This is a genomic window from Vibrio sp. Vb1574 (assembly GCF_033338675.1).
In genome coordinates this window covers 1-57,671 of sequence record NZ_JAWOTC010000004.1, presented here as the reverse complement: position 1 = coordinate 57,671, position 57,671 = coordinate 1, and the positions used below count along the sequence as shown (strand labels likewise).

The 57,671-nt window shown below is 45.6% G+C and carries 51 protein-coding genes (1 of these 51 running past the window's edge); 31 read left to right on the top strand and 20 right to left on the bottom strand.

The annotated features are described in order from the left end of the window. Positions 1-1,325: the 3' portion of an IucA/IucC family protein gene (locus R7O12_RS04395; protein WP_318125651.1), read on the top strand. The gene continues 505 nt to the left of window position 1, outside the view; 1,325 of the gene's 1,830 nt are visible here — the last part of the coding sequence; its start codon lies beyond the left edge, outside the window; the stop codon is at positions 1,323-1,325. Beyond that, positions 1,318-2,520 (top strand): type III PLP-dependent enzyme, encoded by a 1,203-nt coding sequence (locus R7O12_RS04390; RefSeq protein WP_318125650.1) that lies wholly within the window; start codon positions 1,318-1,320, stop codon positions 2,518-2,520. The genes R7O12_RS04395 and R7O12_RS04390 overlap by 8 nt, the downstream gene beginning before the upstream one ends. An 82-nt stretch (positions 2,521-2,602) precedes the next feature. Here R7O12_RS04390 and R7O12_RS04385 read toward each other — a convergent pair whose 3' ends face one another. Beyond that, entirely contained in the window at positions 2,603-3,049 is a 447-nt protein-coding gene (locus tag R7O12_RS04385; protein ID WP_017634511.1) for a DUF302 domain-containing protein, read from the bottom strand. 227 nt (positions 3,050-3,276) lie between these two features. Between R7O12_RS04385 and R7O12_RS04380 the strand changes: the two genes are divergently transcribed. The 6 genes from R7O12_RS04380 to R7O12_RS04355 all read left to right on the top strand — a co-directional run bounded on the left by R7O12_RS04380 (position 3,277) and on the right by R7O12_RS04355 (position 10,544). After that, positions 3,277-5,268 (top strand): U32 family peptidase, encoded by a 1,992-nt coding sequence (locus R7O12_RS04380; protein ID WP_285334796.1) that lies wholly within the window; start codon positions 3,277-3,279, stop codon positions 5,266-5,268. 105 nt (positions 5,269-5,373) lie between these two features. Further along, positions 5,374-5,619: a DUF3297 family protein gene (locus R7O12_RS04375; RefSeq protein ID WP_005374689.1), complete on the top strand. Its 246-nt coding sequence runs from the start codon at positions 5,374-5,376 to the stop codon at positions 5,617-5,619. 226 nt (positions 5,620-5,845) lie between these two features. Next, positions 5,846-6,556 (top strand): ABC transporter ATP-binding protein, encoded by a 711-nt coding sequence (locus R7O12_RS04370; protein WP_047102441.1) that lies wholly within the window; start codon positions 5,846-5,848, stop codon positions 6,554-6,556. Beyond that, positions 6,543-9,074: an ABC transporter permease gene (locus R7O12_RS04365; protein ID WP_318125673.1), complete on the top strand. Its 2,532-nt coding sequence runs from the start codon at positions 6,543-6,545 to the stop codon at positions 9,072-9,074. The genes R7O12_RS04370 and R7O12_RS04365 overlap by 14 nt, the downstream gene beginning before the upstream one ends. Then, complete coding sequence (locus R7O12_RS04360) at positions 9,074-10,198, top strand: lipocalin-like domain-containing protein (RefSeq protein ID WP_318125649.1); 1,125 nt, start codon at positions 9,074-9,076, stop codon at positions 10,196-10,198. Before R7O12_RS04365 ends, R7O12_RS04360 begins: the two co-directional genes overlap by 1 nt. Before the next feature lie 79 nt (positions 10,199-10,277). After that, positions 10,278-10,544, top strand: a complete 267-nt coding sequence (locus R7O12_RS04355; RefSeq protein ID WP_004746427.1) for a DUF2999 family protein — start codon at positions 10,278-10,280, stop codon at positions 10,542-10,544. Between the two features lie 111 nt (positions 10,545-10,655). Here the strand turns inward: R7O12_RS04355 and R7O12_RS04350 are convergent, their stop codons facing one another. Together R7O12_RS04350 and R7O12_RS04345 are read right to left on the bottom strand one after the other, a co-directional pair. Next, entirely contained in the window at positions 10,656-11,243 is a 588-nt protein-coding gene (locus R7O12_RS04350) for a GNAT family N-acetyltransferase (RefSeq protein WP_213914713.1), read from the bottom strand. A 91-nt stretch (positions 11,244-11,334) separates the two neighbouring features. Continuing rightward, on the bottom strand, positions 11,335-12,198 hold the full coding sequence (locus R7O12_RS04345; RefSeq protein WP_017820079.1) for a helix-turn-helix domain-containing protein: 864 nt from the start codon (positions 12,196-12,198) through the stop codon (positions 11,335-11,337). A 184-nt stretch (positions 12,199-12,382) separates the two neighbouring features. Between R7O12_RS04345 and R7O12_RS04340 the strand changes: the two genes are divergently transcribed. Both R7O12_RS04340 and R7O12_RS04335 read left to right on the top strand, forming a co-directional pair. Further along, on the top strand, positions 12,383-13,282 hold the full coding sequence (locus R7O12_RS04340; protein WP_009706616.1) for a GyrI-like domain-containing protein: 900 nt from the start codon (positions 12,383-12,385) through the stop codon (positions 13,280-13,282). 298 nt (positions 13,283-13,580) lie between these two features. Beyond that, positions 13,581-14,708, top strand: a complete 1,128-nt coding sequence (locus R7O12_RS04335; protein ID WP_318125648.1) for an ElyC/SanA/YdcF family protein — start codon at positions 13,581-13,583, stop codon at positions 14,706-14,708. Positions 14,709-14,761: 53 nt separating this feature from the next. Here R7O12_RS04335 and R7O12_RS04330 read toward each other — a convergent pair whose 3' ends face one another. The 3 genes from R7O12_RS04330 to R7O12_RS04320 all read right to left on the bottom strand — a co-directional run bounded on the left by R7O12_RS04330 (position 14,762) and on the right by R7O12_RS04320 (position 16,040). Next, entirely contained in the window at positions 14,762-15,097 is a 336-nt protein-coding gene (locus R7O12_RS04330; RefSeq protein ID WP_020195558.1) for a type II toxin-antitoxin system RelE/ParE family toxin, read from the bottom strand. A 13-nt stretch (positions 15,098-15,110) separates the two neighbouring features. Continuing rightward, positions 15,111-15,353 carry a type II toxin-antitoxin system Phd/YefM family antitoxin gene (locus tag R7O12_RS04325; protein WP_005383516.1) on the bottom strand — a complete coding sequence of 81 codons (243 nt, stop codon included), beginning with the start codon at positions 15,351-15,353 and terminating at the stop codon, positions 15,111-15,113. Positions 15,354-15,617: 264 nt separating this feature from the next. Further along, positions 15,618-16,040, bottom strand: coding sequence for an organic hydroperoxide resistance protein (locus R7O12_RS04320; RefSeq protein ID WP_005374640.1), 423 nt, complete (start codon positions 16,038-16,040; stop codon positions 15,618-15,620). A 137-nt stretch (positions 16,041-16,177) separates the two neighbouring features. Here R7O12_RS04320 and R7O12_RS04315 point away from each other — a divergent pair, with 137 nt between their 5' ends. The 4 genes from R7O12_RS04315 to R7O12_RS04300 all read left to right on the top strand — a co-directional run bounded on the left by R7O12_RS04315 (position 16,178) and on the right by R7O12_RS04300 (position 21,060). Further along, positions 16,178-16,636, top strand: a complete 459-nt coding sequence (locus R7O12_RS04315) for a MarR family winged helix-turn-helix transcriptional regulator (protein ID WP_020195556.1) — start codon at positions 16,178-16,180, stop codon at positions 16,634-16,636. A 305-nt stretch (positions 16,637-16,941) separates the two neighbouring features. Then, complete coding sequence (gene ahpC / locus R7O12_RS04310; protein WP_005395542.1) at positions 16,942-17,499, top strand: alkyl hydroperoxide reductase subunit C; 558 nt, start codon at positions 16,942-16,944, stop codon at positions 17,497-17,499. 322 nt (positions 17,500-17,821) lie between these two features. Next, complete coding sequence (ahpF, locus tag R7O12_RS04305) at positions 17,822-19,390, top strand: alkyl hydroperoxide reductase subunit F (protein WP_318125647.1); 1,569 nt, start codon at positions 17,822-17,824, stop codon at positions 19,388-19,390. 1,250 nt (positions 19,391-20,640) lie between these two features. Beyond that, complete coding sequence (locus R7O12_RS04300) at positions 20,641-21,060, top strand: VOC family protein (protein ID WP_005374615.1); 420 nt, start codon at positions 20,641-20,643, stop codon at positions 21,058-21,060. A gap of 77 nt (positions 21,061-21,137) precedes the next feature. On the opposite strand, the gene R7O12_RS04295 is transcribed toward R7O12_RS04300, so the two are convergent. Both R7O12_RS04295 and R7O12_RS04290 read right to left on the bottom strand, forming a co-directional pair. Beyond that, a complete protein-coding gene (locus R7O12_RS04295) occupies positions 21,138-21,677 on the bottom strand; it encodes a CAP domain-containing protein (RefSeq protein WP_186585575.1) in 540 nt (179 codons plus the stop codon). Between the two features lie 127 nt (positions 21,678-21,804). Then, complete coding sequence (locus tag R7O12_RS04290; protein ID WP_318103818.1) at positions 21,805-22,761, bottom strand: LysR family transcriptional regulator; 957 nt, start codon at positions 22,759-22,761, stop codon at positions 21,805-21,807. A gap of 126 nt (positions 22,762-22,887) precedes the next feature. Between R7O12_RS04290 and R7O12_RS04285 the strand changes: the two genes are divergently transcribed. The 3 genes from R7O12_RS04285 (at position 22,888) to R7O12_RS04275 (ending at position 25,087) form a co-directional block, all read left to right on the top strand. Beyond that, on the top strand, positions 22,888-23,574 hold the full coding sequence (locus R7O12_RS04285) for a DJ-1/PfpI family protein (RefSeq protein ID WP_213973042.1): 687 nt from the start codon (positions 22,888-22,890) through the stop codon (positions 23,572-23,574). A 120-nt stretch (positions 23,575-23,694) separates the two neighbouring features. After that, the gene (locus R7O12_RS04280; RefSeq protein ID WP_318103841.1) at positions 23,695-24,225 is read left to right on the top strand and encodes a sigma-70 family RNA polymerase sigma factor; all 531 of its coding nucleotides are present in this window, start codon (positions 23,695-23,697) and stop codon (positions 24,223-24,225) included. Positions 24,226-24,391: 166 nt separating this feature from the next. Next, positions 24,392-25,087 carry a VC0807 family protein gene (locus R7O12_RS04275; RefSeq protein ID WP_053303949.1) on the top strand — a complete coding sequence of 232 codons (696 nt, stop codon included), beginning with the start codon at positions 24,392-24,394 and terminating at the stop codon, positions 25,085-25,087. A gap of 73 nt (positions 25,088-25,160) precedes the next feature. Here the strand turns inward: R7O12_RS04275 and R7O12_RS04270 are convergent, their stop codons facing one another. Both R7O12_RS04270 and R7O12_RS04265 read right to left on the bottom strand, forming a co-directional pair. Continuing rightward, positions 25,161-26,153, bottom strand: coding sequence for a zinc-dependent alcohol dehydrogenase family protein (locus R7O12_RS04270; protein WP_053350142.1), 993 nt, complete (start codon positions 26,151-26,153; stop codon positions 25,161-25,163). A gap of 88 nt (positions 26,154-26,241) precedes the next feature. Continuing rightward, entirely contained in the window at positions 26,242-27,057 is an 816-nt protein-coding gene (locus tag R7O12_RS04265) for an AraC family transcriptional regulator (protein WP_053350192.1), read from the bottom strand. A gap of 111 nt (positions 27,058-27,168) precedes the next feature. Between R7O12_RS04265 and R7O12_RS04260 the strand changes: the two genes are divergently transcribed. Then, complete coding sequence (locus R7O12_RS04260; protein WP_053350141.1) at positions 27,169-27,861, top strand: MOSC domain-containing protein; 693 nt, start codon at positions 27,169-27,171, stop codon at positions 27,859-27,861. A 65-nt stretch (positions 27,862-27,926) separates the two neighbouring features. Here the strand turns inward: R7O12_RS04260 and R7O12_RS04255 are convergent, their stop codons facing one another. Together R7O12_RS04255 and R7O12_RS04250 are read right to left on the bottom strand one after the other, a co-directional pair. Next, on the bottom strand, positions 27,927-29,165 hold the full coding sequence (locus R7O12_RS04255; RefSeq protein ID WP_238970654.1) for a DEAD/DEAH box helicase: 1,239 nt from the start codon (positions 29,163-29,165) through the stop codon (positions 27,927-27,929). Positions 29,166-29,429: 264 nt separating this feature from the next. Beyond that, on the bottom strand, positions 29,430-30,431 hold the full coding sequence (locus tag R7O12_RS04250; protein WP_033906610.1) for an arginine deiminase-related protein: 1,002 nt from the start codon (positions 30,429-30,431) through the stop codon (positions 29,430-29,432). Between the two features lie 404 nt (positions 30,432-30,835). Here R7O12_RS04250 and R7O12_RS04245 point away from each other — a divergent pair, with 404 nt between their 5' ends. Continuing rightward, positions 30,836-32,686: an ABC transporter ATP-binding protein gene (locus R7O12_RS04245; protein ID WP_005374597.1), complete on the top strand. Its 1,851-nt coding sequence runs from the start codon at positions 30,836-30,838 to the stop codon at positions 32,684-32,686. Between the two features lie 592 nt (positions 32,687-33,278). Continuing rightward, on the top strand, positions 33,279-33,986 hold the full coding sequence (locus R7O12_RS04240; RefSeq protein WP_005383549.1) for a DUF445 domain-containing protein: 708 nt from the start codon (positions 33,279-33,281) through the stop codon (positions 33,984-33,986). A 123-nt stretch (positions 33,987-34,109) separates the two neighbouring features. Here the strand turns inward: R7O12_RS04240 and R7O12_RS04235 are convergent, their stop codons facing one another. Then, a complete protein-coding gene (locus R7O12_RS04235) occupies positions 34,110-34,586 on the bottom strand; it encodes an Lrp/AsnC family transcriptional regulator (RefSeq protein WP_005374595.1) in 477 nt (158 codons plus the stop codon). Between the two features lie 292 nt (positions 34,587-34,878). Continuing rightward, complete coding sequence (locus tag R7O12_RS04230) at positions 34,879-35,127, bottom strand: hypothetical protein (protein WP_005374593.1); 249 nt, start codon at positions 35,125-35,127, stop codon at positions 34,879-34,881. Between the two features lie 358 nt (positions 35,128-35,485). On the opposite strand from R7O12_RS04230, the gene R7O12_RS04225 reads away from it, so the two are divergent. Next, the gene (locus R7O12_RS04225) at positions 35,486-36,019 is read left to right on the top strand and encodes a GNAT family N-acetyltransferase (RefSeq protein ID WP_054575373.1); all 534 of its coding nucleotides are present in this window, start codon (positions 35,486-35,488) and stop codon (positions 36,017-36,019) included. An 18-nt stretch (positions 36,020-36,037) separates the two neighbouring features. Further along, a complete protein-coding gene (locus R7O12_RS04220) occupies positions 36,038-36,472 on the top strand; it encodes a hypothetical protein (protein ID WP_017820067.1) in 435 nt (144 codons plus the stop codon). Positions 36,473-36,563: 91 nt separating this feature from the next. Here R7O12_RS04220 and R7O12_RS04215 read toward each other — a convergent pair whose 3' ends face one another. Continuing rightward, positions 36,564-36,803, bottom strand: coding sequence for an RNA recognition motif domain-containing protein (locus R7O12_RS04215; RefSeq protein ID WP_005374587.1), 240 nt, complete (start codon positions 36,801-36,803; stop codon positions 36,564-36,566). Between the two features lie 148 nt (positions 36,804-36,951). On the opposite strand from R7O12_RS04215, the gene R7O12_RS04210 reads away from it, so the two are divergent. Beyond that, positions 36,952-37,485, top strand: a complete 534-nt coding sequence (locus R7O12_RS04210; RefSeq protein ID WP_017820066.1) for a GNAT family N-acetyltransferase — start codon at positions 36,952-36,954, stop codon at positions 37,483-37,485. Between the two features lie 124 nt (positions 37,486-37,609). On the opposite strand, the gene putP is transcribed toward R7O12_RS04210, so the two are convergent. From putP to R7O12_RS04190, 4 genes are all read right to left on the bottom strand, one after another. Further along, on the bottom strand, positions 37,610-39,103 hold the full coding sequence (gene putP / locus R7O12_RS04205; RefSeq protein ID WP_005374582.1) for a sodium/proline symporter PutP: 1,494 nt from the start codon (positions 39,101-39,103) through the stop codon (positions 37,610-37,612). A 136-nt stretch (positions 39,104-39,239) separates the two neighbouring features. After that, positions 39,240-39,947, bottom strand: coding sequence for a 1-pyrroline-5-carboxylate dehydrogenase (locus R7O12_RS04200; protein WP_104976368.1), 708 nt, complete (start codon positions 39,945-39,947; stop codon positions 39,240-39,242). An 11-nt stretch (positions 39,948-39,958) separates the two neighbouring features. After that, positions 39,959-43,090 (bottom strand): bifunctional proline dehydrogenase/L-glutamate gamma-semialdehyde dehydrogenase PutA, encoded by a 3,132-nt coding sequence (gene putA / locus R7O12_RS04195; protein ID WP_042522267.1) that lies wholly within the window; start codon positions 43,088-43,090, stop codon positions 39,959-39,961. A gap of 406 nt (positions 43,091-43,496) precedes the next feature. Continuing rightward, the gene (locus R7O12_RS04190; RefSeq protein WP_025768702.1) at positions 43,497-44,309 is read right to left on the bottom strand and encodes an AraC family transcriptional regulator; all 813 of its coding nucleotides are present in this window, start codon (positions 44,307-44,309) and stop codon (positions 43,497-43,499) included. Positions 44,310-45,281: 972 nt separating this feature from the next. Here R7O12_RS04190 and R7O12_RS04185 point away from each other — a divergent pair. Next, positions 45,282-46,001, top strand: coding sequence for a PAS domain-containing protein (locus tag R7O12_RS04185; RefSeq protein ID WP_017820063.1), 720 nt, complete (start codon positions 45,282-45,284; stop codon positions 45,999-46,001). A 73-nt stretch (positions 46,002-46,074) separates the two neighbouring features. On the opposite strand, the gene pdxH is transcribed toward R7O12_RS04185, so the two are convergent. Continuing rightward, positions 46,075-46,710 (bottom strand): pyridoxamine 5'-phosphate oxidase, encoded by a 636-nt coding sequence (pdxH, locus tag R7O12_RS04180; RefSeq protein WP_005374570.1) that lies wholly within the window; start codon positions 46,708-46,710, stop codon positions 46,075-46,077. A gap of 115 nt (positions 46,711-46,825) precedes the next feature. Between pdxH and R7O12_RS04175 the strand changes: the two genes are divergently transcribed. The 7 genes from R7O12_RS04175 (at position 46,826) to R7O12_RS04145 (ending at position 57,414) form a co-directional block, all read left to right on the top strand. Beyond that, positions 46,826-48,700: an ATP-binding protein gene (locus tag R7O12_RS04175; RefSeq protein WP_053308002.1), complete on the top strand. Its 1,875-nt coding sequence runs from the start codon at positions 46,826-46,828 to the stop codon at positions 48,698-48,700. After that, the gene (locus R7O12_RS04170) at positions 48,693-49,916 is read left to right on the top strand and encodes a sigma-54-dependent transcriptional regulator (protein ID WP_318125646.1); all 1,224 of its coding nucleotides are present in this window, start codon (positions 48,693-48,695) and stop codon (positions 49,914-49,916) included. Before R7O12_RS04175 ends, R7O12_RS04170 begins: the two co-directional genes overlap by 8 nt. A 173-nt stretch (positions 49,917-50,089) precedes the next feature. Beyond that, the gene (locus R7O12_RS04165; RefSeq protein WP_005374562.1) at positions 50,090-51,481 is read left to right on the top strand and encodes an HlyD family type I secretion periplasmic adaptor subunit; all 1,392 of its coding nucleotides are present in this window, start codon (positions 50,090-50,092) and stop codon (positions 51,479-51,481) included. Between the two features lie 114 nt (positions 51,482-51,595). Beyond that, entirely contained in the window at positions 51,596-52,279 is a 684-nt protein-coding gene (locus tag R7O12_RS04160) for a transglutaminase-like cysteine peptidase (RefSeq protein ID WP_005374561.1), read from the top strand. 5 nt (positions 52,280-52,284) lie between these two features. Further along, on the top strand, positions 52,285-54,198 hold the full coding sequence (locus R7O12_RS04155; protein WP_005383568.1) for an EAL domain-containing protein: 1,914 nt from the start codon (positions 52,285-52,287) through the stop codon (positions 54,196-54,198). A 15-nt stretch (positions 54,199-54,213) separates the two neighbouring features. Continuing rightward, positions 54,214-56,328, top strand: coding sequence for a type I secretion system permease/ATPase (locus R7O12_RS04150; protein WP_005374556.1), 2,115 nt, complete (start codon positions 54,214-54,216; stop codon positions 56,326-56,328). 492 nt (positions 56,329-56,820) lie between these two features. After that, positions 56,821-57,414 carry a mechanosensitive ion channel family protein gene (locus R7O12_RS04145; RefSeq protein ID WP_170889917.1) on the top strand — a complete coding sequence of 198 codons (594 nt, stop codon included), beginning with the start codon at positions 56,821-56,823 and terminating at the stop codon, positions 57,412-57,414. Positions 57,415-57,671: the final 257 nt, after the last annotated feature.

Sequence of the window (57,671 nt, the reverse complement as noted above, 5' to 3'; positions counted from 1 at the left end):
CTCTGATTTGGGGGCATACTTTCCATCCGACCCCGAAAAGTCGTTCGGGCGTCACCATGGATGATCTCTTGGCGTTTTCTCCAGAAGTCGGCGCGCAAGTCCCGTTGTACTGGTTTGAAGTGGATACGTCCTTACTTGATGTGCTGAGTTCCGACGGAGAAGCTAACCCTGCGCAGCGCATGCTACAACGGCTCGCGCCACAACACGCCACCAGCAATGGGAAGACCCTCTACCCTTGTCATCCTTGGGAAAGCTACACCATTTTGAGTAACCCAAGCGTGAAGCGCGCCATTGAACAAGGCAAGATCACGCCACTGGGTTTAGGTGGTGAAAAGATGCAGCCGACCTCTTCAGTTCGTACCCTCTACCACCCTGACATGGACTGGTTTGCGAAATTCTCCATCAACGTACGATTAACCAATTGCGTGCGCAAAAACGCGTGGTACGAACTCGACAGCGCCGTGCAACTCACGTCGATTCTCAAACCAATTAGAGAAAACGAACAGCTGCACAACCCCGTATTTAAAGTGATGACAGAGCCTTACGCCACCACGTTGAATCTAGAAAGTGTCGCTGAGCACAACTGGGACGACAACACCAAAGCACGCGAATCGTTTGGGATTTTGTATCGCGAAAATTTCTCGCTGAGCGAAGTCGACATCTTGAAACCAACCCTCGCTGGCGCTCTGTTTGCTTACGATAATAACGGCAACAGTCGCATTGCTCAACGCCTTAAAAACAAAGCGCGTACTACGCAAAATCGCTATTCCGACATCGCGACACTTTGGTTTGAACGCTATTTGCATTGCCTGATCCCGGGCGTATTTAATTACTACTTCAAACACGGGGTGGCGTTTGAGCCGCATTTGCAAAACACCCTGATTGGCTTTGAGCAAGAGATGCCGTGTTGTGTTTGGATTCGTGATTTGGAAGGCACTAAATTACTGCCGGAGTTCTGGCCAGCAGAAACATTAACTGACTTGTCTGAACGCGCACGACAATCGGTTTACTACAGTCGCGAACAAGGCTGGAATCGCATCGGATACTGCACCTTTATCAACAACATCAGCGAAGCGATTTTCTTCATCGCAGAAGGTGATGAGCCACTAGAGCAAACGCTGTGGAATGCGGTGCAAAGTGCCATTGTGCATTGGCAATCAGTGAATGGAAAACAACCGGAACTAGAAACGTTGCTAAATGGCGGTCACTTCCCAAGCAAAAATAATTTCACCACACGTTTGATGCAAAAAGCCGATAAGGAGTCGGGCTATACCCAAGTCGCCGCACCTTGGCAACAAAACGAAAAAGGAGCGCAACATGCCTAACTCACTCTCTCTACCGACACGCGTTAGCCAACAAGTTCACACGCTCGCACAGCAGCAAAATCAGCCCTTGTGCGCGTACGTGTATGACCTAAACGCCTTAGAAAAACACATCAAACAACTGCGTCACGTTTTGCCGAAAAATGTCGAGCTATTTTACGCAGCCAAAGCCAATCCATCGGGCCCGATTCTCAAAACGCTCGCGCCGTATGTCGATGGTTTTGAAGCGGCATCTGGCGGGGAGTTGGCACACCTCCACCAGCAGCAACTCGATAAGCCATTGATCTTCGGTGGCCCAGGAAAAATGCCAAGTGAATTGCAACAAGCGATTGATCTTGATGTTGATGCAATTCATGTCGAAAGCCTCACCGAGCTGCAACGCATTGGTGCGCTAACCGAGCGCCTCAACCGCCCTGCTTCGATCTTTTTGCGTATGAACATTGATATTGGCGACATCACGCTCAGCAAGTTGGCAATGGGCGGCAAGCCGACTCCGTTTGGCTTGGACGAGTCCGAACTGAGCAATGCTTTGATGTTGCTGCGCGATTTCCCGCAAGTGTCACTCAAAGGCTTCCATTTTCACTTGATGTCGCATCAGCTTGATGTTGAACGCCACTTAGCGTTAATGCAGCGCTATTTCCAAGTCGTGAAGGCGTGGCAGCAGGAGTTCGAACTCGGTGAGCTGATGATCAACTTGGGCGGCGGCATGGGCATCAACTACCAAAACCCTGAGCAACACTTTCCGTGGATGGAGTTTTGCGACAAGTTGGAATTCCTCATCGCTAAAGAGCAAGTGCAAGATTGGACACTGCGTTTTGAATGCGGACGTTTCATCACGGCGGCATGCGGTTATTACGTGATGGAAGTACTGGATATTAAGCAAAATCTTGGCGAAAACTTTGTCATCGCGCGCGGAGGAACTCACCACTTCCGCACGCCAGCGGCGCAGAGTCATGACCATCCATTCGTCATCCTGAAAAGCGAGCAACACCATGAGATTTCTCACCCAATTCAGCATGCACAAGCGACCTTTGTCGGCCAGCTTTGTACGCCCAAAGATGTGCTGGCACGCAATCAACACGTCGCCCACGTCGATATTGGTGATTACGTTGTGTTTACCTTAGCGGGCGCCTATGCGTGGAACATTTCCCATCAAAACTTCTTGATGCATGAACCGCCGATCTTCCACTATTTTTAAACGGCATACTTCGCTTCATTCAAGCCCCAATCATTGGGGCTTTTTTATTCTTCAACATAACAAGCAGCCCTAATACAGCACTCTACTTCGCCGCCGCGTGGGTTAAATTGCCCAGCACGCCGCTGATTTTGTTCAATACCTCGTCACAGCCTTCAATATGATGGCGCTGCTTTAAATACATAGGATCGTTATAAGCTAACCACGTTTTGCCTTCAGCATCTTCATACACCAACACTTTTTGGGGTAAATCGAGCGCCACTTCCTGCGCACAGATCATCAGTGGCGTGCCCACTTTAGGGTTTCCAAACACGATAACTTCGGTTGGTCGCAACGTCATATCGACTTTCGTGGCATTCTCTTGATGGTTAATGCGCGCAAAGACGTTCAACCCTTTTTCTTGCGCGATAGCGACAAATTTATCCGCCGTATCTTTTGCTGAATGCGTGCTCGCAACGGTTACCACACCCTCACCAGCCAACGCACTCAATGACGTCAACGCCACGACCAACCCGATGATTACTTTTTTCATTTGTCGTCCCTTCCTCTCTCTGAGTCGAAAACTAGATATAGAAAAACCAAGTGTAGGAAAACTATAGAAGTCAGATTCCGCTATCGCGAATTGCACTCTACCCACTCAAGAGTCGACCGTGTAACACGGATAAATTGATTCAGATTAATAAAGCATTAACTAGCCGAGCATCAAAAGCGTGAAATACGTAACATTTGCAGCCTATTTTAGTAAGAAAGAGAAAAGTAGTGACACGCGATCAATTTGAGTTATTAGCACCCGGTGGTGATTTAGATTCCATCAAAGCCGCCATTGCCGCTGGCGCCGATGCAATTTACTGTGGGCTCGACCGCTTCAATGCTCGTAACCGAGCGACCAACCTCACCTTAGATAACTTAAATGGCGTGTTAACGTTGGCCCATCAGCACAGCTGTAAGATTTTCCTAACGTTGAATGTGCTGATTTTAGAAAGTGAAATTCCAGCGATTGTTCGCTTGCTCAGCCAACTGAACACCACCAAAATCGATGGCGTGATCGTACAAGATCTCGGTCTGGCCTACATTCTCAAACATCACTTTCCCGATTTGGATGTGCACGCTTCAACGCAACTGAACACGCATAACGAAGGCCAAATCCTCTTTCTCAACCAGCTCACCGCAAGCCGAGTAAACTTATCTCGCGAACTTAACATCAGTGAGATAAAACATCTGGCGCAATTTGGTCGCGAGCACAACGTAATGATGGAAGTGTTTGTCCACGGCTCATACTGCATCGGATTCTCCGGAATTTGCTACATCAGTTCCGCTCGCAATGGCGCATCAGGTAACCGTGGACGCTGTAGCCAACCTTGTCGCGAACAGTACGAAACGACCAAAACAGGCAACAACTACCCACTCAATATGAAAGACAACTCCGCCTTTGGGGACTTGGAAGCGCTTGCCGATGCTGGCGTGTATTCATTAAAAGTGGAAGGGCGAATCAAGAAATCGCACTACGTCTATACCGTGGTCGACAATTGGCGCCAGCAAATCGATCGCTTGTGCGAGGGTTTGGAACTCTCTGAAGACACCACAGAGTTATACACGGTGTTCAACCGTGATTTCTCCAACGCATTTTTGCAAGGTGATTTCGGCAAGGCGATGTACATCGACAACCCGCGCGACCATGCTGTAAAGCATTTTTCGAAGGTTTACCAATGCCAGTCTGCTGATGATGTACAAGCGGTGAAAAAGAAACTCTACGATGACAAAACCGCGATCATTGAGAAAGTGGCAGAGCAAACTAAGTCGTTCGATGTCACTTCAACACAAGTATCCGGCAGCAGCTTGAAAGGGTCGATTGATGTGCCAACTCTGCCAACGTTACCTCAACCAGAACCTCGCCAAGGTGCGCCAAAATTATCGGTTCTGATCTCGTCAGCACAAGAAGCCATGCTGTGCGAATACCACGACGTTGATGTTTACTATCAATTGCCAATGGGATTGTCTGGTGAACTGAGCGCGATGATTGAATTGTTCCAAGCCAACCCAATGCTCAAACCTTGGTTCCCAGCCATTTTGATTGGCGAAGACTACCACGCCGCGCGCGTATTTTTGGAAACCATCCAACCTGAGTTGTTGATCACCAACAACTCAGGTGTCGGCATGATCGCAAAAGAGCTCGGCTTAGGCTGGGTGGCAGGCCCACAACTGAACACGGTGAACTCATACGCGTTTAAATGCCTTCAAGATGAGTTCGCGGCAAGTGGCGCGTTTGTTTCTAACGAGCTGAATATGAAGCAGGTGCGTCACATAAAGCGTCCGAAAAACATGCGCAGCTTCTACAGCATTTATCACCCGAACACTCTACTCACGAGCCGCCAATGTTTGTTTCAACAAACCGAAGGATGCCGTAAGGTGAAGGTCAACAAAAGTTGTTTGAAACGCTGTGATAAACGCACGTCTATCATCAACTTAAAAGACAATCCTTACTTGGTGCAAAAACAAAAAGGCAGCCACAATTCAATCTACAGCGAGCACAACATCTTAAACCTGCAAGTGCTGCACGATCTGCCGCAATTGTTTACCGATGTGTTGATCGATCTGCGTGATATCCAGACCGAAACGAAAGTCTCAGCAAGCAAACCTGAGTTGATTGACGCGTTCTTAGCTCTACTTGAAGATCACAGTGAACAAGCCGTCCAAACGCTGAATGACATGATTCAACCAACAGCCAACGCGCAGTATTTGAAGGGGTTGTAGGCGGTACTTGAAAGTTAAACAACGCATCCACTCTCAACATATCTTGAACACACACAGTGCACTGACTACAATAGCGCACTTTTTACGGAATTTAGGTCACACAAAATGACAGATACAGCTAAACCAGCTCTACCAGATCGCCTAGCGGGTAACCCACGTAGCCCATTCTTCATCAAAGAATGCTTCGAGCACCAAATCGGTATTCGTATCAACGGCCAAGAGCGTACTGACGTAGAAGAATACTGCATCAGCGAAGGTTGGGTAAAAATTGCTTCTCCTAAAGCAAAAGACCGTTTCGGTAACCCAATGCTAATCAAGCTTAAAGGCGAAGTTGAAGCGTACTACGTGTAAGCTGACCACGCTTAATATCTTTGAAAGCTCGAGTCTGACTCGGGCTTTTTTAATGCCTGTCATATCCCTTCCTCATTTAATCTATTCCCTCTTCTTTTCAGTACAAGTTATTAAGAAATCGATGTAAATCGCTGTTTTTATCTGATTGTTGTCTAAAGTTTCTAGAGAACTAACTGCAATAGCCATTGCCAAAAGAAACGACACCTTTTGAATACAGGGAGAGGAAATGGAAAGCCCACTGGTCACACTCAAACACGCCAGCAAAAGCTTTGTCGATGGCAAAGAGACACATCGCGTGTTGGAAGGCGTCGACTTTACGTTGAACACAGGAGCGAGTGTTGCGCTGACAGGCGCAAGTGGCAGCGGCAAAAGTACCTTACTCAATGTCATCGCTGGCTTTGAGCCACTTTCCGAAGGTGAGTTGTGGTTAGATGGTGATAACACGGCGGCTTGGAAAGACCCGCAATGGAGCCGATTTCGACACCAAAAACTCGGTGTTATTTTTCAGCAATTCAACCTATTAACGCCGCTCAACGTGCAGCAAAACATCGCCTTCCCTCTACATTTGAATCAACAAAAATGGAATGACTGGTGCGATTATTTGGTCGAGACTCTAGGCATCAGCCAACTGCTTGATAGACATGTTTCTGCCCTTTCCGGTGGTCAACAACAACGAGTCGCGATTGCGCGCGCTTTAGCACACAAACCTAAACTGCTACTTGCTGATGAACCCACAGGTAACCTCGACCAAAAAGCAGGCTTGGAAGTGATGAAACTGCTCAGTGAAATCACCACCCAGGGCAATACGGCGGTGCTATTGGTAACACACAGCCATGAATGCGCTGAATTTATGAAAGCACGGCTGCGATTGGATAACAGTCAGCTACAGAACAGTCATCAAGTAAACAAACATGAGCTTCGCCATGAAGCAAGCTAAGCTATCAACCACCAGATTCACACATACTCGACTCGCCCTGGATCTGTTTGCGGCACATTATCGACAAGCACCACTGCAAGCCGCCGCGATTCTGATCGGTATCGTGTTGGCTGTTACCTTATTTGTTGCGGTGCAAGCCATCAACCTCAATGCCAAACGAAGTTATGCGGAATCTACCGAGCAGCTTAGCGCACAAGCTCAGAACTTAATTATTCCACCAGCAGGGCAAAACTATCTGCCCGAGTCTCTTTATTTCACCCTTAGACAAAACGGGCTCAGTGCAGCACTACCTGTAATCGAAGGGCGAGTGAGAGACGAACAAGGTCGTCGTTGGTCAGTACAAGGTAGCGAGTTAATTGCTGCCATCTCTTCACGTTCGCGCTACTCAACGGATAACAAGCAAAAGTCATCAGATAACCAACAGAACGTGTCTTTGTTCGACAGTGCTTTGCCTCTACCTGAGCTTTTAGCTGGCAAGCCAATCGTGATGATGAGCCAATCTCAACATCAAAACTTAGGAGAGGTAGAAACCCTAACTCTGGACGACATTCCAACCCAAGTGGTGGTGTTGCCTGACGAATGGCAGTTAGGTAGCCGAATGTTGATGGACATTGGCTTTGCCCAGCAACTGCTCAATAAAAAAGGGCAGCTCAGTTACATTGCGGTTTTCCATTCGGGTGATAAAGGGAATAAAGACACGCAAGCAAATTGGCAAAGCATCATTGGCGAGCAAGGACAATGGATTTCCAATAATCAAAGCACAGACCTTGGCTCACTGACCGACAGCTTTCACCTCAATCTCACCGCAATGAGCTTACTCGCGTTTTTAGTCGGGCTGTTTATTGCTTACAACGGCGTTAAGTACAGCTTGCTTAAACGCAATCGGCTGTTAGTGCAGATTCAACAGGCGGGCGTTGCGCCGAGCATTGTGCTCTCTGCGCTGTTAGTTGAACTCACTGTTCTCGTTACCATCGGCGCTTCCCTCGGTTTTGTATTGGGCATGCAGCTTAGCCATTGGCTACATCCGACCGTGGCACTGACTCTAGAACAACTTTATGGCGCGACACTTCTGCCCGGAACTTGGCAGTGGCAATGGTGGGCGCAAGCGCTGCTGCTCACGTTAACCGCAACCCTGTTGGCGTGTTGGCAGCACTTTAAACAGCGAGTGCGCCAACCGCTTTCCTCTCATGGCGGGTTTTATCAAGCGCCTGAAGCCTCTAACGAAAACCAATTGTTCGTGATAGGTGCTGCGTTGACAGCTCTCGCACTTGCAGGGTTATGGCAGAGTGAGCACCACCGCTTCACCATGGCGTGGCTCGGCGTGCTTGTGGTGTCGATTCCTTTATATCTACCTAAAACACTCAGCGTATTAGCCAATTGGTGCGAGAAGCGCACCAATTCCGGTTTGATGCAGTATCTTTTTGCTGAGTTGCGCGAGCTGATTTCTCCGCTTTCTCTCGCCATGATGGCACTGCTACTCGCCGTTACAGCCAATATGGGGATGAATACGCTAGTGGGCAGTTTTGAATCCACCTTAAAACAGTGGTTAGAACAAAGGCTACACGCCGATATTTACGTCAGCCCTGCCCAAGGAGAAATCGCTGATGTAGAGCGCGCGTTAGGGCAGTTCAATAATGTTGAGACCGTCTACAAGCAATACTACGTCGACGATAACCTGCAAGGCTTACCGATTTTGCTTGGTACCAAAGACAAAGACACCTTAGAACAAACCATGGTGTTCAAATCGCATTTGGAGAACTTCTGGTCACGCTTTTACCAAGGTGAGTTGGTCGCTATCAGTGAACCAACCGCGGTCAAACTGGGTTTATCACTGGGTAGCGCGCTCACGCTTGATGCCGTTCCAAATAAGAACCTGCTTGTGGGTGCGGTATTCCACGATTACGGCTCACCCAACGGTGAAGTGTTATTGGCACCCAAATTATGGCAAGAGAGTGGCTTTACCGACCTGCCAACAAGCCTTGGCATTAAAGTATCAGGAGACCCACAAATCGTATACGAGCAACTGCGCGAGCAATTGAATCTGCATCCAAGTCAGCTCTACGATCAGGCGCAAATCAAATCCATCGCGTTGGATATTTTCTCGCAGACCTTCGCCATTACGCGTGCGCTCAACGGCGTGACGTTGATGGTCGCGGTGATTGGCTTGTTCAGTGCTTGTTTCATGTTGCTCGACGCGCGTAAAGCCGCCATTGCAAGGCTGTATGCACTTGGCGTTAGTCGTCGCAAATTAATGACCATGGTGGTCGGACAGATCGTCGCTTTGGTCAGTTTTACTCTGGTTATCACCCTACCTTTAGGAGCCATGGTGGGATATGTGCTGACAGATATTGTCACCTTGCGCGCTTTTGGTTGGAGCTTAAATTATCTATGGAATTGGAGCGATGCCCTCAGTATTGCGGCGATCACCATCTTGGTGGCGGTGATTGCAACTTTGATTCCGCTGTGGCGATTGGTCAGTAAGCCTGTCATGTCCAGTTTGCAAAGCGAGGTGTTGTGATGGTTCGATTAGCAAGCAAACTTACTCTGCTCATAAGCAGCTTGATCCTATTTGGATGTGAAGATGCCCAACAAAAAAATATGAGCACACAAAATATGGGCACGTTGCTGGGCAGTGGAGAAACACAAAGCGAAAGCAACCTATTCACACCCGTAGAAAAAGGGGTTGAACTCACCTTCCCAGCAGACCATCAAGCACACCCGAATTTTCGTCATGAATGGTGGTATTTAACCGCCAACTTAATCGATGCAGACGGCACTCCACTTGGCGTTCAATGGACACAATTTCGCTTTGCTGCTGCGCCACTAAAAGGCGAAGATGACGTGAAGAAAACCGAATGGCAAGCTCAACAAATCTACATGGCGCACAGCGCAGTGACGACCGCAGACAAACACTATGCAGATGAAAAATGGTCACGCGCTCAAGCGTCCTTAGCCGGCGTCGATAGCTCTCCATTTCGTGTTTACCTCGATGATTGGCAGTGGACCTCTTCAACCAACGACCTCTTCCCTGCCACGCTAAATGCCAATTCAGAGCAGTTTGGCTACTCACTAAAACTGACCAGCAGCGCACCTTATCAAAAGCAAGGCGAGCAAGGTTACAGCACCAAAAGTGCCGATGGTCAGGTGGCTTCGTATTACTACAGCCAACCGTTTATTGATGTCTCCGGTGAAGTCACCATCGACGGCGAAACTCATCAAGTGTCGGGTGAAGGCTGGATAGATCGAGAGTGGAGCTCGCAATTCTTACTCGACTCACAACAAGGCTGGGACTGGTTTGCTCTGAGGTTGAGTGACAAAACCAGCTTGGTGGTGTTCCAGTTGCGGGATTCCAAAACCGGACAAGCTAGTTACGCCAGCGCAAAGCTGATGCAGCAAGATGGCTCTGGCATCGCCATTTCTCAAAAAGACATTCGCTTAATAGCAACCAAGCAAACAGAAATCCAAGGGCGAAAGTATCCAACCCAGTGGCAAGTGTCGATTCCAAATCAGCAAATTGAGCTTACCGTTTCTGCTCTCAACCCGAACGCGAAAATGCCGCTTTCGGTACCTTATTGGGAAGGCCCAGTACGTATTGAGGGCTCTCATTCTGGGACTGGTTACATGGAGCTAACGGGGTATTGAAATGTTGAGCGGGAGCCCCAATTATTCTACTAGAACAAATACTGGCAACCAAGTCATACACTGATTGAAAGGAAATATGATGAACCCAATTATCGCCTTGCTGAAAGAGAACAACATCAGCGATGAGCAAATCAACGAGATTTTTCAGACTCTGACGCAAAACCCTCTAGCGGCAATGGCAACAATCAGCCAACTAGGTTTGCCACAAGACAAGCTACAAATGCTGATGGCGCAAGTGATGCAAAACCCTGCGCTAATCAAAGAAGCCGTAGACGAGTTGGGATTGGATTTCTCAAAGGTTGAAGAAGCAAAAGAGAAGCTTCAAAGCCAAAACCAAGGCAACTAAGTCTTAGCCATTTAGCGCTGAATATAGAAAAGGCCGTTAACCCGAGCATGTGGGTTAACGGCCTTTTTTGTTCGCTACGTTGTTGTTAGCTACTTTTTTGTCGGCTAATTATTAGCGATTTAAAGACGCGAATTGCTCTGCGGTCATACCGTAGTAGAGCTTGTCGTCAAAGCCTTGCTCTAGTTTATAGTAGTCTTTCTGACGGCCTTCTTGAGTAAAACCATTTTTCTCTAACGTCTTGTAAGAACCAGCATTAGAAGCGTAGCAATCGGCACTGACTTTATGGGCGTTTAACTCAGTAAATCCAATCTCGGTCATCATTTGGCAAGCGCGAGTCGCGACGCCTTTGCCCCATGCGCAAGTAGGTAACTGATAACCCACTTCGTAGTTGCCAGTTAAGAACATCACTGCGGTCACCGCACACATTCCCATGTACTGACCTTGCTGGTCACGAATCACGAACGTTGGGCTATCTGACCAAACACCGTCTTTAATCGCTTGTGCCGTATTTTCAATAATAGGGCCAAAGAAGCCTTCATACAGGTTGTTATCAGCAGGTGCGAAGAACAGATACTGATTGACCTTATCGCCGTTCAGCATCTCGATAATATCTTGTAGATCAGAGCCTTGAATCAGTTGGATAGTCAACGATTCATTAAATGGAATGGCTTCGCCTTGTTTTAGTTTTTGATATGACATGTGTTACCTCGTTATCTGCTGAAAATAGTAGCCCAGCGGATAAGAGAAAAATTGGATTTTTGCGACAACTTTCGGGCTGATTAGCAATGTATTACGACTCAAAATCGCCATAGATATCGATGGTTAAGTCACGTTTTTTCAGGTATTTGCTCGGCGTTTTTCTTAGCTGATGTTTGAGGGTACGAATCAAATGCGATTGGTCACTGAAACCAAATTGTTGTGAGAAACTCGCCCAATCAATCGCTTCTTGTTGCTTGTAGAGAGTCAAAATCATCTGCTCCAGACGCGCCATTTGTTGATACTGCTTAACGCTCAACCCCACCACTTGTTTGAAACTGCGCTCAAGCGTTCTTCGAGAACAGGCGCACTGTTTGGCTATCTCATCAATATCCATCGCTAACTCAGGTGAACGTAGCGCTTGAGCGTCCATCACGGATACCGCTTTTTGTGACGCCAAAAACGGTTTGGTACGGCAAGGTTCGATATCTAACGCATCTAAATGTTGTTTGATGTAGTTCAGCAAACATTGCGATGAACCTTGCAACTCTAACTGCCATAAGCCTTGTTGAAAGCGCTCATCAAACGCCGCGTTAAGCCAATCAAACCATTCGCATTGGTTAATTGCACTAACTTGGGATGCATCACTAAACCGTGATTCAATGGCATAAAAACCCTCTGGGCGAAAGGTGATACCAATACGCTTGATGGGAGCCGTATCTTCCAACAACAGTAAATGTTCGTTAGCCATTAACAAGTGGCAGCCTTTGCCAGCAAGCTTTGTGTGTCCCGTGTCGTAGCTGTAGCCTTGCTCTGGTGGCGTAAAGAGTAAATGAGCACGCGGGTTTGGGATAAGGTGCGGCTTGGGGTCAATGACTTCACCCTCTGGCACTTCCAAGTACCAAACTTGATGAATGAGCCATTCGTACTCTGGCAGAGACTGTTTCCAAGCTATCATGATTGTCCTAGCGGTTAGTAAAGATAATGGGCGCAACGTTTTTGCTTAAACATCTGCTCGTTGAGTGTGACTGATTGACGCGCATCTCGCCACGCATTTCTCACGCTGCTCCCTTGCAAGCTTGTTGGATTGCGGTAGGCTTTGAGCAGAGAAAACAAGCTGAACAGAACAAGGAAATCCCCCGATGCGCGTCGACTACCACCAACGACTGGTTCCTGTGATTCGTTATTTAGAACAACACTTTAATGAACCACTCAATCTGCCAGAAGTGGCCGCGCTGGCGAACCTTTCTCCTTATCACTTTCATCGCACCTTCAAAGCCGTGCAAGGCGAGACATTGGCTGATTTCATTCGACGTTTGCGTCTAGAAGCCGCCGCCGATGACTTATTCAAATCCAAGCAACCGGTATTAAACATTGCCTTAGAGTACGGATTTTCTAGCTCACAGAGCTTAGCCAAAGCCTTCAAGCAACATTATGGCGTTACACCTACGGCCTTTCGCGACTGCGAAAACTACCAGCAGTTTTCTGAATTAGCACGAAACAGCAAGATTGGACACACGTTGCGCAAGAATGGAAACGAAGTAACACCAAGCGATTCATATACTGGCTCTGAACTCACCAAATGGAGCATGACAATGGAAACGCAAAACTTTGAAAAAGCAAAACTGGCTTACATTCGCGTAAACGGCCCTTACGGCCAAGGCTATGAGGAGCCATCAGGTCGCTTGTATCAATGGGCAGGAATGAAAGGTTTGGCAGGCAATACCTGCATCTTCATCTACCATGACAATCCAGAAATCACGCCAGACGAGAAGTGTCGCACTGATATCTGCTTGATGGTGCCAGAAGATACGGAAGTTCCAAAAGGCATTGAGCTGCAAGACTTCCCCGGTGGTCAATATGCGGTGATGCGCCAGCACATTACTGACCCGAGCCAATACTCAAAAGCGTGGGATGATGTCATGAGCAAGGTAATTGAATCCGGTATTGAGAACGACGATCGTCCTTGCTTTGAGCTTTACCACAGCTTCGACCCACAAACGCATCATGCAGACGTTAGCTTCTGCACCGCCATCAAATAAACCAAAAGCCTGCATCGTTGCAGGCTTTTTCATTTCTTACTCTGGTTGCTTAAATTCGCTGTTCCAAATGCTGTTTATCTTTTAATCCAATTACTTAGAACACGAACGAATACCTCAATATTTTCGTGATCCTACTTCGCGTTTTGACCACGCGCGCTCATTCGCTCGGCTGAGTTGGGATTCATTTCACAGATTATTCATGAAGCGAACCTAGACTGAAAAAATTCCATCGACCCCGTTCGACCTACAACACTAAGCACAATAAAAACTAGGTACTACAGCACCTCTAGGACATTCCATGAAGAAGAACTTACTTGCTATTGCTCTTGGTAGCGTAATTGCGCTGACTGCTGCCCCATACTCTATCGCGGCTAACGATGCTGCCCCATACTCTATCGCGGCTAACGATGCTGCTGTCCAATCTTCCACCGACTACTCACAGATCGTCACTAAACGTCAGGTTGTCGACCAACTGCTGAATGACGCGGTACAAGCATTCAAATCCCCTGCGCGTATCTCGCATGCGGGTTTTACCGCCAAAATGCCGAGCAACATGGAGATTGTTACCAACCGCTTATTAGAAGCGTACAAACTTGAGCCGTACCGTACTGACCTACTGATTTCTGCAGCAAACGCGCAGATCTACAACAAGAATGCAGACCGCGCGATTGAACTGTTTGAACAAGCCCTTTCTGTCGCACCAGACGATGTGGATTTGCACGCTTACTTAGCGGTATGGCAACGCTTTGAGGGCAACCAAGCGGAATCAGCGAAACACATGGCGACGCTCACGAAGCTCAATGCAGGTAAAGCGGCAGACATCCAACGCATCTTCGACACCGTAGACCGCGTACTTGCCACGCCGCTAAAAGAGCAAGCCGACAAAGGAAAATTGGATGACAGAGGCGCAATCGTCACGTTGGGATACGCGCTGAACCCAGATGGTTCAATGCATCAAATCTTGGTTGAGCGTTTGGAAACTACGTTAGCAATGGCGAAAGCAAATCCAGACGCATTGATCGTATTGACGGGTGGTGTACCGAAGAACCACAAAACCGAAGGCAAGTTAATGGCGGATTGGCTGATTGAAAAAGGCATCAGCAAAGATCGCATCATTGAAGAAAACTACGCCACCAGCACGGTAGGTAACGCCCTATTCAGCAGCTACGCATTGGCGCGTCATAACATCAAGCACGCAACCATCATAAGCTCAGCGAGCCATGTGCGCCGTGGTCAAACCTTGTTTGAAATCGCAAGCTGGCAAACTGGCCCGCAAGACATCACTTTTGACACAGTGAGCTACCCAGACAAACCACTTAAAGACTTAGCCAAAGCCAGCGATGGCGAACTGCTTGGTATCTACCGCGATGCTCTGCGTACTTACGGCATGTGGAGCTACCGCTCTTACCCGCTAGAGTCGCGTTAATACACTAGAGCCAGAAAGCAAAAGAGACCGCGTTAATGCGGTCTCTCATAGAATCATTTGAACATGATGCAATGGTCAATCAATGCGTTTTGTAGGTTTTGTTTATCACTCAGAATCACTAGAGCATAGATAGTATTTTTGTCACCAATTCGGTAAAGCAGCTTGAATCCATCAAAGCTAAATTGCCGGATGTCGTAAACACCGATTGTTGTCAGTTCATAACAAGGGGGATAGATAGACGGGTTATTCAAAACGTTGTGTTCAAACCTCTGCTGAACCGCAATTAATCTATCAATCACATCGTTGCGAGCGCTCCAGTTCGATAAATAGTTAATACTCTGAATAGCCGTATTTTCAAAGGTTTGTGTATAGAGAACTTTTGCTTCCATGCTCGTATCAAACTCAATCTTTGAGTGCTGCTAACGTGCTCTTCATATCTTCTGATGACTTTACACGTTCATTCGCAACATCATTTTGAGCAAAGCTAACAAACTTCATTAAAGCAATGGCTTCATCACGCTTCTGACGTTCTTCATAAGACTCAACGACATAAATAGGCTTACCATTTTGCGTAATCGTCATTGGTTCATCCAGTTCAAGCTTCGCAGCATTCTTTTTTAAATAACTTACCGTTTCAGTGCTCATCACATGACTCCTATCGGCAACCTCGCTGGTGTAACAACAAGCGAACCCAGCCGAGCTATACTGCAGGTTTGACCGAAATATTTGAATCAATAGAAAGTGCTAATCACATTCTATTTTTCGTTTAGATTTTGACCTAATCTTGCCAACTATACCTGTGCATTTCGAACAAACCAAATTAAGTTTAAATTTAGACTTCTACTTCAAATATAGAAAAAGCCTGCGTATTTGCAGGCTTTCTTGTCTTTGTGCAGTGATAAGAACCGCTTAAATTGCTTCGCCGTTTACCGTTACTGCCACATCAATGTTGCCACGAACTGCGTTTGAATATGGGCAAACTTGGTGTGCAATGCGCGTTAGCTCTAGCGCTTGTTCTTGTGGCATGTCTAGCTCTACCGCTAGGCTCACTGTTAGTGCAAAGCCACCGTTATCGTTAGGACCGATGCCTACTTCCGCTGTTACGGGTGCGCTTTTCAGGTTTACTTTACCTTCACGCGCTACGTGAAGAATCGCGTTAGAAAAACACGCTGAATAGCCCGCTGCAAAAAGCTGTTCTGGGTTAGTTGCTGCGCCTGTGCCACCCATTTCCTTCGGGTATGACAGCTCTAGATCGAGAAGACCGTCATCTGTTTTTACTTGACCATTACGACCAGCCAAAGCAGTAGCTTGAGTTTTGTATAGAGTAGTCATGCGAGTGTCCTTCTTAATTTAAGTTGTGCACAATTTAATTGCTTGCAATCTTATATCGAAGTAAAGATCGTTTGCAACTATATTGTGCACAATTTATTTTATGACTCTCTTTCTCTATGAGCAGGTAGGCAACGCCAATGAGCCAGTGTTACACCGACAACACCATGACCAACGACGATAAACTCTTACTCGAAAACCAAGTTTGCTTCCCGCTCTACAGCGCAGCAAATGCAGTGATCCGAGCGTACCGCCCGTTGTTGGATGAGCTTGGTCTGACTTATTCGCAGTACTTAGTGATGATGGTGCTGTGGGAGAAAGACGGTGCCAGCGTGAAAGAATTGGGGTCACAACTGCATTTGGACTCAGGCACACTCACACCTCTGCTTAAACGCTTAGAAGCAAAAGGCTATGTGGAACGCGGCCGAAGTGAAACCGATGAACGCGTTCGCGTACTAAACCTAACAGAACAAGGTCGTGTCCTCAAAGAACAAGCCAAGTCAGTGCCAAACGCCATGATGTGTAAAATCACCTTAGAGCTAGATGAAATGATCATGCTGAAGAAGTTGTGTGGCAAAGTGCTCGACAATCTGAGCTAACAAAATAGAAGCATCCGCTTCCCCACTTCCTATTAGAAAGAGCCTGCCGAGATGCAGGCTCTTTCGATCTTAGCCAGACGATCCACTTAAGGTCATCATCGGTATTCTCTATTGCTAATCTGCCTTCATCTTCAATAAAACCTATCAAAGCAAACTCACTTACATCGGATTTCCCTATCAAGTGAAATAGGAAATGGCTATCAATAGGATAGTTACAAGCAATTTTCCTTAAACACAATCCGATGCGAATATACTTTCCGAAAGCAAGAACTGCTCACCCTAAAACATTCTGAGGAAAGTAAAAAATGATTAATACAAAGATCAAACCATTTGCAGCTACAGCATACAAAAACGGCGAATTCGTTGAAGTAACAGAACAAGATGTTCTAGGCAAATGGGCTGTATTCTTCTTCTACCCAGCAGACTTCACATTCGTATGTCCGACAGAACTAGGTGACCTAGCAGACCACTACGAAGAGCTACAAAAACGCGGCGTTGAAGTGTACTCAGTATCAACAGACACACACTTCACTCACAAAGCTTGGCACGATAGCTCAGAAACAATCGGCAAGATCCAGTACTACATGCTTGGCGACCAAACAGGCAACATCACAAACAACTTCGGTGTGATGCGTGAAGGTCAAGGCCTTGCAGACCGTGCAACGTTCCTAATCGACCCAGAAGGTACTATCCAAGCAATGGAAATCACTGCTGAAGGTATCGGTCGTGACGCAGAAGACCTACTACGCAAAGTGAAAGCAGCTCAGTACGTAGCAGCACACCCAGGCGAAGTTTGCCCAGCAAAATGGAAAGAAGGCGAAGAGACGCTAGCTCCTTCTCTAGACCTAGTAGGCAAAATCTAAGCCACTGAATTTAAGCTCAATTTGACATGCTAATTGACGCTTAACTTAGAGAGCATTCCAGGTTAGATACCTTGACGACCTTCTGCCTGGTTTGCTCTCTCCCCCTCAGGTTTTATCTACAGTAACCACTTTTTATTACCTATCTGAATAAGTAGGTGTGCAGTAATTGCGTAGAAAAAATCGTTTAGAACCAGGCATAGATTTTCGATAGCTAGTTACTCTAACTACAAAATCTATAACGCAGTTATCAACGATTTTAGCTAGCAAGAATGAACAAATACTTGTTTTGATTGGTAACTATTTAATTAAGGTAGTAACAACTATGTTAGACCAAGCGATCCAACAACAACTCAAACAATATCTGGCTAATGTAAAAGAAGACGTTCGTCTAGTGGTTAGTCTAGATGAAAGCAAAGCATCGAATGACATTCTGTCTCTGGCGAACCAAATCGCAGAGATGAGCGACTTTATCACCGTTGAACGTGACGACAACGCAAGCGCACGTAAACCAGTGATGACGGTGACCAATCCAGTAAAAGGCACAGCACTTCGCTTTGCTGGCTTACCAATGGGTCACGAATTTACCTCTCTGGTATTGGCATTGCTGCACTCTGGTGGTCACCCAATCAAACTAGAGCCGGAAGTGATTGAACAAATCGCAGCGCTAGATAAAGAGTTGGAAGTTGAAGTGTTCATTTCACTGTCGTGCCAAAACTGTCCAGACGTGGTTCAAGCATTCAACATGATGGCGGCGATCAACCCGAAAGTGAAAGCAACCATGATCGACGGTGCACTCTTCCAAGATGAAGTGAAACAACGTGACATCATGGCAGTACCAAGCGTATTCGTAAACGGAGAGCTATTCGGTCAAGGCCGTATGTCTCTGACTGAAATCCTAAACAAAGTGGATGACGGTGCGAGCGAGAAAGCCGCCAAAGCACTGAACGAAAAAGACCCATACGACGTGCTAGTTGTCGGCGGTGGCCCTGGTGGTAGTGCAGCAGCACTATACGCAGCGCGTAAAGGTATTCGCACTGGTGTTGTTGCTAAACGCTTCGGTGGTCAGGTGATGGACACCATGGCAATCGAGAACTTTATCTCGGTAAAACGTACTGAAGGTCCAAAACTGGCGACTGACCTAGCAGAGCACCTAAAAGAATACGACGTAGACGTCGTGACTGAGCAACAAGCGCAAAAACTGATGGGCGCAGCACACACAGATGATGGCTTGATTCATATCCAACTTGAAAGCGGCGCAACGCTGAAAAGTAAGAGTGTCATCCTAAGCACTGGAGCTCGCTGGCGTGAAATGAACGTTCCGGGTGAGCAAGAGTACCGCAACAAAGGCGTCGCGTACTGCCCACACTGTGACGGCCCGCTATTCAAAGGCAAGAAAACTGCGGTTATCGGTGGTGGTAACTCAGGCATCGAAGCGGCTATCGACCTAGCAGGTATTGTTGAGCACGTAACCGTTCTTGAATTTGCAGACGTACTTCGCGCAGACCAAGTGCTTATCGACAAAGCGAACTCTCTACCAAACATCGACATCATCACGATGGCGCAAACCACAGAAGTAGTGGGTGACGGTACTCGCGTAACAAGCTTGAAGTACAAAGACCGTAACACAGATGAAATCAAAGAGATTGAACTGTCAGGTATCTTTGTCCAAATCGGTCTAGTACCAAACACAGAATGGTTAAAAGATTCAGAAGTAGCGCTTTCTGAGCGCGGCGAAATTGAAGTTGGTAGCCGTGGTGAAACCAGCCTGGAAGGTGTCTTCGCAGCGGGTGACGCAACGACGGCTCCTTACAAACAGATCATCATTGCGATGGGTGAAGGTGCAAAAGCAAGCTTAGGCGCGTTTGACTACCTAATCCGTAAGCAAGGTTAATCTCCAAATTTCTTGAACACAAAGCGCACGGTGCAGTGTTTTCTTCCCCTAAAAACCAATCGGGGCACCGTGACAGCGATGAGTAACAAGAAATAAAATCAAAAAACCTAGAAGCCCAAAGACTTTGCCAGCAGGTACTAAATGCTGGCTTTTTTGGTTTGGGGAGAGGTGTAAGCAAATCCCTCAGCGCTCCGAGTTCAAACTGGAGGGAATGGCTCTACAATCACGGATAATTCAGTTCACTCCACCAGCATCACAACGCGCTGCGAATAGATTCTGAATACTCGCTTAGGCTCCTTCAGAATGACGCTGTCCGTTTAGCGTTCTCTTCCCGTCATTCCCGCGAACCTAGGTGAGACTCGGAATCTACTCACCAAAAACTCGATCGAAAATGATTAGCAAGAACACGAAAAAACAAAAGGTGAAAGAAGGTTGCAAACACCTAACCCAACATTCAGCCTCAAACCAACGACCCCACCTAACCTCCCCCTTATATCAAACTCTTAAGATCTCATCATTCCGAGCGCAAGGTGGCAAGTTTTACAGTCACAGATAATTCAATTCACTCCACCGGCATCAAAACGCGCTGCAAATAGATTCTGAATACTCGCTTAGGCTCCTTCAGAATGACGCTGCTCGTTTAGCTCTCTTTCCGTCATTCCCGCGAACCTAGGTGAGACTGGGAATCTACCTACCTAAAGCTCGAACGAAAGACATTCACACACATACACGTGACGCATCAACGGTTGGAGGGTTCATGAACATGATCCTCCTCTAAACCTCAAACCACCAATCCCATCTAACCTTCGCTTATATCAAACTCTTAAGATCTCAGCATTCCGAGTGCAGGTGGCAAGTTTTACAGTCACAGATAATTCAATTCACTCCACCGGCATCAAAACGCGCTGCAAATAGATTCTAAATACTCGCTTAGGCTCTTTCAGAATGACGCTCTGCGTTTAGCACTCTCTTTCTGTCATTCCCGCGAACCTAGGTGAGACTGGGAATCTACTCACCACAAACTCGATCGAAAATGCTTAGCAAGAACACGAACAAACAAAAGGTGAAACAAGGTTGCAAGCCCCTAACCCAGCTCTCAGATTCAAAGCACCAAACCCACCGAATCTCTCAATGTATCCAGATCCAAAGATATCAACCCTAAAAAATTTTAAAAAAGCCCTTTACCTAAACTTAACTTGAGGTTTTAGCATATTCATCGTTGGCTAGAAAATGACAAAAAGGAGCACATCATGATCCAACTAGAACATATTAACTTAGTCGTGAAAGATATCCCTGAAATGCTGAAGTTTTACCAAACTGCATTTCCACATTGGTACGTGCGTGATGAAGGTAAAGGCGAATGGAGTGGCAAACCAAGAAACTGGCTACATTTTGGCGACGAGTATCAATACATAGCCATGAGTGACCATGGCGAAGGAGAAAACCGCGAGTTGAGCGGGCACCAAGTTGGGCTAGCGCATTTTGCTTATGTGACCAACAACGTCGATGCAATCATCAAAAGACTAACCGATGCAGGTTATCCGATTGCCCAACCTGGTGCTGATGAACCATACCGCAAAAATGTGTATTTTGTTGACCCTGCCGGTTTTGAGATTGAATTTGTTGAATACCTGGCGGATGACCCAAAACTTCGTAACCTGACAAGCTAAAAGAGATGTAAATAATAAAACGCCAGCAGATAGTGACTGCTGGCGTTTTATTTTATCTATCAGGCTTCTTTATCGCATTAGCGCTGTTTGGCGAAAACCTGAGTCCAGTAATACCCGTAACGTGCAGAGTGATTTTCGACAAGCGACGCGCCCATCTGTTCAAAATCCGCACTCATGATATTAAGGCAGTGACCTTCACTCGATAACCACGCGTTAACGACGGCGTTAATGGTGCTTTGCCCTACGGCGACATTCTCACCAATGGCGCTCCAAGCATAACCCGTTGCGTTAACTCGATCTGACATTTTGCTGCCATCAGAGCCTGTGTGGCTCATGAAATCGCTGTTCGCCATATCGCTTGAATGTCGATAAGCGGCGCTTTCCAAATCGTAGCTCCAAGTCAGGGCCCCTACAGGTGGCATGGTGGTTGCGCCACACTGTTGTGTAGTAGAGCGGGCGCTGTTGACCGCTGCAAGCATCTGCTCGGCAAATGTGCCTTGTGACGATGTGGAACCTGTGTTTTGTGAGCCGCTTTCTGCTGGGGCTGACGACTCCCCATCGCCGCCACATGCGCTGAGAAGTAGGGCCAAAGCAGGCACTAAGATCTTAGTTGGCATTGTATTTCCTTTATGAGTGACGAAGAGCAAACTGCGCTTTTCGATAATAACGCCCAATAAACTAACAAAAACCAATAAAAGCACCATATATCTTAGGGGTTTTTAACCAAAGACTCACATGAAGTTTTCAATCGCCTTGGTTCGGTCGATAAATCGGCAACGTTTCAGCCCAAGTATGGAATGGCGTTTCATCCATATCCTGTATTGCTTGAGTGATAAAATCGATGAACACCCTAACTCGGGCAGGCACATATTCCCGGTTGGCATAGAGAAGATACACGCCATTTCCTGCTTGGCGCATGCTCGGAAATATCGGCACTAAACGCCCCGCTTTAAGCCAGTCTCTCGCGATAAAATGAGGGATCTGAGTTAATCCTAAGCCTTCTGCGCAAAGCTCTGCCATAGATTCACCGTCATTTACAATGTAGTTTCTTTCGGGGTCATATTCACTCGCACCGTCTGGTTCTGGCATCCGAATCGGCAACAGTTTCCCCGTTTGTTTAAAACGAAAACGAACCCAAGAATGGTCATTGAATACATCCGAGCCACTCGGAACACCATGGCGCGCTAAGTAATCCTGACTGGCACAAATGATAAAATCGATAGGGCTGAGCTGACGCACAATCAATTGACTATCGTGAACGATACCAGAGCGAATCGACACATCAATACCTTGCTCAATAATATCAACGTAGGCGTCATCGTAATGAATATCGATAGTGATGTTAGGGTAGCGGCGACAAAACTCTTTTAATAAAGGACGAATATAGAGGCGACCGTACGAGACTGGCACATTAATCTTAAGCTGCCCTGAAAGTGCATCATTGTGACTTTTTAATGAATCCTCACATGCCGCCAGCTCTTCCAGTACAAACCTAGCAGTATTTGCGTACCGACGACCAGCTTCTGTCAGTCGGCTCTGTCGCGTAGAACGTTGAAAAAGCTGTATACCCAAATCGCTTTCAAGACGATGTATGGCTTTGCTCACGGTCGAAGGGTCAGTGCCATACACTTTGGCAGCCGCAGCAAAACTACCGCCATCTAAAGTGGCAATAAAAAATCGTAGGGACCGTATCTTATCCATATAACCAATGAACTCTATTCATGAATTTTATTCACTTTAGTAAAGACCAAGTGGCTCTTCAATCACTAATTAGCCTAAATATAATGAACCTCAATAACTTGATGCTCTGTTAGCGAGGAAAAAACCATGGGTAAAATCGGATTGAAGAATGCACTACAACTATTGATAGCAACACTAGTCCTATTCTTTGGGGTGCTTCAAACAGCACATGCCGCAGATAAACGAATTGGTATTCTAGTTTACGATGGCGTACTGACCTCTGATGTTACTGCTCCTTTAGAGGTTTTTGGCGTCGCAAGTCGTCTCACTTGGTTTAGTGATTATGACGTGCTCACCATTTCCGTCTCCGATCAGAAAACCATCACCACTGAAGAAGGATTAAAAATTGGTGTGGATGCTTGGATTGGCGATCAGCCGGAACTCGACGTATTGGTTTTAACATCCAGCTATGACATGGATGCACTAATCGAAAATAAAGATCTCATTCACTTTATTAAAACTACCTCAAAGGCGGCAGATTGGATGGCAAGTAATTGCTCTGGCGCGTATTTGTTAGCCGAAGCTGGCCTTTTAAACGGCAAAAAAGCAACAACTTGGGCCGGAGGTGAAAACGGCTTTCAAAGAGATTACCCTGCAGTCAAAGTACAAGTCGACCAGAATTTTGTCATTGATGATGGCGTTATCACTTCGAACGGTAGCCTAGTTAGCTATCAAGCTGCTCTTAAGCTACTTCACCTTATGACTTCAGAGTCTAAAGCTCAGGAAGTCGCAGATGCCATCCAGTACTCACGTTTTTCCAACCAACCATTTTAAGCGTGTAAGAAAGTAATCAGAGCCACCCTTCGATATTTCGAAGGTTAACTCTTCGAATTTATCTTCCTAATCGAACAACCCTTTTTATCACTGTAAAAGCGATAAAAAGGGTTGTCGTTCATCTGGCAGACACAACGTGCTCTCCAAACTTTTTATCTTAATGCTATGGAAAAACATAAACGTTACGAAGCACTGACGAAAGATCGATACCAAGAGATCTACCGTCTCGCGTATTGGTTATGCAAAGATCACCACCTTGCTCAAGATTTAGCGCAAGAAACCTTTCTGAAAGCGTGGCGATTCTTTGATAAATTAAATGACCCCAACGCCGCGAAGTCTTGGCTCATTACTATTTTGCGTCGTGAGAATGCTCGGCGCTTTGATAGAAAACAGTACGATTTTGTCGACATTGATGAGTGTGCAATACAGACAAAAACCTACCCTGGCAGTGACTACGACATGGCCCAAGATTGGCTTCAAAAACAAATGATGATTCTCGAACCCAAATACCGAGAGCCGTTGCTCTTGAGCTTAGTGGCTGGGTTGAATCATGATGAAATTGCCCAAGCCTTGAGGCTCAACCACAACACAGTGGCGACTCGATTATTCAGAGCGCGTAATCAGATCATCGCACAGAAGGAGAATCATTAAGACACAAAAAGTAGTCAACCATGTAAACTAACTGGCTATGCTCCGGTCTATTTCATAAGTCGTTACACAACTCGACGCTTTAACGCTTTACATCAAGCGCGACTAGATGAACACTTCTTGTCAAAGTACAATAACAGCCGACATAGAGTAGAGTCAGTAAAACATTATGAGTAACACGACGGCGAAAAAGCCGAATCCCTTATTTGAAATCCTTTTCAACGTATTTATCCCTTCCTTCATTTTGATGAAGTTTAGTGGCGATGAGCATCTAGGGACAGCAATGGCGCTGGTTGTCGCTTTGCTATTTCCTATCATTTATGGCGGTATGGACCTTGTCCGTAACAAGAAATTTAACTTTATTTCTGCTCTGGGCTTTATCAGTGTTCTACTAACTGGTGGCATCGGCTTGTTAGAGCTTGATACACGCTGGTTAGCACTAAAAGAAGCCCTGATTCCTGGCCTGATCGGTTTAGCGGTTTTGGGTTCAACGTTTACCCGCTACCCGCTGATGCAGAAGTTAGTACTGAATGACACAGTGTTGAACCTCGCGTTGATTAACCAACGTTTAAAAGAAAATGATAAAACCGATGCGTTCGAACGTTGCCTTATGTCTTCTAACTACCTGTTTGCAAGTACTTTTGCGTTCTCATCTGCAATGAACTACTTCCTTGCGACTTGGATTGTGACTAGCCCTTCTGGTACTGCTGCCTTTAACGAAGAGTTAGGCAAAATGACGCTGTACAGTTACCCAATGATTGCCATCCCAAGTATGTTGATGATGTTCGGTATTTTTTATTACATTTGGCGTCAAGTACGTGCGATGACATCGCTCGAAACAGAGCAAATCTTCCATCTAAAATAGCCCTATCATTACAAATAAACCCATAAAAAAGGGAGGATTTTATCCTCCCTTTTCTCAACAGACTCACTGTAAATCATAGCGTCAAAATGATTTTACCTGACACTGCTGACGAGCGTCGCTCAACCATTTCAATCGCTGTTTGAAAGTCCTCTAACGACAGATCATATGCAACGTTTAACTTTATGTCGCTGCTAATAAAGTGTTCTAACATTTCAGCGAACACCGTCTTTCTCCCGCCTTTACCTACCGATTCTTCCCAATACCGCAAAAAGAATGTACTAAAGTCGATGTTGTTGGCCTTCATCGATTCAAAAAACTCAGGCGTATAAGGCGTTAACGACAATGTTCCGTAGTTGATGTATTGGCCGTTTTCTTTCAAGGTACGAATGAGATCCGTGCCAGCCTCACCGCCTATCGCATCCAAAGCGACCGTTGGTTGTGGCAGTTGGCGCGTTTGCAGCTGCGCGTGTAAGTCTTGTTTTGCGTCCAACACTGGAATCGTATCGTACGGATACTTTTCTGGCTTTGAAGTCACAGCAATCAGTGTAAAACCCAGTGAGTGAGCAAGCTGGGCGAATATCTTACCGATCGCTGACCCTGCCGCATTGATGATTACCACATCGCCTTTGTTCAACTTCGCCACTTTAGTGGTGATAACCCACGCGGTTAGCGCGTTGATGTACAATTGGCAGGCATAGCCGTTCTCCAAACTCTCAGGTAGCGGAAAAAGATTCTCAGGCGAAGCATCTATGTAGTATTGCCAAGTACCACTCATCGCCACCAACACTTTTTGCCCAACTTGAAGGTCAGTTTGACCGACTGCACTGACTTCCACCACACGCCCAACCGCTTCAAATCCCGGCACGCGAGGTGGTACGTGAACGCGGCGGTATTGCCCAACACCATGAATGGAAAGCAAGTCACTTGGGTTAATGTTTGTAGCTTCGAGTCTCACCCGAACCTTGCCCTGAGCAAGCGGATTGAGGGGCTCTTTTTCCAACGACAGCGATGTTTTGGGTTGACCAAAACAGAATTGATTCACTCGAGTATTTATCGTTGGTGCCATTGTTATTCATACCATGTAATTGAAATTCAAAAAGGAAGTTTCGCGACTTCTACTCAAAAGCATTAAGTGAAGTCGAAGCTCTGTATTTCTACCTGCGCGATGCGCCGTTCACTCTAAACTGTTGTGGCGTCATATCAAAATAGGCTTTAAATGCTTTGATGTAGGATGAGTCGTTTTGATAACCCACTAGGTCTGCAATGGCTTGGATTGACAACGATTCATCTAACAAAGAAAGCGAGTAAATTAGCCGAATTTGTTGCCGCCAAAGCAGAAATGAAGTGTTGAATTCCTTGGCGAACAACCGTGATAAAGTACGCTCCGATGCCCCAATTTTCTCCCCCCACTCTTTTAGCGAACAGCTCAACGCTGGCTCGTCAGTCAGTCGCTCGAAAATCAGTTTTAGTCGTCTGTCTTGTGGCAGCAATAACTGAAATGTCTGCACGTTGCGTTTCAAAATTTGATCATGCAGCACCGCCAGCAAATGCAACACTTCTTCGTGGCTTGTCTCACCTTCACACTGTCTGCGGATCTCTTGTAAAAGCTCATTTAAAAACGACGTTAAAGCAATGGTTCTCACTTGTGGCTCGTACGTCGCACCAAACTCAGGGTTGAGGTAAATACCAACAAATATCGTATTGCTTAGAGCAATCGACTCGTGTTGAACACCCGCAGGAACAAATAACGCAGAAGTGTGCGGAACCAAATGCTGATAATGCTCCGTTTGTGTTTGCAATAACCCTTTGATAGGAAAGATGATTTGATGCCAAGTGTGTTGATGCAGCGCATCAATGTAACCTTTTGGCATGTCGATAGTTTTCACCAAAACAGGAGAATGGGGATTCGCGGCCATCATCTCATTGGAGGTGATGACGCCTGACTTCGAATCAATTTGGCGAGTTAGCATTGTTTATTGTCTTTTCATCCCCATTCCGACACAAGTTCTCTAGGCTATCATGCTCCGCATCGTGAATGAAGGTAAACACTTTATCTCTCATTCAAATAATAAGGAGGTTATATGAAGAAAATCGGCGTCGTAAAAGCTGTGCTAGCAGGGAAAACCGTCCCTTATGCTCATGGAGCGCAAAGCGCAATCAACAAACAAGTGCTGCCTGAGCGCCAGCACGCAACAGAGCTTGGTTTTACCAGTGATGAGCAAGGCGATCCGCGCTTTCATGGTGGCATTCAAAAAGCGCTTCATCTTTACCCAAGCGAGCACTACCCAATCTGGCAACAAGAATTAGGCAAAAGACCAATTTTCCAATCCGCCGGCGGCTTTGGCGAAAACATCAGCTCCGAAGGCGTCACCGAATCCATGATTTGCTTGAAAGATAAAATTCGCATCGGCTCAACACTACTGGAAGTGTCGCAAGGTCGCATGCCTTGTTGGAAACTTAACGTACGTTTTGACCAACACGACATGGCGAGAAAACTGCAAGATACGCTTCGAACAGGCTGGTATTTCCGAGTGTTGGAAGAAGGTGATATCGGTGCAGGTGACGAGATTATTCTGTGCGAAAGACCTTATCCAGAATGGCCACTGGCTCGCATCATGGGCGCGGTTTTCACTGGCTGTTTAGATAGAAAAGAACTCACTCAGCTGTCTGAGCTGCCGTTAGTCGAGTCTTGGGGCAAGTTGGTCGAGCGCCGCCTAGAAACTGGCGAAGTTGAAGATTGGGAAATGCGCTTGGTTGGCCCAACTGTGGGTTAACACCCCAAAGTAAAATTTAAGCCACGCTCTGAACCGACTATGCCGTCAGAGCGTGTTTTTTTGGTTTACTTCGCACTCGGGGCTGGGCGTTTCGACTTACCTTGGAACTGCTTAATGCTCTTCTTAGCATTAGTTCGGCGGTTGGCTTTTTTATCGCGTGGCGCGCGTTTGCTCTCGCCAGTTGATGGCTTATCCGTTACTGGAAAACCAACCAGATCTTGCACTGGCAATGCACGTTGAGTCAGGTGACGAATCGCGTTTAGTGCGTCCATTTCACCATGACATACCAATGACATCGCCACACCTTGTTCGCCTGCGCGAGCGGTACGTCCTACTCGGTGAACATAAGTTTCTGCATGCATTGGCAGTTCAAAGTTGATCACTACAGGTAATTGCTCAATGTGAATGCCGCGCGCTAGTAGATCAGTGGCAATCAACACCTGAATTTGCCCAGATTTAAACTGCGCCAGTGCTTCTTCTCGCTCTGCTTGGCTCTTGTCACCATGCAGTGCATTGGTTGAGATGCCCGCTTTGTTTAGCTTTTTCGCTAAGCCATCAGCATTCTCTTTCGCACCAATAAAGACTAACGCCTGAGTCCACGCGTTTTTTTGAATCAGTTCAATCAATGCCTTGGTTTTACTGCCTTTATTGACCATGTACAACGTTTCAACGATGTCTTGATTCGTGCTGTTTTCTTGATGCGCTGCAACTTGCTTTGGTGCCTGCATAAGCAGCTTCGCTTTACCCTTCAAATCATCTGAAAACGTCGCCGAGAACATTGCGGTTTGACGCTGGTTTGAAATCAGCCCCGCAATATTTTGCACGTCAGGCCAAAAGCCCATATCCAACAGACGATCGGCCTCATCCAACACTAGGTAATGGATATTGCTTAAGTCTAAACCGTTGTTTGCCAGATCAACCAAACGACCTGTCGTCGCGACAAGGATATGAGGATTTGTCGCTAGCGCCTGCTGTTGTTGCTCTTTATCAACGCCGCCACACAAACACACTGCGTTGAGTTCAAGAACTTGACCAACTTGGTTAATTGCTTCACTCACTTGCATTGCCAGCTCACGAGTTGGCACAAGAATCAGCGCTTTTTGCTCTGGATTGACACCCAGCTTTTCCAACAAAGGCAAACCATAAGCAAGGGTTTTGCCGCTGCCTGTATTTGCCAAAGCCAATAGATCTTGACCAGCCAACAGCTCAGGAATGGCCAACGCTTGAATATCGGTCGGTTTCTTGAAGTCTTTTGGCAGTGCGTGAATCAGCTCAGAACTCAATGAGAGAGTAGAAAATGGCATTAGCGAAACCTTGTACTTTTGGTTGAAGAGGCAATAAAAACAATGAAGATGCGGTAAAACGCAGGCGCGGACTTTACCACAATCTGTTAGGTGAACCATCCTATTTTAGGCGCTTAAACCAAGCGGCGCCGATGCAAATCTTCAGAAAACAAAAAAGCGCAAAAAAGCCGTTAGTCTGTACTGCCACAGAGCTAACGGCTAAAAACCCTTGAAGAGAACGCTTCGTCAGCCTTTCACTGCGGCTGAAAAGAAATGTGCAGTTTATTAAAGCACAGCTTTACGATTCGGTAAGAACACTTCACCCAACATGCAACGAACCGAACCACCACCAATAGATTCTATGGTAGAAACGTCGAATGGCAGCAATTTACCGTGCGTTGCCAATTGCTTTCTTTGTGCAGGTGAGAATGCATCGTACGCCGATTGCGACATCGCAATCACCTTGTCGCCGTTGATCGTTTCTAGTTGCAGAATGTTACCGCAGAACTGGTTCATCTGATCAAGCGAAATTGAGATGACTTGCTTGTCTTTGGCGAGTGACTTCATTACAAAACGACGCTCAAATTCTGGGATCACTTCGTCACAAATCACGCAAAACTGTTCGCCAACCGCCATCATCACATTGGTGTGATAAATCGGCGCACCAGACGGCAAACGAGTTTGGAAAGAAATCACTCGTTCATAGCCAATACGATCGGCGTAATCTTCTAAAACCAGACGATCACAACGTTGTGAGAGTGCGGCGTAGACCGTTTTATTTAGGTGGTCAAACACCATCACACCCGTGCTTTCTAAATACGCTTGCTCGTCAAGATATTCAGTTAGACTGCTGCGTCGATGAACTTCTCGCCCTGCTTGCGCTAGTGCTGCCACAAGTGCATCGGGACGTACTTCTTTTTGACGGTTTTCACAGGCCATTGGAAAGGTGTACAACGTGCCATCTGGCGTAGTGCTAAACCAATTGTTTGGAAATACCGCGTCTGGCGTTGCAACATCTGAAGTTGGATAATCAAATTCAACAACTTGAACGCCCTCTTGACGCAGCGTTGCAACCATACTCGCGAACTCGGCCATTACTCGACGTGAGACTTCTTCTTGGCTGAGTGACACTTTATGTTGGAACTCATTATCTTGTGCGGTTTCTTCATTAAAACGAAACTCTTTCGGTGGCACCATCACTACGCAGTTCGCGGTTTGGCGCTGAGCACTTTGCGTGCTTTCTTCTTTCCCATTAGCAAATTGGGTCACTGATTCGTGTAATAGCATCCAATACATTCCTTATCACTAGAATGAGGAGATTGTAAATTTATTGTTAACTTCAGTTTTGCTGTTTTGACAATTAATTTAATTGCCCAAAAGTAATTTTTGCTGCATTAAGTTCATTTTTCCCTAAATTTTATTGTCACTTTGCAGGTTTAAGCTTTTATTGCACCGTGATGAACATGATAAGAATTCATCATAAGAATCAGAACCATAGACAATCACACTCATAACCAACTAGTTACATTTAAGACACAATCGGTTAGACTATTTTTTCGCCCCTCTCGTCAATCGGTCTGCTTTATCGAGGAGCAGGCAAGAAACTCTCATACACGCGGTTTCGTCCAAAGCAGCGTGAATCGATGGATTTAGCCACCCCAAATGGCACTGTTTTAACTTTAGGATGAGTTATGTTTAAACGATTTGAAGGCTTTACAGAGCCGTTCCCCAAATCTACACCGGATCAGCCTCCTTCAGGGATGTTCGCTTTTCTGCGTTATTACACTCGTGGTTATGAAAAGCCTTTGATCATCATGTCTTTGATGGCCACAATTGTGGCTGTTGTTGAGGTAATGTTGTTTGGCGCCATGGGACAATTGGTTGATTGGTTGTCTACCAGCAATCCAGAAACGTTCTTACAAGACAACAAATCGGATTTGATTTTCTACGGAGCCTTATTGCTGGTTGTCATGCCTATATTGGTGATCTTGTACTCGTTGCTCGTTCATCAAACGTTATTGGGCAACTACCCAATGTCTATCCGCTGGCTTGCACACCGGTATTTGCTCAATCAAAGCTTGAACTTCTATCAAGATGATTTTGCAGGTCGAGTCGCAACGAAAGTCATGCAAACCTCATTAGCTGTGCGCGAAACCGTGATGAAAGCTATGGATGTGTTTGTTTACGTTACGGTTTACTTCACCAGCATGATCATTATGTTAGCGACGGCAGACTGGCGTTTGATGATCCCAATGATTGTCTGGCTACTCGCTTACATCGCTATCCAAATCTATTTTGTCCCTAAGCTCAAAGACGTCGCTTCAGCACAGGCCGATGCACGTTCGACAATGACAGGGCGCATCGTCGACAGTTATACCAATATTCAAACCGTCAAACTGTTTTCTCATAGCCAGCGCGAAACCCAATATGCCGAGCAAGGCATGAAAGGATTTTTGAATACGGTCTATCGTCAAATGCGCCTAGTGACCGGCTTCGACGTCGCTGTAGAGATCTCAAACTATATTTTGGTCTTTTCCGTTGCTGCTTTATCGATTTACCTGTGGTTGGATAGTGCCATTAGCGTTGGCGCGATTGCGATTGCTGTTAGTCTTGCATTGCGCGTAAACGGTATGTCGATGTGGATAATGTGGGAAGTTGGCGCCCTCTTTGAAAACATGGGAACCGTTGTCGATGGAATGAAAACACTCTCTAAGCCTATTGATATTAAAGATAAACCAGGTGCAAAAGACTTGGTTGTCACTGAAGGAGGCATTCACTTTGATAACGTCAGCTTCCATTACGGTGAGAACAAAGGCGTAATTAGCCATCTCGATCTCAACATCAAACCAGGAGAGAAAGTAGGCTTGGTTGGGCGCTCCGGCGCCGGAAAATCGACTTTGGTGAACTTGTTACTTCGTTTCCACGATGTCGAAGACGGCAGCATTAAGATCGATGGACAGAACATCTCAGAAGTCACACAAGACTCTTTGCGTTCAAAGATCGGTATGGTGACCCAAGATACTTCTCTGCTACACCGTTCAATTCGAGACAATATTTTGTATGGCAATCCAGATGCGACAGAAGAAGATTTGCTGAAAGCCACTAAGCAAGCGCATGCCCATGAGTTTATCGAAACTCTGACCGACCCATTTGGTAATGTCGGATACGATGCGCAAGTTGGTGAACGTGGTGTGAAACTGTCTGGCGGCCAACGTCAGCGTATCGCAATATCTCGTGTGCTACTCAAAGATGCACCATTGCTGGTATTGGATGAAGCAACATCGGCTCTAGATTCAGAAGTCGAAGCAGCGATTCAGGAAAGCTTGAATGAATTAATGCAAGGGAAAACGGTTATTGCTATCGCTCACCGATTATCGACCATCGCACAAATGGATCGCCTCATCGTGCTAGATAAAGGCAGCATCGTTGAACAAGGTTCTCATCAAGAACTCATTGCGAATAACGGCATTTACGCCCAGCTTTGGGCGCATCAAACTGGCGGATTTATCGCTGAAGAACTAGACAATCAACACGCTTCTTAACGAGTGATAAGCTCAATAAAAACGGCGCTTTAAGCGCCGTTTTTTATTTAAATCCATGGCTAGATGCTCATATAGCCATTGTGGTTTCTCATATATGAAACACTCTCCATGATAAAGCTCACACTTTTTCTGCTAATATACCGCCTCGTTGCGTATCCATTGCAATGAACACAATACAGAGTATTGAGCCGTCTTCATTTGTCATTTCACTTTTTGAGAAACAGCTATACTCAATAGATGGCTTAGTTATTATATTAACAATAAGGTAATTAGCTTATGTGTAAATGTGGTTCAATGCAGATCGTACAACTCAAACCAAGTTGGGCTGACAAGCTATTTGGCTACTCAGAAAGATGGAAATGCCAACTTTGTTGTAAGATCTACCGCATCTAAAATTAAAAATAGAATCTTAGTTTTTCTAAGAAAAAGCAGTGGCCCGACAATGATTGTCGGGTTTTGTTTTTCTGAGCATTCATTTTTTGTCCCTTCTCTACAAGATTACTCATCACGGCAAAACCTAGCATCTTAATGTGACTTAGGTATAGAATCAGGCCCACTTATTCTTTCCGATATTCATATATAACTGGTCACTATGAACAAAAGTTTGCTAACGAATGTCCTCGCTATCGCTTTGATGGCTGGAGGTCATCAATTACAAAACGACTATCTTTGGTATGCAGGGCTGTTTGCGTTCTCAGGCGCCATCACCAACTGGCTTGCCATCCATATGCTGTTTGAGAAAGTGCCTGGATTATACGGTTCTGGCGTGATCCCCGCGCGATTTGAAGAGTTTAAACTGGCTATCAAAAACTTAATGATGGAACAGTTTTTTACTGAAGCGAACATTGACCGATTCTTGAATAAAGAAATGGCGGGCGGTGTGAACATCGATCTTCAACCAGTAATTGAGAAAGTAGATTTAAATCCAGCATTTGATTCCCTAGTGGAAGTAATTGAAGGCTCTCAATTTGGCGGCATGCTAGCGATGTTTGGCGGCTCGGAAGCGCTACAACCCATGCGCCAACCTTTCGTCGAAAAGATGCAAGAATCCATCATTGAGTTGAGCAAGAGCGATAACATCAAAGAAGCACTGAAAGAGCAATTCGAATCTCCTGCAATGATGGATGAGATAAAGCAGAACATTGAAGGTATCATCGATCAACGTTTAAGCGAATTAACACCGGCATTAGTTAAAGAAATGGTGCAAAAAATGATTAAACAACACCTTGGATGGCTAGTCGTTTGGGGCGGTGTTTTTGGTGGTTTAATTGGCGTTATCAGCACCTTTATCGGGGCATAATCGCTCACCGATTTATTAAAAAGGAGCTTCGGCTCCTTTTTTATCTTAAAAAAATAATACGCCAAGTCACGCCAAATAATATGCTCAACACATTAGCGCTGCGGTCATAGACATCAGCCTCGCCTAACCAAGGAGCTCAGGGTTCACGCCAAATCCCGTTTTATGTTCTTCAATGACCACTTCACTACGAGTTTGAATCACGCCCGGAAGCGTGCCTAACTTGCTCGACATAAACTCCTGATACGCTTTCATGCTCTTAACACGAACTTTTATCATGGTATCGAAATCTCCAGAGAGCGAGTAACACTCTTCAATTTCAGGCATCAATTCCACCGCTTTCGCAAACTTTTCAAAAATAGAAAAACTGGTTTGGTCTAAACGAATATGGATGAATACTTGCACATCCAGCCCCAACTTTTCCGCATTCAACTCCGCATGGTAACCATTGATATACCCTTCTTTTTCTAGTCGCTTTACACGGTCAGAACATGGAGAAGTCGTTAAGTTAATCAGCTTTGCTAGTTCTACAACTGGAATTCTGCCTCTCGAATGAAGCACTCTCAAAATATGTAAATCAATCCGGTCCAATTGATAACTCATTAACCCACTTCCTTGTAACCACTTAGAAAGCATCACATTAATCGTTGCTCAAACAATTGCAAACCATCAAATGCACAGCATGTGAAATTCAGCAGAGAATAACCAGAAAACAACGAAGGAGGGAAAGAGCTATGATTATTGCCGCTCACTTAGTAACCGTGATATGAAGAGAAAAAGCAACCTAGCGGCTCCCGCGGAGTCGCAAATTTGAAAGCGCATGACACGCCTGTATAGATATGTCGTTCGGGCAACACTGCCCTATTTAGCCATTAATCATGGCTATCACTCAGAATTAGAGTGCGGCCGATGTATGCCGTGTAGGATGTGGCACAACCTCTCCAATTGCACGATGATTACAACAACGGCAGTAGTATTGAGGCTCCATCTCGTAATAATGTTCACCTGATACAAATTTCGCCATCAGCTGTGTAAAACTCACCATTTTGCCTGTTAACGAGTCAACAGACTGAGGCTCGCAACGCTTCATAATCACTTTATGTTGCGTTGATTTTCTACAAGCTGCGCAATATATATCCGGCATTTCTCTTCTCCCTACTTTTTCGTCCTACTGACAATTGACATATTTTGTTCAAAATAATTCCACAATTAAAAAGCTCCTTTAATTTTTTGTGCCCTATCTTCAAAAAATTGAACGAAAGTATCAAAAAACTGAGACATTGGTCAGACCTCAACTTTTGTACCATCAATATGAGCAAACGTGCTTATGTGTGTAATAATACGACACATTACACATAAGCAATTGTTCGGGCTTATTATTTAGTAAGGCGCATGACAACTTTACAGCTGGCTAGATCGAGCTTTCGAGACGCCTTGTTATCTTGATTTATCTCGCAAACCAGTTGCTAGCAGCTATAGCCGTCTCATCAAGGAAGAAATGCATGACGATACAACCGACTCTTACTACCGAAAGACTCGTCCTCCGGCCATTCAATATCGATGACTGCCAACAAGTGGCTTTACTCGCTGGAGATAAGCGAATTGCCGACATGACAGCAAACATCCCTCATCCTTATGAGCGACCGATGGCGCAAGCATGGATAGATAGGCACGATCCGATGTATCAGCAGCATCAAGGCGTGGCGTACGCTATTACCTTGCGAAACACTGGTGAGTTACTTGGTGCAGTGAGTTTACCGTGTATCGAAGAGGGCTACGGTACATTAGGCTACTGGGTTGGCGTGCCACATTGGGGGAAAGGCTATGCATTCGAGGCCTCCAAAGCCTTACTCGAATTTGCTCGAATGCACTTTGAGTTAAACGGAATAACCGTGATGCATTTGGTGGACAATCAGCGTTCTAAATCGGTGATCCAAAAACTAAATATCCCTTACATCGGTGACAAAACATTGCGCATGCAAGGCAAAGAACGAAAGGTTTGTGTCTACCAACTCACGTTCGTCGCTTCTGAATAAAGTCGAGGAATATGTCGGATGATTATCCATGAAACTTCACAAAATCTGCCCAAGAACAACCCTTTCTTGCTAGGAACTGTATTGTTGTCGCTGTTCTATTTTTCCTACCTAGCAGACAAGATCGTCGAGTTTGGACTCGTAGCACTCACAATAATAGGATTGAAACTGCTCTCAACGTACTTCACGCGCCGCGCGTTCAATCCTAAAACGCTAGATATCGATGCAAGCACCAACACCTTGAAGTACCGCCAGGGCTCAACGGTTTACTTCCGTCTACCTCTTGATGACATTGTCAAAGTCCAAATACAGAAAGAGTTCTTCTCTAGCAAAAGTTTGATGCTCTACACAGTCAACGACGCTTACCAAGTGCCGAATTCAGACAATTTCGATTCTCTACAGTTAAAGGATTTAATGAAACAACTTGAAGAGAGAATTGATGATCAATCTCGCTAAAACGAAAAGAGAAGACATTCTAGAATGTTGCCAATTTGGTCTCTAAATAGAAAGACAAAAAAGCCAGCAATAACGCTGGCTTTTCTCTGTGTTAGTCTTGTGCGACTTTCACGCGAATTTTGCTTTTTTCTACGTTCGTCAAATTCAGTGCTTCAAGAGCAGAAATGGCTTCTGCTTCGTCCGGCATGATGACAAAACCGAAGCCTTTCGACAAACCCGTGTCTTGATCAAGCACTAGCGAACACAGTTCTACTTTGCCGTACGCTGAGAATAATTTGCGGATATCTTGCTCGGTCATGTGACGAGCCAAGTTTCTTACTAAAAGTTTCATAATGAACCTAGTTGGTTTGATAACGGTTCGATTCTCTCAGTTTCTCTCTGGCAAACCAAGTGAATAATATGACGGCGTTGACTAGATCATTCTAAGTACATCTGTTTAAATGATTTTCCGTTCATTTTTCACCCATAGGAGAGTCGGCATGGAAACGAAACGTCTCAAACTCATCCCTGCTTGTTTAGAACGAGCCGAAGAGGCGCATCAAGCTGTCGTTCGCAGCCAAAAGACTCTCGAAGTCTATCTGCCGTGGGTGCCTCATGTGCTGACATTAGAAGCGATGATAGAAGGGACAGAGAAAGCCATCGCAAACTTTGAAAACTTCGAAGAAGAGCTGCGTTACTACATCATTGAAAAGGAAAGCGATCGCTTACTGGGTGCGGTCGGCTTGATGATTCGAGATCCCGACGTACCATCCTTTGAGATAGGTTATTGGTTAGATAATGCTGCCGTTGGCAATGGTTATGTTGCCGAGGCTGTGCTCGAAGTTGAGCGCTATGCGTTTGATGACTTGGGCGCCAAGAGAATCGCAATTCATGCTGATAGCACCAACCAAAAGAGCCGGGCTGTAGCCGAGCGCTGTGGTTATGAGTTCGAAGGAGAGCTCAGAAACGAACGTCTTACCACATCGGGAGAGCTGAGTAACACCGTTATTTACGCCAAAATTCGTCGCGACTAACACTCCAATCTAACCGAGCAATGCTAAGCTCTGATCTCAAGCTACCACCATTAACGTTAATTAAGTTTCAGATAAAACAAAGCCCGCTAAAATAGCGGGCTTTGTGTTCATATACGGGAAGTTACTAGTCTAGTTCAACCAGTTTTTTCTCGAACGACTGGTGTTGGTCTAACACGTCTTGCGCAGCACCGCCCGTTGCTTTACTTACCACAATGATAGCAAGCGTAGAGAAGATGATGCCCGGTACGATTTCGTACACATCAAACCAACCGCCAGTTAGCTGCTTCCAAACCACGATAGTGATACCACCAACAAGAATACCTGCTAACGCGCCGTTACGGTTCATACCGCTCCAGTAAAGGCTAAGTACAACCGCAGGACCAAATGCCGCACCAAAACCAGCCCAAGCGTAAGATACAAGACCAAGTACTGAGCTATCAGGCGTCATCGCTAGGAATAGCGCAACAAGCGAAATAACGATAACACCGATACGACCAATCATTACGATTTCTTCAGAAGACGCTTCTGGCTTGAATACTTGCTTGTAGAAATCTTCTGCAAGCGCTGAAGATGAAACAAGGAGCTGTGAGTCAGCGGTACTCATTACCGCCGCTAGGATTGCTGCTAACAACATACCCGCAACGACAGGGTGGAATACTGCGTTAACCAATAGCATGAAGATCTTCTCACCGTCCTCTAGTTGAGTACCCGGATGACCCGTAACCCAAACCAGACCAACAAGACCAACAAGCATTGCACCAACCATAGATAGTGCCGTCCAAATCACTGCGATACGACGTGCAGTCGTTAGATCTTTGTTTGAACGAGACGCTTTAAAACGCGCTAGGATGTGTGGCTGACCAAAGTAACCAAGGCCCCACGCCGCTAGAGAGATAATGGCAATCGCAGACAATGGTTCGCCTTTCGCGTCATTCCATAGCGTTGCAAGTTCTGGGTTGATGTCATGTAGATCAGAACTTAGCTGACCTAAACCACCGTCCATTACCGCTATAGGAACAATCATTAGCGCAGCCGCCATTAGCAGACCTTGCACTAAGTCAGTCCAAGATACCGCTAGGAAACCACCGAATAGTGTGTAAGAAACGACACACACCGTACCGATGATAACAGCGTAGGTATAATCTAGACCGAATACCGTCTCAAACAGTTTGCCCCCTGCGACCAAACCTGAGCTGGTGTAGAAAAGGAAAAATAGAAGAATGAAAAACGCAGAGATTGTCTGAATCAGTTTCGACTTATCGTTGAAGCGACGTGACAGGAACTCTGGCAACGTTAGCGCGTCAGTTTGGATACTGTAGGTACGGAGGCGTTTTGCACTGATGAGCCAGTTTGCCCATGTACCAAGAAGTAGACCGCCGGCTAACCAGAAGGCCTCGATACCCGCAGCGTACGCATAGCCAGGCAAGCCTAGCAGCAACCAACCACTCATGTCTGAAGCACCTGCAGATAATGCAGCAGGCCACGGACCTAGGCTACGGCCACCTAGGAAGTAGTCAGATGAATTGGAAGTCCTCTTATACGCGTAAACGCCAATAGCAACCATAATCAGTAAATACGCCACAAAAGTGGACGTGATAGCAAAGCTATTTTCTATCATTAGATAGTCCTCGTTATAATTATTTCCTTCCTTGCCTGCCCTGATATTTTACCGTCTCAGCAATACATCAGAGTATAAAAAACCAATCTGGACCGGCTCTCAGTCCAGTTACTCCAGATTGGCATTACAAGTCAGGTTAGTGAGTTTCGTTCCCCAACTCGAGTAGAGTTGCGTTACCACCCACCGCGGTAATATTTATCGTTCGAGTGCGCTCAGTAATGAAGCGCAACGAGAGATGAGGATCATGAGCCAATTTCGGTGACTCTAAATCCGTTTCAGAAACTAAGCCGACGATTGCACCGTCACGCTTAGCTAGTTGAAGATTGAGCGCATGCTCAACCTGTGAACGCCCAACATAACCCACACTACGTACATCGCTCTCAAGCAACGGGGCAGACGCATCGTACGCAACAACCTGGACTAAGTTAGATGGGAAGTTTGCCAACGCTACAGCTTGCTTAACCAATTGGTTTAGCTCTGCATTGTCACTGCAAACGACCACACTGTTGCCTGCAATTAAGGCACAGGTGATCATCGCAAAAGCACCGTATAACGCATTATCAGCAGGCTCGATGTTGTTTTCACAAATCACCAAAGCCACACCGCGTCCTGCGGCATACAGTTCGTTAGTTTCCCCTGTAGGGCCAACTAACTGGTGAGTTTCTGCAAGAAGAGCTGATGCTTGTTGCAAGTGGTAAGAAACCACTTTGGCAACGCTAGACTGCTGCCCTTCTAGTGCAGATTTAAATGCCAGAACATGCTCGCATTTGTAATCAAAATCAGTCAGATTCCACTGCTCCCACGCAGAGAATGCATCTTTAAAATAGGTGATCTGATGAACCATAATGCGACTCCTTATGCGTTTTCTGCTTGAGCAAGAAGATGTTGAGTAAAGCGGAATAGGTAGTGTGGACCACCAGCTTTCGGGCCAGTACCCGACAAGCCTTGACCACCAAACGGCTGTACACCAACCACAGCGCCAACTTGGTCTCGGTTGATGTAGCAGTTACCTACTCGAGCATGTTTCTCAATCCAACGGTACGTGGTTTCGTTACGGCTATGGATACCCATCGTCAAGCCAAAACCTGTTCTGTTGATCTGCGCAACCACGTTCGGTAATTCAGACGCTTTAAAGCGAACAATGTGCAAGATTGGACCAAATTGTTCTTCTTTCAGCACATCGATGCCCGAGATTTCAAACGCACTTGGTGAAACAAAGTCACCATGCTGGCACGATTCATCCAGCTGTAGCTGAGCGACTTTAGTCTGTGTTTTGCTCATTTGCTCAAGGTGAGCGAGGAGTTTTTGTTTTGCATTGCTGTCGATAACCGGACCAACATCTGTTTTGTGTAGGTAAGGTAAACCAACATGCAGTTCATTCATCGCACCCTGAATCAGGTTGATCATACGGTCTGCTACATCTTCTTGTACAAATAGAACACGAAGGGCAGAACAACGCTGACCAGCAGATGCAAACGCCGAACGAATCACATCACGCACCACCTGCTCTGGCAATGCAGTACTGTCCACAATCATTGCGTTTTGACCACCTGTTTCCGCAATAAACGGAACCGGTTTCGCGCTGCGCTCCGCGAGCGTGACGTTAATGCGTTGCGCCGTTGCCGTTGAGCCAGTGAATGCCACACCAGCAATAGCATCATGAGAAGTCAGTGCATGACCGATCTCAGCGCCGCGACCAGTAAGTAACTGAATCACACCTGCAGGGAAGCCAGCATCAAGCATTAGTTCAATAGCGCGAGCGGCAATTAAGCTTGTTTGCTCAGCAGGTTTTGCAACCACTGTGTTACCCGCAATCAGTGCTGCCGTCACCTGACCAAGGAAGATAGCCAACGGGAAGTTCCAAGGGCTAATACACACAAACACACCAAGACCTTCACGGCTAGAAATGCGTTTCACACCATCAAAGCCTTCTAGCTCAAATGGCTGTAGGTTTTGCGCTTGTTTCGCGTAATAACGACAGAAATCCACCGCTTCACGAACTTCATCAATGCTATCGTGAATCGTTTTACCCGCTTCTTTGTGGCAAATCGCCACCAGCTCAGCTAGGTTTTCTTCCATTAAGTCAGCAAGCTTTTCTAAACAAGCCGCTTTTTGCTCAACAGGAACGGTTTTCCAATCAGAGAAAGCAGTTTGCGCCGCATCAATTGCAGCGGAAACGTGATCAAGAGTTGCAAATGCCACTTTGCCGACTTCAATTCGGCGATCGTATGGTGCGGTGATGATCTCAGCCGCATTTTCCTTGATCATGCTTTCGGCAAAGCGTTCACCATTGATCATCGGGCCTGCAACCCACTGGTTGTCCATGAAGCTTTCGACCTGAGCTTCAAATGGCTTCGCTTCACTGTCGATGTCGATGTTGACGCCATATGAGTTCTTACGCTCAGGGAAAATGTCGGCAGGCAATGGAATTTTGTCGTTGTGTAGCGTGTCAAAACCCGTCAACACATCCACAGGGTGATGGGTCAACTCATAAATCGGACAACGCGCATCAACTAGACGGTGTACAAACGAGCTGTTCGCACCATTTTCAAGCAGACGACGAACCAAGTACGGAAGAAGATCAGCATGGCTACCGACAGGAGCATAAATACGTACTGGCTGACCGTACATTTTCATAACATGGTTATACAGTGAATCACCCATACCATGCAGGCGCTGGAACTCGTATTCTTTGTGCTCCGCCATGACAGCAATTGCCGTAACTGTGTGAGCATTGTGGCTTGCAAATTGTGGGTAGATATTACCGCGAACACCTTCGCTAAGTAGGAAACGAGCACAAGCTAGGTATGCAACGTCCGTCGCTTCTTTGCGAGTGTATACTGGGTAATTTGCATAACCCGCTTGTTGAGACCACTTGATTTCGCTGTCCCAGTACGCGCCTTTAACCAAACGCAGAGGAATAACGTCACCTTGTTCTTTTGCGAGTGCATTTAGCCACACCAAGACTGGTAGCGCACGTTTTGAGTAGGCTTGAATAACCAAACCAAACTTGCCCCAACCCTTCACAAGATCGCTACGGTATACTTTCTCAAATAGCTTCAGGGAAAGCTCAAGGCGATCCGCTTCTTCTGCATCGATTGTGATTGCAACGTCGACTTCAATTGCACGTTTCAATAGCTGCATTAGTGAGTCATACAACTCTGTCATTACACGTTCTTCATTTGCGACTTCGTAGCGCGGGTGTAATGCAGAAAGCTTGATGGAAATCGAAGGCGCAGGGCTGGTGTCGTTACCGTAAGTCTCGCGACCCACCGCTTCGATCGCCATTAGGTAATCTTTGAAGTACTTGTTCGCGTCCGCTGTAGTTAACGCCGCCTCACCCAACATATCAAACGAGTAGGTGAAACCTTTGTCGCGCATTGGACGACCGTTCTTCTGCGCTTCTTCGATCGTACGACCACGAACAAACTGGTGACCCATGATCTTCATTGCCTGATACATGGCTTTACGAATCACAGGCTCAGAGAATTTATTTACCAGACGGTTTACAGCCTGACCTGGGCTCTGGGTGCCTTGCTCACCAAGACCAACCACTTTACCTGTTAGCATGAGGCCCCATGTTGATGCGTTAACAAACACAGAGTCAGAGTTCTTCAGGTGAGATTTCCAGTCTGCGACACTCAACTTATCTTTAATCAAAGAATCTGCTGTCGCGGCATCTGGGATGCGCATTAATGCTTCTGCAAGACACATCAGCAAGATACCTTCTTGAGTATCTAAGCTGTATTCCAGCAATAAAGCATCAATCATCTGGATTGACTTCTTATCGGCACGAATGGCTTCGATAAGGTGGGTCGTTTGGGTAGTGATCGCCGATTTTTCATCCTCTGTCGGCGTCGCTAGTGGCAATAGTTGCTCTAGCCATTGAGACTCGTCCACCATATATAATGGCGAGATCAGTGACCACAACTTATCAAGCGGCTGCCCGATAAATTCCGGTGTCAACACGTTCGTAGCTGTAAACATGTGTGTTCCTCAATCTCACTCCTCGAAAACCGCTTCGAGGATTATCAATGGCTGGCAGTGTATTTTGAGGCCGATAAGAATACTTGTCAAAAACTACGACATTTTTGCCAAAAACTCGCTTTTATAACAAAACATCCACATAGTCACATTCAAATAGGTAATATTTTGTGTTGTAAATTTTAATTTTTTCATTGCATTCACAACAAAATATCAAGAATATCAATAAGATTTTTGTGAAGAGCTCGTTCTAAGAGAAAATGTAGGATCAAGTGGCATATCAACCACTGCAAAGAACAGAGAGTTTAAAAAAACGAGAGATAGGTCACGTGAATAAAACATAAAAAAACCATGCATAGTGCATGGCTTCATTCTGATTGATGATTATTTGACCTAAAAAAACGCGTTGTTATCCAACTTGTTTTTTATAACGGGAAGGTGATATTCCCTGTAAGCGAGTAAAAGTATGAGTAAAAGTACTCTGGCTTGAGAAGCCAGTAAACTCGGCAATTTGCCCTAAAGAAAGGTGCCCTTGCTCGATTAATTCACGAGCCATGTCGATTCGCTTTCCGAGAACATATTGATGAGGTGTAATCCCCATCTGCTCTTTAAACAAGCAATGGAACTGACTTTCCCCAAGAAACACTCGCCCGGCCAATTGAGCCACACTAATCTTATGACTCAGGTGCTGCTCAATGTAACGATCAATCGCCTCCAAATCAAAGCGCGACTCTTTTCGACTGGTCTCAAATGCCGAGATATGGCGCTGCATTAACGCAATCACAGTGTCGTTACACGCACGACTTAACAGCAGGTCATCCGGATGGTTTCGCATTTCCTGAACCAACATCTGTATCAGCTTCTGAATTTGACTATCTAACTGGAAGTAGACATGGTCTCTCTCCAGGTTATTGATTTTTTGAAGCATTTCGGGATCATCATTTGTCGGTTTGGGCATATTCAGCACCAAAATATCCGATTGATTGATGACGCCACCGAAAGCATGATCAGAGCATGCGGTAACCACACAACCTTGACCAGGGCCGACAAGATTACCTCGCCCGCGCACTTCAAATTCGGCTTGCCCTTTTAAACCAATCACGATCTGCGTATAAGAATGATCGTGGCAATCCATATAAGACGGAAGTGTGATCAGCTCCGCCGGCTTTGGCAGCATAATCTCTTGATATGAAAGGATTTTTTGGTTATCTGAATCACTCATTTTAAACAGTCGTCTTTACACGGTCAGCTTACGTCTTCGCATCATATACCTTCTTTGTTGGGTTGCAACTTTTACCCAACTCAATCGACAAGATCAAATCAGCATGATCAAGTTCATTTACATGATCATAGTTCCGGAACGATGATCATGCGAGGTTAATTTACGGTCAGTGAGCAACCAATTTTATTAACAAAAACGGATAGATAGGCAACACCTTACGTATACATAACCAATCAATGTAAAGATCCTTATTACCGAACAATCCGTTATTTTGTAAAACATCGTGCTCCATATTAGATAGGTCGTCCCTGAAACGGATCGAAACCCACGCTTAAACTCAACATAGAGGGATTTCCCCCCTTACTAATATGCTTCTGATTCAATACATTAGTTATCGAGCTTTAAGATGCATACGATCTAAAGCTCTCGGTATCTCATTGATACCTCTAACTTACTTAGCAGACCCTCGCTAGGTAATTTAGAACCTCTTCTACACGTCGACAAGATTATATCTTGTGTTGCCAGCCCGTCTTCAGGCTGGCTTTTTTTTCGCTTCTCAACAATGAAAACAATGGCATAAGCTGATATCATAGCTTTTGTCTCACTGTCCCTCTCCTATGCTTAGGTGCTGCTCTTTCACTCACAAGTGATATGAACGTCAACCACATTACAACTGAGTTGTAGGAAGCATGATCAAGGACGATACGAGTTGTAAGCCGAACATTAGGCGGACATCCGTGAGCGCACATATCTGTAATGAAACAGACCATTTTCCCAATTAAACTCTTCGTTCCATTTCGTCGTTGTCTATGACTACCTGACGAAAACATCGAACACCATGAATTTAATTGGATTGAGCGCCAATCAACGAACGTGTTCTAGCAACGTAACTGCCTACTTGGCAACATCAATACGAGCCATGTAACACGGACGTCTCTGTATTGGTAAAAGCAGTATGTAGTGAGTCCTTTTGTGAATATTTCAGTCGATACCATAGAACAATCCCTCCTTAAACAGCTACCAGGTTGTTGGGGATGCAAAGATAAAGATTCGGTATTCCTATACGTAAACCAGGAATACGCAGAACTGTTAGGGCACACGTCGCCCGAGGAGTGCTTGGGTAAAACTGATTTTGATATGGCCAGCCCAACCACTGAATGCGCGCAAGAATTTCAACGCCAAGATAAACACGTTCTCGAAACTGGCGAGTCACTAAAAATTCTGGATATCCACCCTTATCCAGATGGCCGCTGGCGAGCACATATATTTACTAAAACACCGTGGCGAGATGACAAAGGCGACATCGTAGGCACCATTTTCTACGGAAGGGAACTCACCGACACCGCCGTGATTGAAGTCGGGTATTGGGTTTGTCGTGCAATCAGTACCAACCCAAATCAACAATCCATCTTTCGTTTTTCTGACTTACAACCAAAACCAGAGAAGCTCACATGCCGCGAGCAAGAAACGCTTTTCCTCTTGCTCTATGGCAAAAAGCCTCAATTTATCTCTCAGGTCATGGGCATATCAACAAAAACCGTTGAAGGTCACGTCGCACGCTTACGTAATAAGTTTGCAGCGAACAGCAAGAACGAACTAATAGATAAAGCAATGGAAGCAGGCTACGGCTCTGTTGTACCCAAAACGCTGCTTAAGCATCAATTATCGGTTGTGTTGAATGGAGAGCGATAATTCGCATCGCTTCCACCTACAAAAACACCGCCCCAATTCGGCGGTGTTTGTTTATTCATGAGGGACCATAAGCCTATGGCGCTAAACGATCAATGTCCCAACTTCCATCATGCTGGGAGAAAAGAAAACGATCGTGAAGGCGATGTTCGCCACCTTGCCAAAATTCGATGCTCTTTGGTTTTACGCGAAAGCCACCCCAAAAGGTTGGTACTGGTATTTCACCCTTAGCAAACTTCTGTTTTAGCTCTAAAAACTTACCTTCCAACACACCTCTGGCAGAAATACGGCTACTTTGTTTGCTCGCGATTGCGGCCAACTGGCTCTCTTTAGGACGAGAAGTAAAGTATTTCATATTCTCTACGGCGGTAAGCTTTTCAGCCACACCAGTAATATGAACTTGGCGCTCTAACGGATGCCAAGGGAAGTGCAAACTAATATTGCTGTTATGCTCTAGCTGCTGGGCCTTGCGACTGCCTAGGTTGGTGTAAAACACAAAACCATCTTTGTCGACGTTTTTCAATAGAACAATGCGTTGAAACGGCATGCCATTTTCATCAACCGTTGCAACTGTCATCGCAGTCGGGTCAGTTAAACCCGCTTCAACTGCTTGTTCTAGCCACAGATTAAATTGATCAATAGGATCAGCTTTCAAATCTTTACGACGCAGCCCACCTTTGGTGTACTCACGACGAATATCAGCAAGTTCCATCTTTACTCCTTCACTCGTTTTTGTCGATTGTGCTCCCGATACTGAGGAAATACAAGGACATCATTGTGCTTGTTATCGTTGCCGCTCACAGCATCACAGTGCTTCATTTGATACCATGACACAAAAAACCAGTGAGCCGATCGTGAACTTACTCAACCCCAAAGCCCTACGTCATTTTTTACTGCTACTGTGTGCCGTTGGCATTTCAGGGCTTGCGCTTACTCACCATTACGCAACTCAATACCAACATGATCAATGGCAACAAAAGCTAGAGAGACAAGCCGCGCAAGTATCACAAGAAGTGGACTACGAACTGGCAAAGTTTGAACAGATACCAAACCTATTAAGTCACGACCCAAGGCTACTCAAAGCAGTAGAGCGCGGAACGCCCTCTCAAGAGCTCAACCTACTGTTATCAGATTGGTTGAAGCAAAGTTTGGCCGATACTATTTACGTTCATGACCGCACCGGGTTAGTCATTGCCTCAAGTAACTTTCAGCAAGAAGATACGTTTGTTGGCTCTAGCTTTAGCTATCGCCCCTATTTTAAAAATGCGCGACGCGGTGAGCCCGCTCAATACGTTGGATTAGGCGTGCGCTCGAATAAACGTGGGTACTTCTTCTCGTCTCCGCTGTGGGTAAATGAGGAAGTCGTTGGCGTGATCACAGTAAAAGTGAATTTGGAGCAATTAGAACAGCGCCTTTCGCAAACCACGACTGACGTACTCATTACAGATAAACACAATGTCGTGTTTATGAGCAATTTACCAGACTGGCGCTATCGTGCACTTTTCCCACTGTCATCGAGTGCAATAAATGAACTTACCGAAACGCGTCAATATGGCGATACCTTACCCGAATATTTTGGTGAGTTAACGGCACACAGTGGTGTCACGGAGTTTGATGACAATCAATTGCTTCTATCACCGAATTACCTCGCATACGCAACACACTTATTGGATAAAGGGTTTCGCGTCGTTGCCTTAATTAACCACAACAGCGTTCTTGCCGCCGTTTTACAGGCCGATATCGTCTTCCTGATCTTATATGCGCTCATTGCTCTAATTGCGTTAGCGTGGTTCCAAACCCTAGTTAACAAAGCACGCCTTGCCCATCTCAATGTGAGTCTAGAAGAAAAAGTAGTGCAACGGACACTAGTTCTGAGTGAAGCCAACCAAAAGCTACAACAGACCATCCGCCAATATGAACAAAGCCAACAAGAGCTTAAACAAACACAACAAGAGCTGACGCAAGCCGCGAAATTGGCACTGTTGGGCGAGCTGTCTGCCAGTATTAATCATGAGATAAATCAGCCACTTTCCGCACTAAGAACCTATACCGAAAACTCGCAGCGTTTGTTGGCAATGGAAAAATACCCAATGGTCGCCGACAATTTGGGCAAAATGCTGACACTTAATGACACCATTTCGGAAGTCATTGCCCGCTTAAAAGTCTTTACTCGGAAAGCCACGCACGATTCACACAATGAAATCTCAGTACTGCACGACGCGGTACATACTGCCACCAGCATTTTGAGCAACAAGCTTATTAAGCAAGGAGTAACACTAAAAGTTCCGGCCATCGACTATGATGTGAAGCTGGCCATTCACAGCGTTGAATTAGAACAAGTGCTGATAAACCTCTTCCACAACGCGGCACAAGCGATGGAAAACCACTGTATCGATCCGCAAATATCCATTGCTGTTCAGTGTCATGATGACAGTTGCGACATTCTTGTTTCCGATAACGGGCCTGGCATGTCGGACGAAGCCCTAGCAAAAATCTTTGATCCATTTTTTACGACTAAGCCAGAGGGCTTAGGATTAGGTTTGACCATCTCCAAACGCATTTTAGAGAGCTATCACGGCTCCCTCTGTGCCTATAAACATCAGAGCACAGAACAACAAGCAGGAGGGATGACCTTTATCGTGACGCTACCAATAGTCAATCAGAATAAACGTACCCCAGAAGTGGAAAACGACCATGAATAACCCAGTTTTCTTTGTTGATGACGAACCACACATTCGTGATGCCGTGTCTCAAGCCCTGCTGATTGAAGGGATAGACGTCACCTGCTTACCGAACGCAGTAGAAGCCTTACGCGTAATCGACTCAAATATGCCTGCGATTATCATTACCGATATCCATATGCCCGTGATGGATGGCTTGGATTTTATGCGAACTTTGCGAAGCAAAAACGATCACTTTCAATTCATCGTACTTACTGGACATGGAGATGTGAAAACCGCGGTAGATGCGATGAAAAGCGGCGCGTACGACTTTCTAGAAAAACCGTTTTCAACGGAACAGCTCATGAAATCGCTCAACAATGCCAGCGATAAACTGAACTTGTTGCAAGAAAACATCTGGCTTAAGAAAGAGCTCGACATGCAAACTCATGTTGGTCCGAAAATGATTGGTCACAGTAAGGCCATGGTGAGCATTCGTCGCGCCTTGATCAGTGCGCCCACAAGCCAGCCGCTCATTTTTGTAGGTCAAGATGGTACGGGTCGGCGACTCGCTGCACAATTTGCCCACGACATACATGCAACACCGGACAGTGAGCTAATCGCCGCTTCTGGTGAAGACCTCTATGAGCTTTCATTAGAAGCGCTCGACAAAGCCATACACCGCTTAAGTGAAGGAAAACGCCACTGCAGTTTGTACTTACATAGCGCAGAGCATGTATCATTTGAGCAATGGGAATACTTATTCAAGCACCCAAAACTTGAGCGTGTTTTTGGCGCGACCACCCAAGCCGAGCCACCTCTAAAATCCCTGGCGACTCTAATTCGCTTACCAACGCTCGATGAAAGAAAGGAAGATATAGGGCCTTTATACAAGCACTTTGTGCGCCACACAGCGAGTCGATATCAGTTACAGCCACCACATATCAGCCTAGAAGAGGTCAAACACCTCACCAGTCTCGAATGGCCAGAAAACGTTAAGCAGCTACGCCAATTTGCTGAACTTCGTGCCCTCAAGCCAGATACTTTTAGAATGGAAGATTGGAACAGTGAGAAAAGTCTTGAAATTCAGAGTATGACTCAGCGCACAGAATACTTTGAATATTGCTTGTTATTCGATGCATTGCAAAGACATCGCGGCAGACTCAAAGAGGTTCAACTAGAATTACAGGTATCACGCAAAACCTTGTACGACAAACTAAAAAAACATCAGTTGGATAAAGCCAAGTTCAAGGCGTAATAGCTATACTCCGGCGCTAATTATGCTTTTGTTTGATTTAGAAAGTGTAAGAAAGCTCATTTGAAGAGAGAATAACCCTCTTCTCATATTTTATTAGCCGAGCATGCTGACATGATCGGTTAATAATAATAAGATCAAAAAGATAATCCGTAATTATATAAGCAGGGACTGTGATGAGCCGAGATAACTACAACAAACTCAACGATGAAGAGTTGGATTTTGTTGATGACAAAACTGCAGCATTGCTCCTCAATACCCCCAACAGCGCGCGTTTTATGCTCTGGGTTATGGTGCTATTTTTCATTGCAGCAATAGGTTGGGCATCTTGGGCTGAAATCGACAAAGTCACGGTTGGTCAAGGCAAAGTGATTCCCTCCTCACAGATACAAGTAGTCCAAAACTTAGAAGGTGGCTTAGTCAAAGAAATCTTGGTCAAAGAAGGTCAGTTGGTTGAAAAAGGCCAACAGTTACTGCTTATCGACGACACCCGCTTTCGCTCGGATTTTCGTGAACGTGAGCAACAAGTTGCCAACCTTACCGCATCTGTGCTGCAACTATCCGCTTCTATTAACAGTGTTGCCGTTAATCGTGATTTTGAAACGGAAAACTGGCGTCAAAGTGTACTACTTGATTACGGTAAACTGACCTTCCCACCAACCTTGGAAGAGACTCGACCTCAACTCACACAGCGTCAAAAAGCAGAATATCGCGAAGATCTAGATAATTTACGCAACCAACTTTCTGTTATTGACCAACAAGTGCAGCAAAAGCAGCAGGACTTGGTAGAGATCCAAGCACGAGTAAGGAACTTGCGTCAAAGCTACCAATACGCGAAAAAAGAACTCGATATCACCAAACCTTTGGCAGACGAGGGCGTTGTTCCTCGTATTGAACTGCTCAAATTACAGCGCCAAGTCAACGATACCCGTCGTGAAATGACGTCCAGTGAGCTCAAGATTCCCGTATTGCAATCAGCGATTCGAGAATCCATGCTCAACCGTATTGATGTTGCACTCAAATTCCGCTCTGAACAGCAAGAGAAACTCAACAGCGCCCAAGACCAGTTATCTGCTTTGGTTGAATCAGCGGTGGGCTTGGAAGATAGAGTAAACCGAACGGTTGTGAATTCGCCAGTAACAGGCAAAATCAAAACACTGAACATCAATACTGTCGGTGGTGTTATCCAACCTGGTATGGATATCGTCGAGATCGTACCAACAGAAGACACACTATTGGTAGAGGCGAAAATTGCGCCAAAAGACATCGCATTTTTACGCCCAGATCTTCATGCTATCGTGAAATTTACAGCTTACGACTTCACAAAGTACGGCGGTTTAGAGGGAGAGTTGGAACATATCAGCGCGGATACCACTCAAGATGAAGAAGGCAACAGCTTCTACATTGTTCGTGTACGCACCGAAAAAACAAACTTTGGTCAAGATGCAGATTTACCAATCATTCCAGGAATGACAGCATCGGTCGATATCATCACAGGGAAGCGAACCGTTTTGGAATATCTACTTAAACCGATTTTAAGTGCCAAAACGAACGCCTTGAAGGAGTAAACCACATTAAGATACTCGCGATAGGGAGTATTGAGCGATAAGTGATTAAATAAAAAGCACTTATTTCTCACTGACGAACTCTCTAGAAGAGTATACTTGTGATACGAGTCGAATATGCGATCCAATTTGCAGCGTAAAGTTACATTATTAATCAGCTTAAGTTGTTTGTCGTTCCAACTTGGTGCGCTGAACAGTAAAGAACAACGATGGGTCAATACGGTCACAGCGGTGTACGGCGAACGTGCGGGATTGCGCGTAAATACATGGCGAAAGAACCTCGACTTATTTAAACAATTAGAGACTCATGAACAGCTCGCTGGCGTTAACGACTTTTTTAATCAGCTGTATTTCGTTGACGACATAAAACTGTGGGGAAAGACAGATTATTGGGCTACGCCACTCGAATTTTTAGGGAGTAACGCAGGAGACTGTGAAGATTTCACTATTGCTAAGTACTTCTCTTTACTCGAGCTAGGAATACCAGATTCAAAGATGCGTTTAATATACGTGAAAGCCATCGAACTGAATCAGTTTCACATGGTATTAGCTTACTACCCTACCCCAAGTTCTGAGCCGCTCATTCTCGATAATATCAATCCTGACATTGTCCGAGCCTCTAAGCGTAGCGACTTGCTACCGATATACAGTTTTAATGGTACAAACCTGTGGTTGATGAAGTCATCTGCTAGCACTGGAGAGCTAGCAGGGAAAGCATCACGGTTGAGCCTTTGGAATGACTTACGCTCGCGCGAACGTAAGTTGCAGTTAAATAAACCTAAAATTAACTATGACGAGTGAGAAACATGACCCTATATAAGAAGCTTGTGGTGGGGATGGTTACGGTCTTTATACTCTTGTTGGCATCAGTATTCGTAATCCAATTCAACACGACTCGAGACAGCTTGGAGCAACAGCAACGTTCAGAGGTCAACAACACTATTAACACCGTAGGTTTGGCACTGGCTCCTTACCTAAAGGACAAAGATAAAGTCGCGGTTGAGTCCGTGATTAATGCTCTATTTGACGGCAGCACCTACTCCGTTGTTCGTCTTACAGCATTAGATTCTGACTACCAGATCGTGCGTACTTACCCAGTTAAACCAAGTACGGTGCCACAATGGTTTATCGACATGAATCTATTTAAAGCGATTCACGATAAGCGTGTTGTGACCAGTGGTTGGATGCAGCTCGCCGAAGTAGAAATCATTAGCCACCCAGGCGCAGCTTACGAGCAGCTCTGGCAAGGTTTTATTGGCTTGCTGTCTGTATTCAGTGTTATTTTTCTAGCTGGTTTAGTGGCAATTTCATACATCCTACGTCGCTCGCTAAAACCATTAACGGCCATCGTAAATAAAATGCATGAAATCGCGAATAACCAATTTGGTGAACCGCTTGCTCGTCCAAGAACCAAAGATCTTATCGCGGTGGTAGATGGCATTAACATGATGTCTGCTCAAATCGAGCTATCATTCAAAGAGCAAGCCAAAGAGGCGCAACGTCTGCGTGCTCAGGCTTACCTCGATCCTATATCTAAATTGGGTAACCGCTCATTCTACATCAACCAAATCGACCAATGGCTTGCAGAGCAAACGCAAGGGGGTATCGCGCTACTCCATGCTGAATACATTGGGGACATTTACGAGACCAAAGATTACCAACGCGCAGATGCCCACGTTAAAGAACTGTCTCAACGTTTGAAAAACACCATTGATGTACCGGGTGCCACTATTGCTCGCTTGTCTAGTGATGAGTTCGGCTTGCTTTTCCCTCATATGGATGAGAGCGAGTTACGCATTTTATCGGACAGCATCGTCAATTGTGTGAACGGCCTAAATACTGACCCAACAGGCTTAGCAAAACCTAAAGCGTCACTAGGGGTTGCACACAGCAAAGATCAGAAAACGCGCTCTGAAATCCTCTCGATGGTGGACAACGCACTATCGAAAGCCAAAGCGCAACCAGACAAGCCATACGGCTTCATTGGCAGTGATACACCTTCTAGTTTGATGGGTAAACAGCAATGGAAAGCGTTGGTTGAAGAAGCCATTCATAGTGATTGGGTTAAATTCCGTTTCCAAGCTGCGAAAAACACATGGGGTAAAGTATTCCACAACGAAGTATTTTCAAGCATCGAAAAAGATGGTGAAACGTATCGTGCGAATCAATACCTATTCGCACTAGAACAGTTAGACGCCACCAACATCTTTGACCAGTATGTCATTGAATCAATGATTAAGATGCTAGAAAGTGGTGAACTTAATGACCCAGTCGCGATTAACATCGCGCAAAGCAGCTTGTCTCAACCATCGTTTATTCGCTGGACAACTAGCATGCTGGAAAAACACGCCAAAGTGGCCTCTAAGCTACACTTTGAAATTCCAGAGGAATGCTTTATCGATCAGCCTCACCACACAGCACTGTTATGTAATGCCATTCGCCAATCAGGTGCTGAGTTCGGCGTAGATAACTACGGACGTAACTTCCAATCTTTGGAATACATCCAAGAGTTCCGCCCGAACTATGTGAAGCTCGATTACCTATTCACACACAACTTGCACGACGAAAAACAAAAATTCACGCTAACGTCGATCTCTCGTACTGCCCACAACCTTGGTATTACGACTATCGCATCGCGTATCGAAACTCAAATCCAGTTGGACTTCCTCACTGAACACTTTGTTGAGGTATTCCAAGGATTCATCGTCGACAAGGAATAAAAAGGTTTATCAACGATGAAAGACCCTTTACTGAATTCGCTCATCTACGTTAGCCGTTACTATGGGTTAGCTAACTCGCCAGAAGCGCTAGTCAACGGACTACCGCTATCTGACGGTAAACTGACCCCATTTTTGCTACCAAGAGCAGCGGAAAGGGCCGGATTGGTTGCCAAGGAAAACCGCGCAGAGCTGGAGAGCATCTCTAGCCTAATTCTGCCGGCAATCTTAGTTCTTAAAGGCGGTGACTCTTGCGTTCTCAACAGCATCAATATGGAGAAACGCGAGGCCGAAGTCACCACCCTAGAAAGTGGAATGGTGCCGATCTCTATTCCATTAGAAGACCTACTTGAGCAATACACTGGTCGGTACTTTTTAGTTAAAAAGCAATTCCGTTTCGATGAGCGCTCTCCCGAAGTGCTCAAAACCAACGAAGGCCACTGGTTCTGGTCCACCTTGTGGCAGTCAAAACGCATCTACCGTGATGTTTTAATCGCATCACTTCTCATCAACCTCTTTGCGGTTGCCGCTCCGCTATTCACTCGCTTGGTGTACGACAAAGTGGTTCCGAATCTTGCGTTTGAAACCCTATGGGTACTAGCGAGTGGCATCTTTGTCGTGTTCCTGTTCGACTTCATTCTCAAGTCGCTGAGAAATTACTTCATTGATGTGGCGGGCAAGAAGTCTGACATTCTAATTTCATCCAAACTGTTCAGCAAAGTGATGGGGATTAGAATGGAATCAAAGCCGCCTTCGGTCGGTGCCTTCGCTCGCCATTTACAAGAATTCGAATCTATTCGAGAGTTTTTTACTTCAGCGACCGTCAGTGCTCTCATTGATTTGCCTTTTGCCATTTTGTTCTTAGTGATTATATGGCTAATGGCTGGCGATCTTGTGTATGTACCGATGGTGGGCGTGGTCATTTTGATTATTCACTCGCTACTGATACAAGGGCCGCTGCGCCGCTCCATTGAGGAGGGTTCACGCCTAGCATCGCAAAAATATGCCAATTTGATAGAGAGCTTGGCTGGGTTAGAAACCGTAAAAATGCTCAGTGCGCAAAGCCAATTCCAATACCGCTGGGAAGAGGCAGTTGCGCACATGGCGAACTGGAATATAAAAAGCCGCCGAATTACGGATAGCATTCAAAACGCAGCAGGTTTTGTGCAGCAAAGTAGTAACGTAGGGATGATCATCCTAGGCGTTTACTTGATTGCAGAGGGCGACTTAACCATGGGTGGCTTGATTGCCGCAACCATGCTTAGCGGCCGCGCGATTGGTCCTTTGGTTCAGTTATCCTTACTCTCTACGCGCTACAACCAAGCGAAGTCTTCTATGACAATTATCAATCAAGTCATGGAAATGCCGGATGAACAAGAAGAAGGTAAACGTTACATTCACCGTCCAATAGTACAAGGCAAAATTGAACTTGAACGCGTGACCTTCCACTACCCAGATTCACCGGTGGCGTCGATTCGAGATTTGAGCTTAACCATTAACCCAGGCGAAAAAGTAGCGATCATAGGCCGTATTGGTTCGGGTAAAACCACGTTAGAGCGTCTCATCATGGGCTTGTATCAGCCGACGGAAGGTCATGTTCGCATTGATGATACCGACATCGCACAGCTGCATCATGTCGACATTCGCCGTAATATTGGTTGTGTGCCGCAAGATTCCAATCTGTTCTTTGGTTCTATCCGCGACAACATTACGCTAGGTCGCCCATTAACCGATGACCGTGACGTACTAGACGCAGCGAATCGTGCCGGTGTTACTGCGTTTACGCAATCTGACCCAGCGGGCTTAGAACGCCAAGTTGGTGAAGGTGGTGCAATGCTTTCGGGGGGTCAACGTCAAGCAGTCACGATCGCTCGTGCATTTTTGGGTCGTCCTCCTGTTCTACTCATGGATGAACCAACCAGTGCGATGGATAATCGCTCAGAGATGCACATTAAACATCAATTAGCACAGTTGAAACCTAGTGAAACGCTGATTCTGATTACGCACAAAACGTCTATGCTCGACATCGTTGATCGCGTAATTGTGATGGAGAAAGGCAGCATCATCGCAGATGGCCCTAAAGCGCAAGTGCTGAACGATTTGAAACAAGGCAAAGTGCGTGCGGTTAGCTAGCCTGAATTCACATTGATAAAAGCAAAGGCCCCGTTTAACTTGTGTTTAACGGGGCTTATTTTATTGGGAGCCCGAGATAATTAAGTTCTTCAAGCGCGACCCAAACGAGTACAAGGCCAACAATCACGAATAAAATCATAATCGCCTTTTCATCTTCTTCCATTTTTCAACGCCCTAAAAGCTATTTCAATTAATACACCTTAGGTTATCAGGACAAAAGTCATATTCAGCTCGTTTATAAGGAACTAGCGTCATAGAATGTCGGATATGGGATACAGCTCAAAGATTGCTCTCTTCAAAATCACGTCAGCTTTGATTGAATATAAGTAATGAAGCCAAAGAGTTCGTAATGCTCACTAAGTCTTTGATTAACTTATACAGTACTCTGTGGTACCTCAACACAGAGACAAATGGTGTAAAGAAAAATTGTGATTACTTACAGCAAAAAATCAGCTATAAAAGCCGCTTTCTAGATATCGTCGAGATGAAGAAATGAATGATTGGATCCAATTAGAGCAAGTGAGCCAGTATTTCACTACGGGCTCCCTCGGTTACAAACTAATGATGGGCATTTTTGTCCTGATCGCGTATCGCATCCTGAAGAGGATTGTAAATAGAGCCATCCTAAATTTGGCAACAACGAAAGGTGTAAAAAAGGCTCGTTTGAGTTTTATTCAGCGCTGTTTCAATGTCGCGCTGCTATTTTTGACCGCCTCTATTTTTGCCATTATCACAGGTATTGGCTATGGCGATGTGTCTTTGTTCCTATCGTCCATTTTTGCCGTATTAGGTGTGGCGTTTATTGCGCAGTGGTCAATTCTGAGCAACATCACTGCCAGCTTTTTGATCTTTTTTGTCTTCCCGTACCGAGTGGGTGACCGAATTAAAGTCGTAGACAAAGATGAAGACATCTGCGGTGAGATTCAAGAAATCAGCATGTTTCACGTGTTAATTAAGCACGACAACGGTAACTTGATCACTTACCCAAACAACCAGATTTTGCAAAAAGCAGTGCTAAAGCTGGCGAAAAACAAGCCAGAGCCAAGTAAAGTAAAATCTCGGATTTATACTCGCAGAAAGAAATAACCCACTAAAAAGCCGATGTATCTACATCGGCTTTTTAGTATCACTTGGTGGTCACAAATAACCCAAAGTTAATGGCGAAAAACAGTGAAGAGACAAAACGTATAAGCTGAAGGTCACCACTGTATTCTTTCATGATAAAAACATGACACATCGCCGAAACCAAAAGCGCCACTTTAACCAAGGCTTTGTTGCGTAATTCGATGGAACTAAATCAGGAAGTTACGATCTGATCGGTTACATCAGTTAATCATCGTAGC

Excerpts from the sequence above, each read along its gene's own strand:
- R7O12_RS04245 (WP_005374597.1), top strand. The coding sequence starts at position 30,836 with ATGTTTAAACGATTTGAAGGCTTTACAGAGCCGTTCCCCAAATCTACA.
- R7O12_RS04255 (WP_238970654.1), bottom strand. The coding sequence starts at position 29,165 with ATGCCATTTTCTACTCTCTCATTGAGTTCTGAGCTGATTCACGCACTG.
- R7O12_RS04390 (WP_318125650.1), top strand. The coding sequence starts at position 1,318 with ATGCCTAACTCACTCTCTCTACCGACACGCGTTAGCCAACAAGTTCAC.
- R7O12_RS04315 (WP_020195556.1), top strand. The coding sequence starts at position 16,178 with ATGAGCCAGTGTTACACCGACAACACCATGACCAACGACGATAAACTC.
- putP (WP_005374582.1), bottom strand. The coding sequence starts at position 39,103 with ATGATAGAAAATAGCTTTGCTATCACGTCCACTTTTGTGGCGTATTTA.
- R7O12_RS04170 (WP_318125646.1), top strand. The coding sequence starts at position 48,693 with ATGAATAACCCAGTTTTCTTTGTTGATGACGAACCACACATTCGTGAT.
- R7O12_RS04235 (WP_005374595.1), bottom strand. The coding sequence starts at position 34,586 with ATGAGTTATCAATTGGACCGGATTGATTTACATATTTTGAGAGTGCTT.
- R7O12_RS04335 (WP_318125648.1), top strand. The coding sequence starts at position 13,581 with ATGAAGAAGAACTTACTTGCTATTGCTCTTGGTAGCGTAATTGCGCTG.
- R7O12_RS04145 (WP_170889917.1), top strand. The coding sequence starts at position 56,821 with ATGAATGATTGGATCCAATTAGAGCAAGTGAGCCAGTATTTCACTACG.
- R7O12_RS04325 (WP_005383516.1), bottom strand. The coding sequence starts at position 15,353 with ATGAGCACTGAAACGGTAAGTTATTTAAAAAAGAATGCTGCGAAGCTT.
- R7O12_RS04320 (WP_005374640.1), bottom strand. The coding sequence starts at position 16,040 with ATGACTACTCTATACAAAACTCAAGCTACTGCTTTGGCTGGTCGTAAT.
- pdxH (WP_005374570.1), bottom strand. The coding sequence starts at position 46,710 with ATGGAACTTGCTGATATTCGTCGTGAGTACACCAAAGGTGGGCTGCGT.
- R7O12_RS04340 (WP_009706616.1), top strand. The coding sequence starts at position 12,383 with ATGCGCGTCGACTACCACCAACGACTGGTTCCTGTGATTCGTTATTTA.
- R7O12_RS04220 (WP_017820067.1), top strand. The coding sequence starts at position 36,038 with ATGATTATCCATGAAACTTCACAAAATCTGCCCAAGAACAACCCTTTC.
- R7O12_RS04215 (WP_005374587.1), bottom strand. The coding sequence starts at position 36,803 with ATGAAACTTTTAGTAAGAAACTTGGCTCGTCACATGACCGAGCAAGAT.
- R7O12_RS04225 (WP_054575373.1), top strand. The coding sequence starts at position 35,486 with ATGACGATACAACCGACTCTTACTACCGAAAGACTCGTCCTCCGGCCA.
- R7O12_RS04330 (WP_020195558.1), bottom strand. The coding sequence starts at position 15,097 with ATGGAAGCAAAAGTTCTCTATACACAAACCTTTGAAAATACGGCTATT.
- R7O12_RS04290 (WP_318103818.1), bottom strand. The coding sequence starts at position 22,761 with ATGGATAAGATACGGTCCCTACGATTTTTTATTGCCACTTTAGATGGC.
- putA (WP_042522267.1), bottom strand. The coding sequence starts at position 43,090 with ATGTTTACAGCTACGAACGTGTTGACACCGGAATTTATCGGGCAGCCG.
- R7O12_RS04350 (WP_213914713.1), bottom strand. The coding sequence starts at position 11,243 with ATGTCATATCAAAAACTAAAACAAGGCGAAGCCATTCCATTTAATGAA.
- R7O12_RS04230 (WP_005374593.1), bottom strand. The coding sequence starts at position 35,127 with ATGCCGGATATATATTGCGCAGCTTGTAGAAAATCAACGCAACATAAA.
- R7O12_RS04270 (WP_053350142.1), bottom strand. The coding sequence starts at position 26,153 with ATGGCACCAACGATAAATACTCGAGTGAATCAATTCTGTTTTGGTCAA.
- R7O12_RS04355 (WP_004746427.1), top strand. The coding sequence starts at position 10,278 with ATGAACCCAATTATCGCCTTGCTGAAAGAGAACAACATCAGCGATGAG.
- R7O12_RS04300 (WP_005374615.1), top strand. The coding sequence starts at position 20,641 with ATGATCCAACTAGAACATATTAACTTAGTCGTGAAAGATATCCCTGAA.
- R7O12_RS04240 (WP_005383549.1), top strand. The coding sequence starts at position 33,279 with ATGAACAAAAGTTTGCTAACGAATGTCCTCGCTATCGCTTTGATGGCT.
- R7O12_RS04155 (WP_005383568.1), top strand. The coding sequence starts at position 52,285 with ATGACCCTATATAAGAAGCTTGTGGTGGGGATGGTTACGGTCTTTATA.
- R7O12_RS04265 (WP_053350192.1), bottom strand. The coding sequence starts at position 27,057 with ATGCTAACTCGCCAAATTGATTCGAAGTCAGGCGTCATCACCTCCAAT.
- R7O12_RS04200 (WP_104976368.1), bottom strand. The coding sequence starts at position 39,947 with ATGGTTCATCAGATCACCTATTTTAAAGATGCATTCTCTGCGTGGGAG.
- R7O12_RS04275 (WP_053303949.1), top strand. The coding sequence starts at position 24,392 with ATGAGTAACACGACGGCGAAAAAGCCGAATCCCTTATTTGAAATCCTT.
- R7O12_RS04165 (WP_005374562.1), top strand. The coding sequence starts at position 50,090 with ATGAGCCGAGATAACTACAACAAACTCAACGATGAAGAGTTGGATTTT.
- R7O12_RS04150 (WP_005374556.1), top strand. The coding sequence starts at position 54,214 with ATGAAAGACCCTTTACTGAATTCGCTCATCTACGTTAGCCGTTACTAT.
- ahpC (WP_005395542.1), top strand. The coding sequence starts at position 16,942 with ATGATTAATACAAAGATCAAACCATTTGCAGCTACAGCATACAAAAAC.
- R7O12_RS04285 (WP_213973042.1), top strand. The coding sequence starts at position 22,888 with ATGGGTAAAATCGGATTGAAGAATGCACTACAACTATTGATAGCAACA.
- R7O12_RS04345 (WP_017820079.1), bottom strand. The coding sequence starts at position 12,198 with ATGATAGCTTGGAAACAGTCTCTGCCAGAGTACGAATGGCTCATTCAT.
- R7O12_RS04385 (WP_017634511.1), bottom strand. The coding sequence starts at position 3,049 with ATGAAAAAAGTAATCATCGGGTTGGTCGTGGCGTTGACGTCATTGAGT.
- R7O12_RS04360 (WP_318125649.1), top strand. The coding sequence starts at position 9,074 with ATGGTTCGATTAGCAAGCAAACTTACTCTGCTCATAAGCAGCTTGATC.
- ahpF (WP_318125647.1), top strand. The coding sequence starts at position 17,822 with ATGTTAGACCAAGCGATCCAACAACAACTCAAACAATATCTGGCTAAT.
- R7O12_RS04365 (WP_318125673.1), top strand. The coding sequence starts at position 6,543 with ATGAAGCAAGCTAAGCTATCAACCACCAGATTCACACATACTCGACTC.
- R7O12_RS04295 (WP_186585575.1), bottom strand. The coding sequence starts at position 21,677 with ATGCCAACTAAGATCTTAGTGCCTGCTTTGGCCCTACTTCTCAGCGCA.
- R7O12_RS04160 (WP_005374561.1), top strand. The coding sequence starts at position 51,596 with ATGCGATCCAATTTGCAGCGTAAAGTTACATTATTAATCAGCTTAAGT.
- R7O12_RS04375 (WP_005374689.1), top strand. The coding sequence starts at position 5,374 with ATGACAGATACAGCTAAACCAGCTCTACCAGATCGCCTAGCGGGTAAC.
- R7O12_RS04250 (WP_033906610.1), bottom strand. The coding sequence starts at position 30,431 with ATGCTATTACACGAATCAGTGACCCAATTTGCTAATGGGAAAGAAGAA.
- R7O12_RS04260 (WP_053350141.1), top strand. The coding sequence starts at position 27,169 with ATGAAGAAAATCGGCGTCGTAAAAGCTGTGCTAGCAGGGAAAACCGTC.
- R7O12_RS04190 (WP_025768702.1), bottom strand. The coding sequence starts at position 44,309 with ATGAGTGATTCAGATAACCAAAAAATCCTTTCATATCAAGAGATTATG.
- R7O12_RS04175 (WP_053308002.1), top strand. The coding sequence starts at position 46,826 with ATGACACAAAAAACCAGTGAGCCGATCGTGAACTTACTCAACCCCAAA.
- R7O12_RS04370 (WP_047102441.1), top strand. The coding sequence starts at position 5,846 with ATGGAAAGCCCACTGGTCACACTCAAACACGCCAGCAAAAGCTTTGTC.
- R7O12_RS04210 (WP_017820066.1), top strand. The coding sequence starts at position 36,952 with ATGGAAACGAAACGTCTCAAACTCATCCCTGCTTGTTTAGAACGAGCC.